Annotated in this window: 47 protein-coding genes, 1 tRNA gene and 2 pseudogenes (2 of these 50 cut by a window edge); 34 read left to right on the plus strand and 16 right to left on the minus strand. The window is 44.7% G+C overall.

Annotated features, from left to right (window positions below):
• Both L6475_RS05605 and kdsA read right to left on the minus strand, forming a co-directional pair.
• Positions 1-704, minus strand: partial view of an SIS domain-containing protein gene (locus tag L6475_RS05605; protein WP_237823407.1) — the 5' portion only. 241 nt of this gene lie to the left of the window's left edge; 704 of the gene's 945 nt are visible here — the first part of the coding sequence; its start codon is at positions 702-704; the stop codon falls past the left edge of the window.
• Positions 705-1,463 carry a 3-deoxy-8-phosphooctulonate synthase gene (kdsA, locus tag L6475_RS05610; protein ID WP_237824046.1) on the minus strand — a complete coding sequence of 253 codons (759 nt, stop codon included), beginning with the start codon at positions 1,461-1,463 and terminating at the stop codon, positions 705-707.
• 215 nt (positions 1,464-1,678) lie between these two features.
• Between kdsA and L6475_RS05615 the strand changes: the two genes are divergently transcribed.
• From L6475_RS05615 to L6475_RS05655, 9 genes are all read left to right on the plus strand, one after another.
• Positions 1,679-2,224 (plus strand): outer membrane beta-barrel protein, encoded by a 546-nt coding sequence (locus L6475_RS05615; protein ID WP_237823409.1) that lies wholly within the window; start codon positions 1,679-1,681, stop codon positions 2,222-2,224.
• A 506-nt stretch (positions 2,225-2,730) separates the two neighbouring features.
• Positions 2,731-6,153 carry an isoleucine--tRNA ligase gene (ileS, locus tag L6475_RS05620; RefSeq protein ID WP_237823411.1) on the plus strand — a complete coding sequence of 1,141 codons (3,423 nt, stop codon included), beginning with the start codon at positions 2,731-2,733 and terminating at the stop codon, positions 6,151-6,153.
• A 5-nt stretch (positions 6,154-6,158) separates the two neighbouring features.
• Positions 6,159-6,545: a TraR/DksA family transcriptional regulator gene (locus L6475_RS05625; RefSeq protein WP_237823413.1), complete on the plus strand. Its 387-nt coding sequence runs from the start codon at positions 6,159-6,161 to the stop codon at positions 6,543-6,545.
• 14 nt (positions 6,546-6,559) lie between these two features.
• Positions 6,560-7,171 (plus strand): lipoprotein signal peptidase, encoded by a 612-nt coding sequence (locus L6475_RS05630; RefSeq protein ID WP_370641662.1) that lies wholly within the window; start codon positions 6,560-6,562, stop codon positions 7,169-7,171.
• Positions 7,164-8,120 (plus strand): DUF4296 domain-containing protein, encoded by a 957-nt coding sequence (locus L6475_RS05635; protein WP_237823417.1) that lies wholly within the window; start codon positions 7,164-7,166, stop codon positions 8,118-8,120. The genes L6475_RS05630 and L6475_RS05635 overlap by 8 nt, the downstream gene beginning before the upstream one ends.
• 116 nt (positions 8,121-8,236) lie before the next feature.
• Entirely contained in the window at positions 8,237-9,550 is a 1,314-nt protein-coding gene (locus tag L6475_RS05640) for an MFS transporter (protein ID WP_237823419.1), read from the plus strand.
• 43 nt (positions 9,551-9,593) lie between these two features.
• A complete protein-coding gene (locus tag L6475_RS05645) occupies positions 9,594-10,124 on the plus strand; it encodes a UvrB/UvrC motif-containing protein (protein ID WP_237823421.1) in 531 nt (176 codons plus the stop codon).
• Positions 10,121-10,861, plus strand: a complete 741-nt coding sequence (locus tag L6475_RS05650) for a 16S rRNA (uracil(1498)-N(3))-methyltransferase (protein WP_237823423.1) — start codon at positions 10,121-10,123, stop codon at positions 10,859-10,861. Before L6475_RS05645 ends, L6475_RS05650 begins: the two co-directional genes overlap by 4 nt.
• Positions 10,862-10,876: 15 nt before the next feature.
• Entirely contained in the window at positions 10,877-11,353 is a 477-nt protein-coding gene (locus L6475_RS05655; protein ID WP_237823425.1) for a DUF3256 family protein, read from the plus strand.
• A gap of 4 nt (positions 11,354-11,357) precedes the next feature.
• On the opposite strand, the gene L6475_RS05660 is transcribed toward L6475_RS05655, so the two are convergent.
• Positions 11,358-12,395 carry a GNAT family N-acetyltransferase gene (locus L6475_RS05660; RefSeq protein WP_237823427.1) on the minus strand — a complete coding sequence of 346 codons (1,038 nt, stop codon included), beginning with the start codon at positions 12,393-12,395 and terminating at the stop codon, positions 11,358-11,360.
• Between the two features lie 124 nt (positions 12,396-12,519).
• Between L6475_RS05660 and L6475_RS05665 the strand changes: the two genes are divergently transcribed.
• From L6475_RS05665 to L6475_RS05680, 4 genes are read left to right on the plus strand one after another with little or no spacing between them, the layout of a single operon-like run.
• Positions 12,520-13,047 carry a nitroreductase family protein gene (locus tag L6475_RS05665; protein WP_237823429.1) on the plus strand — a complete coding sequence of 176 codons (528 nt, stop codon included), beginning with the start codon at positions 12,520-12,522 and terminating at the stop codon, positions 13,045-13,047.
• A complete protein-coding gene (locus L6475_RS05670; RefSeq protein WP_237823431.1) occupies positions 13,047-13,823 on the plus strand; it encodes a Rossmann-like and DUF2520 domain-containing protein in 777 nt (258 codons plus the stop codon). The genes L6475_RS05665 and L6475_RS05670 overlap by 1 nt, the downstream gene beginning before the upstream one ends.
• A gap of 13 nt (positions 13,824-13,836) precedes the next feature.
• On the plus strand, positions 13,837-14,355 hold the full coding sequence (locus L6475_RS05675) for an HAD family hydrolase (protein ID WP_237823434.1): 519 nt from the start codon (positions 13,837-13,839) through the stop codon (positions 14,353-14,355).
• Positions 14,356-14,380: 25 nt separating this feature from the next.
• On the plus strand, positions 14,381-14,962 hold the full coding sequence (locus L6475_RS05680; protein WP_237823437.1) for a Maf-like protein: 582 nt from the start codon (positions 14,381-14,383) through the stop codon (positions 14,960-14,962).
• 191 nt (positions 14,963-15,153) lie between these two features.
• Here the strand turns inward: L6475_RS05680 and L6475_RS05685 are convergent, their stop codons facing one another.
• Together L6475_RS05685 and L6475_RS05690 are read right to left on the minus strand one after the other, a co-directional pair.
• The gene (locus L6475_RS05685) at positions 15,154-15,768 is read right to left on the minus strand and encodes a trimeric intracellular cation channel family protein (protein ID WP_237823440.1); all 615 of its coding nucleotides are present in this window, start codon (positions 15,766-15,768) and stop codon (positions 15,154-15,156) included.
• Positions 15,769-15,796: 28 nt separating this feature from the next.
• Positions 15,797-17,077 (minus strand): replication-associated recombination protein A, encoded by a 1,281-nt coding sequence (locus L6475_RS05690; RefSeq protein WP_237823443.1) that lies wholly within the window; start codon positions 17,075-17,077, stop codon positions 15,797-15,799.
• A gap of 148 nt (positions 17,078-17,225) precedes the next feature.
• On the opposite strand from L6475_RS05690, the gene L6475_RS05695 reads away from it, so the two are divergent.
• Positions 17,226-18,041, plus strand: a complete 816-nt coding sequence (locus L6475_RS05695) for a hypothetical protein (RefSeq protein ID WP_237823446.1) — start codon at positions 17,226-17,228, stop codon at positions 18,039-18,041.
• Positions 18,042-18,135: 94 nt separating this feature from the next.
• Here the strand turns inward: L6475_RS05695 and rpmA are convergent, their stop codons facing one another.
• Positions 18,136-18,399 (minus strand): 50S ribosomal protein L27, encoded by a 264-nt coding sequence (gene rpmA, locus L6475_RS05700; protein ID WP_237823451.1) that lies wholly within the window; start codon positions 18,397-18,399, stop codon positions 18,136-18,138.
• A 20-nt stretch (positions 18,400-18,419) separates the two neighbouring features.
• Positions 18,420-18,737, minus strand: coding sequence for a 50S ribosomal protein L21 (gene rplU / locus L6475_RS05705; RefSeq protein WP_237823453.1), 318 nt, complete (start codon positions 18,735-18,737; stop codon positions 18,420-18,422).
• Between the two features lie 315 nt (positions 18,738-19,052).
• Between rplU and L6475_RS05710 the strand changes: the two genes are divergently transcribed.
• The 3 genes from L6475_RS05710 to L6475_RS05720 all read left to right on the plus strand — a co-directional run bounded on the left by L6475_RS05710 (position 19,053) and on the right by L6475_RS05720 (position 21,553).
• Complete coding sequence (locus tag L6475_RS05710; protein ID WP_237823456.1) at positions 19,053-19,706, plus strand: tetratricopeptide repeat protein; 654 nt, start codon at positions 19,053-19,055, stop codon at positions 19,704-19,706.
• Between the two features lie 29 nt (positions 19,707-19,735).
• Positions 19,736-21,379 carry a C69 family dipeptidase gene (locus L6475_RS05715; protein WP_237823459.1) on the plus strand — a complete coding sequence of 548 codons (1,644 nt, stop codon included), beginning with the start codon at positions 19,736-19,738 and terminating at the stop codon, positions 21,377-21,379.
• A 101-nt stretch (positions 21,380-21,480) separates the two neighbouring features.
• A tRNA-Lys gene (locus tag L6475_RS05720) sits at positions 21,481-21,553 on the plus strand.
• 344 nt (positions 21,554-21,897) lie between these two features.
• Here the strand turns inward: L6475_RS05720 and L6475_RS05725 are convergent.
• The gene (locus L6475_RS05725; protein WP_237823462.1) at positions 21,898-22,335 is read right to left on the minus strand and encodes a hypothetical protein; all 438 of its coding nucleotides are present in this window, start codon (positions 22,333-22,335) and stop codon (positions 21,898-21,900) included.
• A 324-nt stretch (positions 22,336-22,659) separates the two neighbouring features.
• Between L6475_RS05725 and L6475_RS05730 the strand changes: the two genes are divergently transcribed.
• Entirely contained in the window at positions 22,660-23,166 is a 507-nt protein-coding gene (locus L6475_RS05730) for an STM3941 family protein (protein WP_237823465.1), read from the plus strand.
• A gap of 108 nt (positions 23,167-23,274) precedes the next feature.
• On the opposite strand, the gene pgk is transcribed toward L6475_RS05730, so the two are convergent.
• The 4 genes from pgk to L6475_RS05750 form a co-directional block, all read right to left on the minus strand.
• The gene (gene pgk, locus L6475_RS05735) at positions 23,275-24,546 is read right to left on the minus strand and encodes a phosphoglycerate kinase (RefSeq protein ID WP_237823468.1); all 1,272 of its coding nucleotides are present in this window, start codon (positions 24,544-24,546) and stop codon (positions 23,275-23,277) included.
• A 69-nt stretch (positions 24,547-24,615) separates the two neighbouring features.
• Positions 24,616-27,612, minus strand: coding sequence for a PD-(D/E)XK nuclease family protein (locus tag L6475_RS05740; protein ID WP_237824048.1), 2,997 nt, complete (start codon positions 27,610-27,612; stop codon positions 24,616-24,618).
• 34 nt (positions 27,613-27,646) lie between these two features.
• Positions 27,647-30,862, minus strand: coding sequence for an exodeoxyribonuclease V subunit beta (locus L6475_RS05745; RefSeq protein ID WP_237823471.1), 3,216 nt, complete (start codon positions 30,860-30,862; stop codon positions 27,647-27,649).
• A 59-nt stretch (positions 30,863-30,921) separates the two neighbouring features.
• Positions 30,922-32,895: a DUF5686 family protein gene (locus tag L6475_RS05750; RefSeq protein WP_237823474.1), complete on the minus strand. Its 1,974-nt coding sequence runs from the start codon at positions 32,893-32,895 to the stop codon at positions 30,922-30,924.
• A gap of 179 nt (positions 32,896-33,074) precedes the next feature.
• Between L6475_RS05750 and aspS the strand changes: the two genes are divergently transcribed.
• The 3 genes from aspS to L6475_RS05765 all read left to right on the plus strand — a co-directional run bounded on the left by aspS (position 33,075) and on the right by L6475_RS05765 (position 35,677).
• On the plus strand, positions 33,075-34,835 hold the full coding sequence (gene aspS / locus L6475_RS05755) for an aspartate--tRNA ligase (protein WP_237823476.1): 1,761 nt from the start codon (positions 33,075-33,077) through the stop codon (positions 34,833-34,835).
• Positions 34,836-34,953: 118 nt separating this feature from the next.
• Positions 34,954-35,256: a winged helix-turn-helix domain-containing protein gene (locus tag L6475_RS05760; RefSeq protein WP_237823479.1), complete on the plus strand. Its 303-nt coding sequence runs from the start codon at positions 34,954-34,956 to the stop codon at positions 35,254-35,256.
• Positions 35,257-35,311: 55 nt separating this feature from the next.
• Positions 35,312-35,677 carry a hypothetical protein gene (locus tag L6475_RS05765; protein WP_237823481.1) on the plus strand — a complete coding sequence of 122 codons (366 nt, stop codon included), beginning with the start codon at positions 35,312-35,314 and terminating at the stop codon, positions 35,675-35,677.
• Between the two features lie 226 nt (positions 35,678-35,903).
• Here the strand turns inward: L6475_RS05765 and L6475_RS05770 are convergent, their stop codons facing one another.
• Positions 35,904-36,311, minus strand: coding sequence for a DUF3127 domain-containing protein (locus tag L6475_RS05770; RefSeq protein ID WP_237823483.1), 408 nt, complete (start codon positions 36,309-36,311; stop codon positions 35,904-35,906).
• A gap of 157 nt (positions 36,312-36,468) precedes the next feature.
• Here L6475_RS05770 and dnaN point away from each other — a divergent pair, with 157 nt between their 5' ends.
• The 6 genes and pseudogenes from dnaN to recN all read left to right on the plus strand — a co-directional run bounded on the left by dnaN (position 36,469) and on the right by recN (position 43,947).
• The gene (dnaN, locus tag L6475_RS05775; RefSeq protein WP_237823485.1) at positions 36,469-37,593 is read left to right on the plus strand and encodes a DNA polymerase III subunit beta; all 1,125 of its coding nucleotides are present in this window, start codon (positions 36,469-36,471) and stop codon (positions 37,591-37,593) included.
• 116 nt (positions 37,594-37,709) lie between these two features.
• Positions 37,710-38,570, plus strand: coding sequence for a 3'-5' exonuclease (locus L6475_RS05780; RefSeq protein WP_237823488.1), 861 nt, complete (start codon positions 37,710-37,712; stop codon positions 38,568-38,570).
• A gap of 17 nt (positions 38,571-38,587) precedes the next feature.
• Positions 38,588-40,138, plus strand: coding sequence for a M6 family metalloprotease domain-containing protein (locus tag L6475_RS05785; RefSeq protein WP_237823490.1), 1,551 nt, complete (start codon positions 38,588-38,590; stop codon positions 40,136-40,138).
• Between the two features lie 14 nt (positions 40,139-40,152).
• A pseudogene (gene coaBC / locus L6475_RS05790) lies at positions 40,153-41,328 on the plus strand (bifunctional phosphopantothenoylcysteine decarboxylase/phosphopantothenate--cysteine ligase CoaBC); the annotation flags it as partial.
• Positions 41,302-42,237, plus strand: coding sequence for a DUF4835 family protein (locus tag L6475_RS05795; RefSeq protein ID WP_370641678.1), 936 nt, complete (start codon positions 41,302-41,304; stop codon positions 42,235-42,237). The pseudogene coaBC and the gene L6475_RS05795, both read left to right, overlap by 27 nt.
• Positions 42,238-42,285: 48 nt before the next feature.
• Complete coding sequence (recN, locus tag L6475_RS05800; RefSeq protein ID WP_237823492.1) at positions 42,286-43,947, plus strand: DNA repair protein RecN; 1,662 nt, start codon at positions 42,286-42,288, stop codon at positions 43,945-43,947.
• Between the two features lie 73 nt (positions 43,948-44,020).
• Here recN and L6475_RS05805 read toward each other — a convergent pair.
• Positions 44,021-44,443 (minus strand): annotated as a pseudogene (locus L6475_RS05805) (MgtC/SapB family protein); the annotation flags it as partial.
• A gap of 329 nt (positions 44,444-44,772) precedes the next feature.
• Here L6475_RS05805 and L6475_RS05810 point away from each other — a divergent pair.
• The 4 genes from L6475_RS05810 to L6475_RS05825 are packed head-to-tail and all read left to right on the plus strand — an operon-like array spanning position 44,773 to position 49,866.
• Complete coding sequence (locus tag L6475_RS05810) at positions 44,773-46,272, plus strand: 2-isopropylmalate synthase (protein WP_237824052.1); 1,500 nt, start codon at positions 44,773-44,775, stop codon at positions 46,270-46,272.
• 9 nt (positions 46,273-46,281) lie between these two features.
• The gene (leuC, locus tag L6475_RS05815) at positions 46,282-47,676 is read left to right on the plus strand and encodes a 3-isopropylmalate dehydratase large subunit (protein WP_237823494.1); all 1,395 of its coding nucleotides are present in this window, start codon (positions 46,282-46,284) and stop codon (positions 47,674-47,676) included.
• A 12-nt stretch (positions 47,677-47,688) separates the two neighbouring features.
• Positions 47,689-48,276, plus strand: coding sequence for a 3-isopropylmalate dehydratase small subunit (gene leuD / locus L6475_RS05820; RefSeq protein WP_237823496.1), 588 nt, complete (start codon positions 47,689-47,691; stop codon positions 48,274-48,276).
• Positions 48,277-48,315: 39 nt separating this feature from the next.
• Positions 48,316-49,866 carry an alpha-isopropylmalate synthase regulatory domain-containing protein gene (locus tag L6475_RS05825; protein ID WP_237823498.1) on the plus strand — a complete coding sequence of 517 codons (1,551 nt, stop codon included), beginning with the start codon at positions 48,316-48,318 and terminating at the stop codon, positions 49,864-49,866.
• A gap of 94 nt (positions 49,867-49,960) precedes the next feature.
• Here the strand turns inward: L6475_RS05825 and L6475_RS05830 are convergent, their stop codons facing one another.
• A complete protein-coding gene (locus tag L6475_RS05830; RefSeq protein WP_237823500.1) occupies positions 49,961-51,463 on the minus strand; it encodes a DUF4301 family protein in 1,503 nt (500 codons plus the stop codon).
• Between the two features lie 67 nt (positions 51,464-51,530).
• The gene (gene rlmD / locus L6475_RS05835; protein ID WP_237823502.1) at positions 51,531-52,964 is read right to left on the minus strand and encodes a 23S rRNA (uracil(1939)-C(5))-methyltransferase RlmD; all 1,434 of its coding nucleotides are present in this window, start codon (positions 52,962-52,964) and stop codon (positions 51,531-51,533) included.
• A 194-nt stretch (positions 52,965-53,158) separates the two neighbouring features.
• On the opposite strand from rlmD, the gene ppdK reads away from it, so the two are divergent.
• The 3 genes from ppdK to L6475_RS05850 form a co-directional block, all read left to right on the plus strand.
• Complete coding sequence (gene ppdK, locus L6475_RS05840) at positions 53,159-55,879, plus strand: pyruvate, phosphate dikinase (RefSeq protein WP_237823504.1); 2,721 nt, start codon at positions 53,159-53,161, stop codon at positions 55,877-55,879.
• Between the two features lie 214 nt (positions 55,880-56,093).
• Entirely contained in the window at positions 56,094-57,383 is a 1,290-nt protein-coding gene (locus L6475_RS05845) for a Fic family protein (RefSeq protein WP_237823506.1), read from the plus strand.
• A 54-nt stretch (positions 57,384-57,437) separates the two neighbouring features.
• A protein-coding gene (locus L6475_RS05850) for a hypothetical protein (protein ID WP_237823507.1) crosses the window boundary here: on the plus strand, positions 57,438-57,671 show its 5' end (the start). Its footprint extends 1,254 nt past the window's final position; only the first 234 of its 1,488 coding nucleotides appear in the window; the start codon lies at positions 57,438-57,440; its stop codon lies off the right edge, out of view.

Genomic DNA, 57,671 nt, shown 5'->3' on the forward strand with positions numbered 1-57,671 from the left:
TTCTCTTCGGCAATGCCCAGTCCCAGTTTTCCCTTGCTTACATGGATGATGGCTTCGCCTAAGTGCATTTGAGGCGGCAGGATAGGCAGGTCGTCACTGCGCATCACGTCAAAGGCGGTGGTGAGCAGTCGCTTGCCTAATTCTCCACCAGGATGGAAATGGGCAAAGTCTTGCGGACGGAAATGACGAGCCTCCATCAAGGCTACTGCCAGGGCATCGCCCATAGCCAGCGTGGCTGTAGTGGAACTGGTGGGAGCCAGGTTGAGCGGACATGCTTCATGGCTCACACTGACGTTCAGGTGGCAGGTAGAATATTTTGCCAATAGCGAGGTGGGATTGCCCGTCATGCCAATAATGGGTATCTGCATGTGCAGCACCATCGGAATGAAACGCAACAGCTCGTCTGTAGCTCCAGAATTGGAGATGGCTATCACCACGTCGTCATGTGTCATCACACCAAGGTCGCCGTGATACACGTCAAGGGGATTAATGAAGAATGAAGGTGTACCTGTTGAGGCCAAAGTGGCAGCTATCTTTGCTCCGATGTGGCCGCTTTTGCCCACTCCGGTAACGATAACCTTGCCTTTACAGTTCAGCATCAGATTGACGGCCTTTTCAAACTCGTCATCCATTTTAGGTATGAGGTCAAGCAACGCCTGGGCCTCGTCTTTTATGCATTGAATGCCGTATTCTTTAGAAGTCATTTATGGTTGAATCAATTTGTTGATGAGAGGTTCTAGTTTGTCAAGTTCCAGCATGTTGGCTGCATCGCTCAAGCCGTGGTCAGGGTCGGGGTGTACTTCGAAGAAATATCCTGTGGCGCCAAAAGCCTTTGCGGCCATTGCCATCTGCGGTACAAACCGTCGGTCGCCACCAGTTTTTCCGCCTTGTGCGTCTGGACGCTGTACGCTGTGGGTACAGTCCATAATCACGGTAGGAACAATCTGCTGCATGTCGGGAATGTTTCTGAAGTCAACAACCAGGTTGCCATAACCCATCATGTTGCCGCGCTCGGTGAGCCATACCTCCTTGGCACCAGCCTCAAGAGCTTTCTCAACGGGATAGCGCATGTCTTTTCCAGAAAGAAACTGGGCTTTCTTGATGTTAACAATTTTTCCTGTGTGTGCTGCGGCAACCAGAAGATCGGTCTGGCGACAAAGGAAAGCAGGAATCTGAATCACATCAACCACTTGGCCTGCAGGTTCTGCCTGCCATGCCTCGTGAATATCGGTAAGCAAACGGAGGCCGTATTTTCCCTTTACATCGGCCAGCATCTGTAAACCCTTTTCCAGTCCGGGACCACGAAATGAATGAATACTTGTTCGGTTTGCCTTATCGAAGGAGGCTTTGAAAATTATGTCGGTACCCAAATGCTGATTGATTTCAACGAGTTTTGCTGCAACAGTATCAAGCAATTCGGCGGTCTCAATCACGCATGGGCCTGCAATGAACGTTGGATAAATCATCGTTACTATATAATAAATATGTTTTTACACATGCAAAGGTAGTCATTTTTTGCGGAAACAATCAAACATTATGCATTAATTTGCGCTAAAATTAAAAAAAAGTCAGAAAAATTTGGAAGTATCAAAAAGTTTTCGTTACCTTTGCATCGAATTAAACGAAAAGTTCCTGTAAAAGGGACTGTAAAATTAACTATTTAAAATCAAAAAAAACAATGAAAAAGATTTTGATGACAATCGCAGCTGCTTTTGCAGCAGTAAGCATGAACGCACAGATTTATGCTGGTGGTGGTATTGGATTTAAGTCAGTTTCTTACGACGGTGAGAGCAAGTCTGAATTTTCTATTGCTCCTGAAGTAGGTTATACTCTTGATGAGAATAGCGCTATCGGTATCACTCTTGGCTATACAAGCTATCAGAATGATGATAAGGCTCTTTCAGTAGCTCCTTATTATCGTTACAACTTTGCTAAGTTTGGCAATGTGAGCCTCTTCGCTGATGGAACTCTTTCTTTCCGTCAGTATACTGAAAAGGATGGAAACCGTGCTGAAAACAAAGATTTGAAGACCAATACTTTCGGTTTGGGCGTTAAGCCAGGCATTGCTGTTGCTTTGAACGATAAGCTGAGCTTTGTTACTCATTGCGGTTTTATCGGCTATACTAATGAGAAAACTGATGTTGATGGTGCTAAGGCAACAAGTACTTTTGGTCTTGATTTGAACTCTCTGAACCTCAGCTTCGGTCTCTACTACAACTTCTAAGAATTAACTTAAAAGAATATAAGTGGCCCGTTCTCTTCGATGAGAACGGGCTTTTTTGTTCTTTATATTCTTTTTATTTGCTATTTTGGAGACTGCAATAGACGTTCTATTGTGATGTAATTGAATGGTAGTTGTTTTGTAATTGAATTGCAGTTGTATTGCAATAGAATGGTGGTTGTTTTGTAATAGAAGTTCTATTGCAGTATAATGCTTATTCTGTTTCATTGAAACAGTCTTTTCGTTTCAATGAAACGCTATTCTTGTTTCAAAGGAACGCTTTTTCTGGTTCAAATTGAATAGAATTTTGCCGTCAAAAAGTCCTTTTTTAATTGTTAAAATGGTCGATTTTTGGATCTAAAAAGCCTCTTTTTTCCTCTTGTTTTTTGTCATGTTGAAACAATTTCTCGTTTTTTTTTCTTAAAAGACAACACGTCACTTGGTAATGTCGTTTTTTATGTGTATTTTTGCAGGTCAAAAAAATATAATATAAAAAAGACGACAATAAAATGGCTAAGAAATTTGCCGAACATAGCGGCTTGAACCTGACTCAGGTGAACAATGAGATTCTTGAGAAATGGACGAAGGAAGATATTTTCCATCGTTCTGTAGATGAACGTGAGGGATGCCCCCAGTTCATATTCTTCGAGGGTCCTCCCTCTGCCAACGGCCATCCTGGTATTCACCATGTATTGGGACGTGCCTTGAAGGATACCTTCAACCGCTATAAGACGATGCAGGGATTCCAAGTAAAGCGTAAGGCTGGATGGGATACTCATGGACTGCCCGTGGAACTCGGTGTAGAAAAGGAATTGGGTATCACTAAGGCTGATATCGACAATAAGGAAAGCGAGAAATATATCTCTACTGAAGAGTATAACAAGAAATGTCGTGAGAACGTGATGAAGTTTACTGCCGAATGGCGTGAACTGACTGAGCGTATGGGTTATTTCGTAGATCTGGACCATCCTTATATTACTTACGACAATAAGTATATTGAAACGCTGTGGTATCTGCTGAAGCAGTTCTACAATAAAGGCTTGCTCTATAAGGGCTATACTATTCAACCATACAGTCCTGCTGCCGGTACCGGTCTTTCCAGCCATGAGTTGAACCAGCCTGGTTGCTATCGTGATGTGAAAGATACTACCTGCACGGCTCTGTTCCGTATGAAGAATCCGAAGCCTGAGATGACAGGGTGGGGCACACCATATTTTATGGCTTGGACCACAACGCCATGGACACTGGCTGCGAATACAGCTCTTTGCGTAGGCCCGAAGATTGATTATGTGGCTCTTGAGACCTACAATCCGTATTCTGCAGAAAAGATTACGGTAGTGATGGCTGAGGCACGTGTGGCTGCCTATTTTGATACCGCTGCTGAAATTTCTGATGGCGGCGAACTGCCTGAATATAAGAAAGGTGAGAAATTCCTTCCTTATCGTGTGGTAGGCCGATATAAGGGTACTGACCTCGTGGGAATGGAGTACGAACAGTTGCTGCCTATGATTAAACCCATGGGTGACGCTTTCCGCGTAATTCCTGGCGACTATGTCACAACTGAGGATGGTGCTGGTATTGTACACATCGCTCCAAACTTTGGTGCCGATGACGCTTTCGTTGCTAAGAAGGCTGGTATCTGTCCTATTGTTCTCATTGACAAGAAGGGTGCTGAGCGTCCTGTCGTTGACCTCGAAGGTAAGTATTACCTAGTTGAGGATCTCGACAAAGAGTTTGTTGAGAAATATGTGGACGTTGAGAAATGGAACCGTTACAGCGGTCGCTATGTGAAGAATGCCTATGACGACAAGCTCACAGACAAAGATGAGACACTCGATATTTCAATCTGTATGGACCTGAAGGCCGATGGCAAGGTGTTCAAGATTGAGAAACATGTACACAATTATCCTCACTGCTGGCGTACAGACAAGCCCGTGCTCTACTATCCGCTCGATTCTTGGTTTATCAAGAGTTCAGCTTGTAAAGAGCGCATGAGCGAACTCAATAAGACTATTGGCTGGCATCCGGAAACTACAGGCTCAGGCCGTTTCGGTAACTGGCTTGATAATTTGAACGACTGGAACTTGTCGCGTTCACGCTTCTGGGGTACTCCACTGCCTATCTGGCGTAGTGAAGAGGGCGAGGAAAAATGCATCGGTTCGTTGGAAGAACTCTATAATGAGATTGAAAAGGCGGTTGCTGCCGGCGTGATGGCCAAGAACCCTCTGAAGGAAAAAGGTTTTGTTCCTGGAGATATGAGTCAGGAGAACTACAATAAGATAGATATGCACCGTCCGTATGTGGACTATATCGTTCTGGTAAGTGAGAGCGGTAAGCCCATGAAGCGTGAGTCTGATCTTATTGACGTATGGTTCGATTCTGGTTCAATGCCTTATGCTCAGATACACTATCCTTTTGAGAATAAGGAGTTGGTAGATAAGAACTTAGCGTTCCCCGCTGATTTTATTAATGAAGGCGTTGACCAGACTCGCGGATGGTTCTTTACCCTGCATGCCATCGCTACGATGATCTTCGATTCGGTAGCTTTTAAGAATGTTATCTCTACCGGTCTTGTGCTCGATGCTAAGGGCAATAAGATGTCAAAGCATGTAGGCAATGTGGTGAATCCTTTCGAAATGATCGAGAAGTTTGGTTCCGATGCTGTTCGCTTCTATATGATGACCAATTCAGAGCCTTGGGATAACCTGAAGTTTGATCCGGAAGGTGTGGCAGAGGTGAGCCGTAAATTCTTCGGAACTCTTTATAACACATATTCATTCTTCGCGCTTTATGCCAATGTTGATGGATATGATCCTTCTTTAGCTGCAGCTGAGTCGCAACAGGCACGTCCTGAGATTGACAGATGGATTCTTTCATGTCTGAATACACTCGTGAAGCGTGTTGAGGAAGAGATGAACGGCTTTGATCCTACTCGTGCGGGACGACTGATTGATGCTTTCGTGAATGACGACCTTTCTAACTGGTATGTCCGCTTGAATCGTAAACGTTTCTGGGGTAAGGATATGAGTGCGGACAAGCGTTCAGCTTACGACACACTCTACACCTGTTTGATGACGGTGGCTAAGCTCTTGGCTCCCTTCGCTCCTTTCTATGCCGACCAGCTTTATCGCGATTTGGGCGGCGAGAAACAGAGCGTTCATCTGGATCTGTTCCCCAAATGTGACGAGTCGCTCATTGATAAGGAACTGGAGGCCCGTATGGAGATGGCACAGAAGATTACTTCAATGGTACTTGCCCTTCGCCGAAAGGTGAATATCAAGGTGCGTCAGCCACTTCAGAGTATTATGGTTCCAGCCAGTGAAGAGCAGAAACGTCACATCGAAGCTGTGAAGGAACTTATAATGAATGAAGTTAACGTGAAGGAACTGAAATTCGTTGAAGGTCAGGGTGTTCTGGTTAAAAAGGTGAAGTGCAACTTTAGGACGATGGGTAAGAAGTTCGGCAAGCTGATGAAGGCTGTTGCCTCTGCTATGGATACCCTTTCTCAGGAGAAGATTGCCGAACTGGAGACCAACGGAAGTCTTGCTATTGAAGTTGAAGGACAGACTCTGACCGTTGAAGCAGTGGATGTTGACATTATCAGCGAAGATATACCCGGATGGCTGGTGGCCAATGAGGGTAACTTGACTGTAGCTCTCGAAGTGGAGTTGAACGATGAACTGCGCAACGAGGGTATGGCCCGCGAAATTATTAATCGTGTCCAGAATATCCGTAAGGAGAGCGGACTTGAAATTACTGACCGAATTAACATTAGCATTGAGCCCAATGAACAGGTGGCTAAGGCTATCAGCAGCTTTGGCGACTATGTGAAAGCACAGGTGTTGGCCGACGATATTCAAATGGTGGCCAACGACGGTCTGGAAGTTGAGTTCGATGAATTTAAATTACATATTAAAATAACTAAATCTTGAAACTTATGGCCGAGAAAACACGTTACACGGACGAGGAACTTGAAGAGTTCCGTGAAATAATTAATGAGAAGCTGGCGCTTGCCAAGCGTGATTACGACCAGATGATGCGAGTGCTCACGAACGAGGATTCAAACGATGTGGACGATACATCGCCTACCTATAAGGCTCTGGAAGAAGGAAGTACTACCCAGTCGAAGGAGGATCTCATACAGTTTGCCGCTCGTCAGCAGAAGTTCATTCAGGGACTGAAAGCTGCATTGGTGCGTATTGAAAATAAGACCTACGGTATTGATCGCATTACAGGAAAATTAATTCCTAAGGAGCGTCTGCGTGCTGTTCCACATGCAACTTTGAGCGTAGAGTCCAAGCAATTGGAGAAACAAAGAAAGTGAAGTTATCCAACATCATGACTAAAGGGAGACTGGCGGTAATCTTGGTTGCCGCCATCCTCCTTATTGACCAGGCCATCAAGATTTGGGTGAAAACTCATATGGCCTTGCACGAGAGTATTCATATCACCAACTGGTTTTATATCGCTTTCATCGAAAACAACGGTATGGCCTATGGATTCCAGTTTGGCTCAAAATTGTTGCTGTCTCTGTTCCGTATCGTGGCCATTAGTGCTCTCGGGTATTATGTCTGGCTACAAGTTCGCCGCAATGCAAGAACGGGGTATATAGTTACTCTTTCTATGATTCTGGCAGGTGCTATCGGCAATCTGATAGACTGTATGTTCTATGGACTTGTGTTTGAGGCTTCTACAGCGTACTCAGTAGCAGGATTCGTGCCTTTTGGCGATGGTTACTCTACTTTTCTGATGGGTAAGGTGGTCGATATGTTCTATTTCCCATTAATCGTTACTACTTATCCAGACTGGTTTCCTGTCTATGGAGGTGAGGAGTTCATCTTCTTCAGTCCGGTATTCAATTTTGCCGATTCTTCCATTTCGGTAGGCGTAGTAGCTCTTCTGCTATTCTTCAGAAAAGAAATAAGTGAAATTACCTTGAAACGTGAATAGACATTCTCATATTGCCACCTTGGTAGTCGTCGTAGGCTGGATGTTGTTTGGTTGTAAGCCAACAACTCCAAGTCAGTTTATTCAACCCGATGAGATTGAAGATATTCTTGTTGACTACCACATGGCTAAGGCTATGGCTCAGGTGGAAGGTAATTATGATGACTTAGACTATCGGCAGTCACTTTATTTTGAGGGCGTTCTTCAGAAACATGGGGTAACCAGGGCTGAGTTTGACTCATCCATGGTTTATTACTACACGCGTGCAGATCGTTTTGCGCCTATTTATAATAGGGTGGCTGAACGGTTGCAGGAGCAGGCTACCATCTTGGGCGATACCGAAGGCGAGATAGGACGATTCGCATCGTTGAAGGCTGATGGTGATACTGCAAATATATGGCACCAGAATTCACATATCATGATGATTCCTACACCACCTTATCATCGTGTGGATTTCTTGGTAGAGGGCGATTCTCTGTTTAAGGCCGGCGATACATTCCTTGTTCAGTTTATGGCCGACTATATGTATCAGAGCGGAACAAAAGACGGTCTTCTTTACATGGCTATCACTTATCCGGATACGGTGGTGGTGAGACAGTCACGCTTTACTTATTCCGGACTTATTCAACTGAAAATGGATAGTAAAATTGAGAAGTGTCCTAAGTCTGTTAGCGGTTTCTTCTATCTGGGAGGTAACGATGACAAATCTACAATTCTGCGACTGCTCTTTGTCAACAATATCCAGTTAATTAGATTCCACAAGAAAGATGAACCAGCAGCAATCAATCAGGAAGATAGCATCTCCGCTTCTGAAACTGCCCAACGGCCATTTACTAAAACAACAAGTAGTGGAGATCCAGGAAGGAGTGGTGATAAACTACTTCCAACTAACAAGCGAACTAGCCCGAACAGAGTGGTGGAGCGGATTGATTCAATTAAAGTACGACGTTGAAGGGTTGTTGCGCGCTTATTATGAAGGGAAGCAAATTGAATAGGAATATGAACGAAGTAGTTCTTATATGTAATTGCTCGAAAAAATAATTTGTAAAACCTAAAACCTAATAGATTATGAATTTGAAAGTACGTTTAGCTGTAATGAACTTCTTGGAGTTCGCCGTTTGGGGTGCTTATCTTACCTGTATGGGCAACTATTTGGGTGTAGCCGGTTTGGGGCCGCAGATAGCTTGGTTCTATGCTATTCAGGGTATTGTGTCCATTTTTATGCCCACCATTATGGGTATTGTGGCCGATAAGTATGTTCAGCCTCAGCGACTTTTAGGTCTTTGTCATTTAGCCGCAGGAGCCGCTATGCTGGGATGCTGGTGGATGGGAGTTCAAGCCGGTTTTGGCCAGGAGCTTGACAATAAGTCGGCTTTCATTGCAGTCTATGCTATTAGTGTGGCTTTCTTTATGCCCTCTATTGCATTGGCGAACACAGTTGCCTTTTCTACATTGAAGAAGAATGGTTTTGATACGGTTAAGGACTTTCCACCCATCCGTGTGCTGGGAACTGTAGGCTTTATTGCAACCATGTGGTTTGTGAACTGTGCGGTATGGGAAGATGGTTCATTTTCTTTCACTCTTGAAGAAAATCTGCATAAGTTTCAATATACCTATATGCAATTCTTCGTGTCTGGTTTCCTGAGTCTGGTTCTTTGCGCTTATTGTTTCACTTTGCCTGAATGCAGACTGGAATCTGAAAAGAAGTGTGTATCATTGGCTGAACAGTTAGGACTGAATGCCTTTAAACTTTTCAAGAAGAAAAAGATGGCCTTATTCTTCATCTTCTCTGCTTTGTTGGGTATGTGTCTTCAGGTGACCAATGGATATGCCGGTCCTTTTATCACCAGTTTCAAGGGAATTGCAGATGAGGCAATCGCCAATTCCTTTGCAGCTAATAATGCAACATTATTGTCATCGATATCTCAGGTGAGCGAGGCATTGTGCATCCTCATGATCCCGTTCTTCCTGAAACGTTTCGGTATTAAGATTGTTATGCTCATGTCTATGTTTGCATGGGTATTCCGTTTTGGCCTTTTCGGTATTGGCAATCCTGCTATGCCTGGCGTATTACTCTTTATCCTCTCTTGTATTGTCTATGGTGTGGCCTTTGATTTCTTCAATGTATCAGGTGGCATCTTTGTCGATCAAGAGTGCGAGTCTGATATCAAGGCCTCTGCTCAGGGATTGTTTATGATGATGACCAATGGTATTGGTGCTACTGTAGGTACTTTGACTGCTGGAGAGATTGTCAACAGTTACTGCTCTTGGCAGGATGGCTATCTGTTGGGCGACTGGCAGACCTGTTGGTTCATATTCGCAGGTTTCGCCTTGGTGGTTGGCATCAGTTTCGCTCTGGTATTCAAACCGGAAAGCAAATAGATAGGCATTGGCTAGGTAAATTTCATGCTGCAAGATAGTTGATATGAAACGTACGCTTCTTAGATTCGAGAATGTACAGCAGGTTGTTGGCGATGACGGTTTGGCTGTGATACTTCTGACAGATGAGAGTCGGCAGCGTGCTATCTCTGTGGTGTGTGATGAACCGATGACTCGTCAGCTGTTGATGAGAGTCCAGTCTCCTGAGCGGTGTAAGAATCTCTTGCCTGAAGCATTAGTCAGTTTATTGCCTTCAAGCTATGAGATGATGATTTATGGTGTTCATGACGGACAATATCAAGTGGTATTGGCTGATACCAACTTTGAGCGGAGTACTCGTTTGCGTATCAGCGATGCCGTGTTGTTGAATATTGTGGCAGGATATCCTCTTTATATTGAAGAGGAACTTATGAAACATCAGTGTATTCCTTTCAACGAAAATGCTCGAGGTGTGGCAATTCCCATCAACACGATGGATGTACATCGCTTGCATCTGGCTCTTGAGAAAGCCATCAGCGAAGAGAACTATGAGCTTGCCTCTCAACTGCGTGATGAATTGAACCGACGTAAGAAATGAAAGAAACAAGATATTTCTATGTACCCGAAGCTGCCATCCAGCAGCAGTTGCCTGAAGAAGAGGCTCAACATGCAGTACGCGTGTTGCGCATGAAAGAAGGCGATGAGATGATGTTGATGGATGGAAAGGGAGCTTTCTATCGGGCAGTAGTGACGGTTGCGGCCTCTCATCATTGCATGTATCGTATTGTGGAAACGCTTCCCCAGGAGGCTACATGGAAAGGGCATCTCCATCTGGCTATTGCGCCTACAAAACTGATGGATCGTATAGAATGGCTTGTAGAAAAAGCAACAGAAGTGGGTTTCGACGAACTGTCGTTCCTCGACTGTCAGTTTTCTGAACGCCGTGTCGTCAAGCTGTCACGAGTCGAGAAAATTGTCGTTTCAGCCGTAAAGCAAAGTCGCAAGGCATGGATGCCCGTGTTGAATGAAATGGAGCCATTTAAAAACTTCATTGCGAAGCATCCCAATGGTCATCGCTTCATAGCTCATTGTTATGATGAGGTGCAGAGGGTGAATCTTTTTGATGCATTGAGAAAGGTTTATGCTCAAAACGAAGAGTTGAATAGTGATGAAGAAATCATAGTCCTGGTGGGACCGGAAGGCGATTTCTCTATTGATGAGGTACGGATGGCTGTCAATGCAGGATTCGTATCAGTCGATTTGGGAAAAAGCCGACTGCGTACTGAAACAGCAGGACTATCTGCAGTCATGATGATGCAGTTAGCACAACAATGAAAACAATAACAGACGATGAAGAAGTTTTTAATGATATGCATGATGTCACTTTTTGGCATTCATCTTTCTGCCCAGAATAGTATTGTAGAACTGTTCAAGACTATGCCAGACTCTTTAATGCCGATGTTGACAAAGAATAATCGTTTGGATATGGTTGACTTTCTGGATGCTAAGATGAAAGCTGAAGTGTCGAATCTGCTGGATGGCGATTCGGAGATGACATATATGAGTACCGACAGTCTTTCGGTGCGTTTGAGTTCAGCCTTGCGAGTTGATCTTTTCCTTGTTGATACTGTGGAGCCTTATGACAGTTGTCAACAGGCTATTTGTATGCTTTCTACTTACAAACTGTCAACAACTAGTGAAGAAGAACAAGTTCCGGCCTATTATTCTGTTCGTTGGCAACCACTGCCTGCTCCTCGATTGGCAGTAGTAAAAGTTCCTGTTTCTACCGTATTACGTCAAGACGAAAAGGTGTTCTCAAAAGAATAAAGTTTTAATTGTCTCTAAAAATCCATGCCAGCAGTTTGTTCAGCCATCCGAAATTGAAGCGGAACCAACGGAAAGTGCTCACAGGCTTACCACCAAAACGCAAAATAAAGTCGCGATAGGGGTTCTTACTGAAAGGTAAGCCTACATCCATGAAATAGATATGCTCATACCCTCGTTCGTAGGAATCCTGGATAGCATTCCATACTGTAACGTCGGCAGGATGGAGCGGAGCAAAAGACTTACGACGGAAAGCGGCATACCACAAATAGGCCTGTTGTTGACTATAGGCTACAGCCGAACAACCAATAGCATGTCCATGATACTTCGTGAGGAATAAACGGCCTGAATTCTCCTGCTGGATACTTTTGAAGAATTCGTTGGCAGGAACATAGCGTCGGGGCTTCAGCCAGTGGTGATGGCGCAGCAATCGCATGAATGATTTGAAGTCCTCGTCATTGTTTACAACGGTAGTGGTGACTCCTTTATCGTAGGCCGACTGTATTCGCTCCTGCTGATGTTGGCTGATGCGTGTCAGAGGATTTCGCGAATGAAGGCTATTATGAATACTCATCCATTTCACAGGGAAGAAACCATTCTGACGGAATGCCTTATAGCCGAACATCTTCTGAGACAAATTGCTGACCTCTATATAAAGAACGGTTTTGCCTATGTGTTGCTTTAATTTTTCAAGCATCATAGAGAAAAGTTGCATTTGCTGTTCACTTTCCTGCTCATCTCTGATGTAGGAATGACCGCGTAAACGTGCTTCACTTCCGTTTGAACGTCGATAAGCACCTTCCCCCAAAACTCGGCAATGCATAAAAAAATAAGGTGGAAACAATGATGAACGGTAACGGACCAATCCCAGCAATTGTGCTACCACGGTGCCATCGTCTTTTTCTACGGTAACAAGATAAGGCTTGTGTCGTGGAGTATGCTTGCTGAATTCGAACATCTGACGGCTATGAAAAAAGTCTTCCGTCAGCAGCCCGTCAGGCAATGTGTCGTTGCTGCTATAGATGTGAGTGGTTAGTTCGCTCATAATGGCGCAAAAATACTAAATCTGTTTTAAAAATGAAAAAATAAAGAAATAAAAAAACAAAAAACAATAGACTTGAAGTATTTTCTTTACCTTTGCATATATAACATTATTTCAAGAAACAATCATGACAGCATTTAAAGATTTGACGCAATTACGCCGTTCGCACCGTAAGTTTACGGAAGAAGAGATAGATCCTGAAGCAGTAAAAATGATACTTCGTGCCGCCCTGATGTCACCGACCTCGAAAGGGCAGCGAGCCTGGCAGTTTATTGTTGTTGACGATAAGATGGATATCGAGAAACTGTCTGATGCCAAAGAAATGGGCGGACAGTTCCTTAAAGGAGCTCCCTTGTGTATTGCTGTGCTCGGTGATCCTCTTCAGAATGATTGTTGGGTGGAAGATGGAAGTATTGCCGCTATCTCCATGCAGTATCAGGCCGAAGAGTTGGGACTGGGTTCTTGCTGGGTTCAGATGCGAGGGCGTGGGCTGAGCGATGGAACAAGTGCTGACACTGTGATTCGCGGCATATTGGATATCCCAGAAAATTATTCTGTACTGTGTGTGCTGGCTATCGGTCATAAAGCTGACACCCGACAGCCACAGAATGAAGATAAACTGAAGTGGGAAAACGTTCATATTAATAAGTTCTGATGCGTATAGTCTTTATTGGAGCTGGACGCTTGGCAACCAATCTTGCCCCAGCATTGCATGCTTCAGGTCATCAAATTCTCCAGGTGTTTAGCCGAACTATCACTTCTGCTGAGATACTGGCAAAAAAGGTTGAGGCCGATGCTATATGTAAATTGTCGGAAGTGACCTGCGATGCTGACGTGTTCATTTTCTCTGTGACCGATACTGCTTTGCCTCAGTTGATTGCTCAGTTAGGAAAGGGAAGGAAACACTCGGTTTTTTTGCATACCGCCGGTTCTGTTCCTATGTCGGTTTTCACAGGAATCGGTTCCCACTATGGAGTTCTCTATCCAATGCAGACTTTTTCGAAAGAACGCAGTATTGATTTCTCTCATGTACCTTTTTTTATTGAAGGTAGCGATGCTCAAGCTTTATCGGTAGCTGAATCCTTGGCTTCATCAGTGTCTGATAATATCAGGCAATTATCTTCTGAAGCAAGGCGGCATCTTCATCTGGCAGCTGTCTTTGCCTGCAATTTTGCTAATCACTGCTATCAACTTTCTGCAGAAATTCTGGAGAAATATCAGTTACCCTTTGACGTAATGCTTCCTTTGATTGATGAGACTGCTGCCAAAGTGCATGAACTCATGCCTCGCGATGCGCAGACAGGCCCTGCTATCCGTTATGATGAGAATGTGATGCAAGCCCAACTACAATTACTCTCAGATATGCCTCGATTGGCCGATGTTTACAGACTGTTGAGTGACAGTATTCATCAGTCCCATATCCAACGTTAATGTTCCATAGAAAATGATTAATTACGATCTTTCAAAAATACGTGCAATCATCTTTGACGTTGATGGCGTACTTAGTGCGGAGACTATCACGCTTTCACTCGAAGGCGAACCTTTGAGAACTGTCAATATTAAGGATGGCTATGCTATTCAGCTTGCTGTGAAATTAGGACTTCATGTAGCGATTATCACGGGGGCTGCTACTGAAGCTGTTCGTTTGCGCTATGAACGCCTTGGGGTACAGGATATATACATGAAGTGTGCAGTGAAAATTAAGACTTATGAAGAGTTCTTGAATAAGTATGATTTGCACGATGATGAAGTAATGTATATGGGCGATGATATTCCCGATCTTGAAATAATGAATAGGGTGGGGTGTCCCGTTTGTCCGAAGGATGCCTGTCCGGAGGTTCAGCAGCGCAGTGTGTATGTTAGTCACCTGAAAGGTGGTTATGGTTGTGGTCGCGATGTAATTGAACAAACCCTTCGTGCCCAGGGAAAATGGGTGATGAACGCGAAGGCTTTTGGATGGTAGAAAGTGAATAGTTTATAGTTGGATCATGTTTGATAATCTGAAGAAATACCATATTATATTGGCCAGCAATTCGCCTCGTCGTCGTGAACTGTTGGGCGGATTGGGACTTGAGTTCGAAGTGAAAGTGTTGCCGAATATTCAGGAAGACTATCCTGCTGAGTTGCCTGCATCACAAATAGCTCAGTATATTGCTTCCGAAAAAGCTGATGCCTATCGGAGCATGATGAAAGACGATGATTTGCTGATAACAGCCGATACGGTGGTGATTGTCGATGATGAGGTGTTGGGAAAACCTGCTGATGCAGCTGATGCCCGTCGTATGCTTAACAAACTTAGTGGAAGAAAACATCAAGTGATAACTGGAGTATGCCTTGTTACTCTTCAGGAGCGTAGATGCTTCTCTGTTAGTACAGATGTTTCATTTAAAGCTCTTCAAGACGAAGAAATCAATTACTATATTGAACATTATCGCCCATTTGATAAAGCTGGAGCTTATGGCATTCAGGAATGGATTGGCTATGTGGGCGTTACTGGGCTTGAGGGAAGCTACTTTAATGTAATGGGTTTGCCCGTTCAGAGAATTTATTCAGAATTACAAAGATTTTAGCGATTTTTTGAATAGATTTAACATAAATTTTGTTGAAGAGTATTGAAATATTCGCACTTTTTTCGTAAATTTGCAATCGATAACTAGTAATTTTAATCTATATTTATCATTTTCCAAAGTTTTTTAATGGGAACCTGTCTGAGAAGATCGGTTCCTAGTTTTTTTTTATATGGAAGAAGTGTAGGAACTCCTTACACATCACGCAGTATGGGAAGTGAGATATGATAGCGGACTGCGAGAAAACGAATAAGGCATATAATGGCGAACGTTAAGATTGCGGAAATCTCCGCTGGCAGTTCTGTCAATATACATAGCCAATAGACAAGACCGCCTAATACACAGGCCATCGCATAGATTTCCTTATGGAAGATGACCGGTTCGTTGTTTAATAGAACATCACGGATTACTCCGCCAGCAGAACCGGTAATACATCCCATGATGATGGCCACCCAGAATGGCTGGTCGAAGGCAAGACTTTTCTGGATTCCTGCAATGGTGAAAAGGGCAAGGCCAAAGGTGTCGAAAACAAACCACGCATTTTTCAGCGGTTCCATCCATCGTCCAAAGAAGGCAACGGTGATTAAAGCCACTGCTGTACATATCATATAAATAGGTGTGGTCATCCAGAATGGTGTCGTTGACAGCATGACATCGCGTATAGTACCGCCACCTATGGCTACTGCTATGCCGCAAACGTAGCCTCCAAACCAATCAAACTGTTTGGCTGCAGCGTGGCGGATGCCTGAAATAGCGAAGGCAAATGTACCAAGCATCTCTATGACACTAATAATAATGTCCTGATTCATGGATAATTATTTTTCTGTTTCCAAATTATTATTCTTGATTGTCCTTATATCTGTCACCCCAGTAATTCACCATGCGTTGGTACAGTTTCTCCTCAGAAGGATTGTGCTGTCCAAACCAAAAACGTTGATTGATGAGGGCATCAGGAAGATATTGTTGCTGAGTGAAATGTCCAGGATAGTCGTGTGGATATTTGTATCCGTCGTGGTAGCCAAGTTCCTTCATCAGTTTGGTTGGCGCATTTCTCAAGGGGAGCGGTACAGGCTGGTTGCCAGTTTCACGAACTACGGAAAGAGCAGTATCAATACCTAAATAGGCTGAGTTGCTTTTGGGAGAAGTAGCAAGGTAAACAGCAGCTTCTGCCAGTGCAATCCGTCCTTCTGGCCATCCTATTTTCATGACGGTGTCGAAAGCGGCGTTGGCTAGTAATAAAGCGTTTGGATTGGCCAATCCTATGTCCTCAGCTGCCGAGATAACAAGTCGGCGGGCTATGAACTGAGGGTCTTCTCCTCCCTCTATCATACGAGCCATCCAGTATAGTGCAGCATCTGGGTCGCTCCCTCGAATACTTTTTATGAAAGCTGAGATGATGTCATAATGCATCTCACCATCCTTGTCATAAGCCAATGGGTTCTGCTGCAAGCGTGCTTCTACCATCTCGTCGGTAATCACAACGTCTCCGCTTTCGGCTTCTACAACTAATTCAAGAATGTTTAGTAGTTTACGTGCATCCCCACCACTATAGCGAAGAAGAGCCGAAGTCTCCTTCAGTTCAATATGACGCTGTTTCAGAATTGTGTCGGTGGTGATAGCTCTATTCAGTAATTGAAGTAAATCTTCTTTCTCCAGCGATTTCAATACATACAATTGGCAGCGGGAGAGTAGGGGGCGAATCACCTCAAATGAAGGGTTCTCAGTAGTTGCACCTATCAGTGTTACCACACCCTTCTCAACTGCGCCGAGAAGAGAGTCTTGCTGAGATTTTGAGAAGCGGTGAATCTCGTCAATGAAAAGGATAGGGGACGCTTCGTTAAAGAAACGTCCTTTTTGAGCTTTTTCTATTACATCGCGCACATCTTTTACACCACTTGTTACTGCCGAAAGAGTAAAGAAGGGGGTTTGAAGACGATTGGCGATAATCTGGGCCAGCGTAGTTTTTCCAACTCCTGGAGGACCCCAAAGAATGAATGAAGAGATACGGCCTGCATCAATCATCTTGCGAAGCACTGCACCTTCTCCAACCAAATGACGCTGGCCGATGTATTCATCGAGCGTGCGCGGACGTAATCTTTCTGCTAATGGTTGTGACATACAAAGTGCAAAGTTACTATTAACTGTGTAAAAAGCCAAATAAATAGACTATTTAACGCTTTTTTCTAAAAAAAATAGTAGCCACTGCTATTAAATGCCAACTTTTTCATTATCTTTGCATGCATAAACAAGATATTATTTATTATTTATGAGTCAAGAAGCTGATAAGAAGATAATTACATTAAAAACACTGACAAAGAGCAGTGTTTGGGATGTTCAGGAGAACGATATTTTTCGTATGCTTGACACTGCTGATAAGGATGCTGATGTGAAAGATAATCTGCGTCGTTATACTGATATTATTCGCAGTGCTTTCATGATTGAGGAAGTGCCAGACGATTCACCAATTATGAAAACTAAATATGAAAAAATGGGATATAAGGTGGCTCAACTGAAGTTAGATGACGACAAGAAAATTGTCTGGGCCATTAAAAAACGTCCTATTGTTCGTGTAACCGATCTGACTTACGAAAATATCCGTCATATTTCCGCAGCCAAACTGATAGAAGTGCTGGATCGTAATTTTGGAGGCGGTTGGGATTCACTCTCACAGAGCATAAAGGATATCATTGAGAGCGGTTTTGACATTTCTACCACTACACTTCCAAAAGATCGCCTTCATAAGAAGGGTGGAATGTACGATAAGAAGGTAGAGGATGGCTTTGAGGTGTTGGAAGTTGCTAAGGGAACCTGGGTTGAGGCAATCTTTGCCAAACTGAAGCCAGAAACAGAGAAGCCTCGTATCAAAATGTCATCATCTGTTCGTGGCCTCGAGGAAGACGAGGATGATGATACAGATGTTGAAATCGAGGACAACTACAATAAGCCTGATGAGGATGATGTGGAATTAGATGGTCCTAATGACGATGACATCACTGAGGATAATTATTCGACGATGATGGATTTGGGTTCGGAAGATCCCGATGAAGAAGCAGCTAATATGGCTGAATATGGCGATGAATAGACAGTAATCATATAAAAAGGCAGAAGCCCTGACTTTCCGTTGGAGAGTCAGGGCTTTCTGTTGTTTGTTTGGAATAAGTGTTTGTTTGTAAGTTTTAAGCTTCGGCTTCAGGAATTACTGAAACAACGCTCTTATCGTGCTTTCCTTTGTGGAAATTCACGGTGCCATCAATGAGGGCATAAAGCGTGTCGTCCTTACCAATTCCTACGCCATTGCCTGGATTGTGATGAGTACCACGCTGGCGTACGATGATGTTGCCTGCCTGTACTTTCTGTCCACCCCAGATCTTCACGCCGAGTCGCTGTGCTGCACTCTCGCGGCCGTTCTTAGAACTACCTACACCTTTTTTATGTGCCATAATGTTGTTCCTCCTACGTTTTAAGCGATTACCTGTTTAACTTCTACCTGAGTGAACTGCTCACGATGACCATTGCGCTTGCGAGAATCCTTACGACGCTTCATCTTGAAAACGATGACTTTGTCGCCCTTCACCAGCGGGTTCACTACTTCAACTACTACTTTTGCACCTTCTACGGTGGGTGCGCCAACCTTGACAGCGCCGTCGGCATCTACGAGCAGCACCTTGTCAAACTCAACAGTCTTGCCTGCCTCCACGTCTTTGATGTGGTGCACGAAGAGCTTCTTGCCCTCCTCAGCCTTGAACTGCTGACCCTGAATTTCTACAATTGCGTACATTTGTTTTTGTTTGTAAATAGGGTTTTTTCCGTAAGGCGGTGTACGTCCGTACACACTTCACCCTGCCTCCACGGACTCTTTCGGGCTGCAAAGGTACTTATTTTTCTGCATAGTAATGATTATTTTATCTTTTTGAGTCTAAAAGTTTAACTTTATTTAATATACTAATATCGATTTTATCTGGCAATAAGACTTTAAAAAATCGTAATTAGCGTTATTGTCTGTCTATAGGAAGTATTGGTTTCATCTGAAATATGTACTTTTGCATAAATATTAAATATGGTGTATATGAATACTCGCAGCATATTACTTTTGATGATAACCCTTTTTTTAGGGCTAGGAGTCACTACTGCCCAAACACCTCAGCAATGGCGCGATTCTCTATCCGTTCTCAACGGAATGATTCGTCTATCGCCTCGATCCACGGATTTGCGGTTGAAGAAGGCTGCTGTAAATATTGAACTTAATCAATGGGAATATGCTGTTGAAGAGTATGGGCGTGTGTTGGAATTAGATGCCAAGAATTTGGCTGCCTTGTATTTTCGTGCCTATGCAAACGTCCATCTGCGTCGTTATGACATGGCAAAATACGATTATGAAACCTTCCTTTCTTTACAGCCTAAGCATTTCGAGGCCCAGTTGGGATTGGCTATGGTCAAAAGAAATATGGGCAGGAAGACGGATGCACTTGACGAGATGAACCGCTTGGTTCAGTTGTTTCCCGATTCTGTCTATGCCTACGTGGCTCGTGCTGGTTTTGAAGCTGAACTTCAGCAGTATGAGGTGGCCTTGTTCGATTGGGATGAAGCAATTTTCCGTAAGCCTTTAAATGCGGATTTCGTAGCTTCAAAAGTGCAGTTGCTTCTTCAGTTGAAGCGTTATGATGAGGCTTGGCAAGAACTGGAAAAGGCGATAAAACGTGGCATTCCCCGTGTTGCACTGAAGGAGTGGATAGACCAGTGTAAGTAAAATTTAGTACAAAACAATACAAACTTAAAATGAAACGACAATTATTATTATTGACATTCACTGCAATGGCTGTAGGGGCCATGGCATGTACCAATTTCATTGTTGGTAAAAAAGCATCTAAGGATGGCTCCGTAATCTGTACCTATAATGCCGACGACTATGGGATGTTCATCGGTTTAGCCCATTATCCGGCAGCCAAGCACCAGCCGGGCGAGATGCGTCAGGTCATCAACTGGGATACCCATGCCTATGGAGGTGAGATTGCCGAAGCCTCAGAAACCTTCAATGTGATAGGTAATATGAACGAATATCAAGTGACCATTGGCGAGACTACCTTTGGTGGACGTGAAGAGATGGTTGATACTACAGGCATTATCGATTATGGTTCGCTCATCTATATTGCCTTGCAGCGTTCAAAGACTGCTCGTGAAGCGATTAAGGTAATGACCACCCTCGTTGAGCAATATGGGTACAATTCCGAAGGTGAGACTTTTACCATCTGTGATCCCAACGAAGCATGGATTATGGAGATGATGGGATGTGCCAGTGACCGTAAGCTGTCCAAGGAGCGTACCGTTTGGGTGGCCCTCCGTATTCCTGATGATGTGATTTGTGCCCATGCCAATCAAAGTCGCATCACCCACTTCAATATGAAGGATAAATCTGGCAACGTCCTTTACTCAAAGAATGTGGTTAAATATGCCCGCAAGATGGGATGGTTCTCAGGCAAGGACGAAGACTTTTCTTTCCGTGATGTATATGCTTTTCCCGATTTTGGCGGTCGTCGTATGTGTGATGCCCGTGTGTGGAGCTTCTTTAATCGTTTTGCAGAGGGTATGGATCGTTATGTAGCCTGGGCCGAGGGTATTCAGAAGGATGCCGAGTCGATGCCCCTATGGGTGAAACCCGTCCGTCAGTTAGGACTTGACGACATTGAGGCAGCCATGCGTGATCATTATGAGAACACCCCTTTCGCCCTTGATGGCGATCAGGGAGGTGGCATCTGGGAAATGCCTTACCGTCCTACACCTTTATATTATAATGTGGATGGAAAGAAATATTTCAACGAGCGCCCCATCTCTACCCAGCAAACAGGTTTCAGTTATGTTGCTCAGATGCGTTCATGGTTGCCTCGAGAAGTGGGGGGCGTACTATGGTTTGGAAATGACGATGGAAACATGGTGCCCTATACTCCTGTGTACTGCTGCGCAACTCAGGCTCCACGTCCTTACAACACTCCAGGCGTCGATGCCCTGAATTTCTCTACCGAGAATGCCTATTGGGTGCAGAACTGGGTGGCCAATATGGTATATCCTCGCTATTCGCTGTTGTTTCCCACTCTTGAGCAGAAACGTGACTCTCTTGACCGTTCTTATTTCCTCCTTCAGAAAGAGATAGAGGATAAGGCTCTGACGCTTCAGCGTGACGAACGTGTGAAATTCCTCACTGATTACTCGGCTCAGAAGGCTAATGAAATGCTGGCTGAGTGGAATCTCTTGGCTGTGAAATTGATTGTTAAGTACAACGACATGATTATCAAGCCAGAACAGAATGGTGTGTTCACTCGTACCCCTGAAGGACTTGGCTCACGTGTTACTCGTCCTGGCTATCCTTCAGGCTTTGCTCGTCGTCTTGTTCAGCAGACAGGTAAGAAGTTTGAGGCTCCTGAATAGGTTTTATGTGGGTGTGAAGAATATTTTTTTGTAAAAAGTAGGCATAATTTTTGGTAGAATAAAAAATAATGCCTACCTTTGCACCCGCAAAACCAAGGGATGCACCCGTAGCTCAGTTGGTAGAGCACCTGACTCTTAATCAGGGTGTCCAGGGTTCGAACCCCTGCGGGTGTACAATAATTAGAATCGACGAACTTGAAAGGTTCGTCGATTTTGTGTTAAATAGCGGTTATGATACTGCTAACTAACTAATTCTTCGATAGTTCTGTCACGTTAGAAACAATGTTGAACCACGCAGCCTGGCTGGGTATTAATAGAGCTATCAGGAATTACAAGTAACTAACTAATGATGGTTGTTCTACCAAATGTTCTACCGCCTATCATAAATGTTCTACCAAACACTGAGATTGTGTACTTAGAAATGGGTTTTCTACTGAAAACACCTTTTCTACTTTCCTCTTACTCCTATTTACATATAATGCCCTAGGCAACTGCTCGACAGGTGATGTAAGGTGGAGTTATTCTTCGTTGTCCTTGATTTTTCCTTTTATCCATAGTTTCCAGTACTTCATGCCTCCTGTTGACCACAGAGCGAGGAATATGAGTACGGGCTGGAAAAACAGTCTGATGAAACGGGCCTGATCGGTATCGAGTCCGAAAGCATCGATGTGGTTCACGTATTGATTGATGTTGCCTGGGAAGATGAGTACGTAGAAGAGAGCAAGCAGTGCACCTACAATTGCTTTCTTTTTCCAAAGGAACAGCATACCAAGTCCGAGTGCTATTTCTACTACGCCTGATGCCAGCACCACAAAGTCGGTAAATTCGGGAGTGAACTGCATCCAAACAGGAACTTGTGCTACAAACTCTTGACGTGCTATTGTTAAATGACTGAAACCAGCATAGGTCATAAATATGCCTAAAAGAAGGCGAAAGAATAATTTTACGTATTTCATAACTTAAATTTATATTTTGTTGGTGCAAAGATAGTTATATTATCTTACATCGCAAGCGATTCAATATTTATTTTAAGAATGATTAACCATGTGTCGCAAGCGATATACTGATAAGTTTCATAATTGTTTAAGTCGTTACTTTTTCCTATCAGTTCTTCATGCCAATAAATGTCTGAATGGCCAAATCGTCATTTACATGTCACATTATACTAAACAATTCTAAAAGTGGGTACAAGGGTATCGAGAATTATTCTATTATTAGTATCTTTGCATTTAATACAAAGAACAATTGTATACCGTTGAACCATTAAAATAAATAGTGTTATGGAAGAAATCAGAGTCTATCATTCCCCTTGGCGCATACTGCTAATGGCTTTGGGATGTTTTGTTTTTATTGCTCTTAGCATCTTTATGCTCAATAATCCTAAGAGCGTTTTTTCGGTGATTGTGGCATGGATTGGCATCGCATTCTTTGGTTTAGCTAGCCTTTCTATTCTTTACTCATTGTTTATGGAAAGACTGATGAACAAGCCATTTCTGACGATTACTGACACCAGCATCATCAGTCAAGGAATAAAACAGACCATCATCAACTTTGCCGATGTAAAGTCGTTTCAAGTTGTAAAGATGGGAGACCAGAAGTTTATCGCCATACACTATAAGACCGATGTTGAGCAGCAAAAGATGAACGAGGCCAGTAGTATTGGCCGTATCATACGTTTCCTGAACCGCCGACTGGTGAATGCACAGGAAAACATCTCTACCACAGGTACAAGCATAAAGGCCGAAGAGTTATGCGACCTGCTGAATGAAAGGCTGAAACGAAAATAAGAAAAAGTGCGAACCAAATCAATGGATCGCACTTTTTTGTTTATATATAGGAGTGGATAACTCAGATACTGTATATAGTAATGAAATTACTCGCTCCTTAAAGCTATTTTATTCGCCCTTGATAGCTGCTACGCCAGGGAGAACCTTACCCTCGATGGCCTCAAGCAGAGCACCACCACCAGTAGAGATGTAAGATACCTGGTCGGCCAGACCGAACTTGTTGACACAAGCTACAGAGTCGCCACCACCAATCAGAGAGAAGGCACCGTTCTTGGTAGCCTCAGCGATAGCGTCGCCGATGGCACGTGAACCAGCGGTGAAGGCGTCGCACTCGAATACACCGGCAGGACCGTTCCACAGGATCGTCTTGGCACCCTTGATAGCCTCGGCAAATGCCTTCTGGCTCTCAGGACCAGCGTCAACACCCTCGAAACCTGCAGGAACCTTGTTAGCAGGGCAGGTGATGATTTCAGCACCAGCCTTTACTGTCATAGTACCAAAGTCGAGACCGTTGGTAGCGGTGCAGTCAGAACCCAGAACCAGTTCTACGCCATTCTTCTTGGCCAGCTCCTCCACACCCAGAGCTACATCCAGCTTGTCGAGCTCTACGATAGAGTCGCCAATCTCGCCGTTGTGAGCCTTTGCGAAAGTGTAGGTCATACCACCGCAGAGGATGAGCTTATCAACCTTACCAAGCAGGTTCTCGATGATACCAATCTTAGAAGATACCTTAGAACCACCCATGATGGCAACGAAAGGACGCTTGATGTTAGACAGTACGGCGTCAACAGCCTGTACCTCCTTCTCCATCAGCAGACCCAGCATCTTGTTGTCAGCGTCGAAGTAGTCGGCGATAACAGCGGTAGAAGCGTGCTTGCGGTGAGCGGTGCCGAAGGCATCCATCACGTAGCAGTCAGCATAAGAAGCCAGAGTCTTGGCAAACTCCTTCTGGCTGGCCTTCATGGCCTTCTTAGCCTCGTCGTACTCAGGAGTACCCTTCTCTACACCTACGGGCTTACCCTCTTCCTCAGGATAGAAGCGCAGGTTCTCCAGCAGTAGAGCTTCACCCATCTTCAGAGCCTTGGCAGCGTCGGCAGCCTTAGCGCAGTCGGGAGCGAAAGCAACGGGAACACCCAGAGCCTTCTCTACAGCCTCGCGGATCTGACCCAGAGACTTCTTCATATCTACCTTACCTTTGGGCTTACCCATGTGGCTCATGATAATGGTAGCACCGCCGTCGGCCAGAATCTTCTTCAGGGTAGGCAGGGCACCGCGGATACGGGTGTCGTCTGTAATCTTACCATTCTCATCGAGGGGTACGTTAAAGTCTACACGTACGATTGCCTTCTTACCGGCAAAATTGAATTCGTTGATAGTCATAATTTTATAATAATTAAAAGAAATTAAGAATAATCTTCAATGAATCGCACGCAAAGGTACGAAATAATATCAGGAAACTGCAATCGAAGTTTCATTATTTATACTTTTTTTGCGGTTACTGTTGCATATTTGAAAGTAAGGACATCTGGTACATTGCTGTCGGTCGGCAGTAGGTGTAAATGGTATGTCGGGATTGAACATCTGGTCTATGGTGTCACTGAGTAGTCGGGAAAACTCTTCACGCGTATTCTCAACATCGTCTATGCGTTCCCGTCCAAAGCGGAGAATCGGGTCGTAGTTGTCCTTTCCGGCATGTTGGATAAAGAGCAAAGCTGGGCTCACAGGTAGATTGCCGGCATTGAATTGGCTGGAGGTGCGCACTATGATGCTGTATATAAAAGTCTGCAGATAGTAATCGCTGTGTTTGACCAGTTCCTGTGCATCAAAGATGGCCTGAACGTTGGCCAGTGACTTGTCATTTTTTGATCCGCCCGTCTTGTAATCCACCACTCGGATGCGTTCTTCTTTCAGACCTGTAATAGGATTGATTTCAGTAATGCGGTCCAGACGGTCTATTCGTCCACCGATGGTCGTAGTAATGTGAGGGGTCTCAATGGTTGTCTTAGTGAGACATTCCAGGCCTATAATTGTGAAAGGAGTTAGTCGGCTGTCTATCTGCAACAGTTGTCGCAGGTAGTGGATAATGACCTGACGGTTGATAAGTTGCAGACCGTTGAGGTGGTTGCTGAGGTTGTGGATATTTGCATTGCCGAATAATTCTTTTTGTAAAGCTCTGTCAACGGCCATTTCAATTTCCACCCCCGATTTCAGTAGTTGTTCGATGTCGTGCTTTACAATCTGTCTGCTCTTCTGGGTCAGCTGCTCGTAGATGGTTTGGGAAGCCTCGTGGAAGATGTTGCCGAAGATTCGGTTGTCGATAGTATCATCTTCATTGTCAATGTTTTGGCGCAGGCCGCATACGTAGTTGTAGAAGAACTGTAACTGGCAGCGCATATAACTGTTAATAGCCGTTGGCGTGAGTAGTGGCGTGTTAACATCGGGGTTCTGGGTGGGATCAAAGCGCTTCATGAGTCGTTGCATGATAACAGACGATTTCTCTATGGCCTGTGGATTGACCGGCACGTTGTTTTGCCCGGCCTGCAGCGTGTTGAACGAGAACCTATGTGGACTCTCAACCATCAACTGAAGCATGAAGCGCGACATTTCACAGGTGCGTCCATCAGTGGTAGCATTATTGTAGAGAATGGTTACATCCTTGGCTCTTTGCAACAACCGGTGGAAGTAGTAAGAATAGATAGAAACCTTGTGGTCTATGGTGGTCAGCCCGTAGGCTTTACGAATGCTATAGGGAATGAACGAAGTGTCGTTAACACCCTTTGGCATGTTGCCCTCGTTGCACGATAGAATCAGCACATGGTCGAAGTCAAGATTGCGCGTTTCCAATACACCCATCACCTGCAACCCTTCGGCTGGTTCACCGTGGAATGGCACACTAGTCGATGATACTAGCTGACTAATGAGTCGCTGGAGGGTCACAATATCAACTTTTAGGTCACCGCATGCCACAAGGGCTTTCAGTCGGTTCAAAAGTGTGTACATGCGGAAAAGAGATTCTTGTGCCAGCGGATCGGCCAGTGGGGCGCTTTTCAACTCGACATTGCGTGCTACTAATTGCATTATCTGGCAGAGCCATGTGAGCAATTGTTTGTGGTCGTCATAGTGGGTAAAAATAAGTTGCGTGCCTTCATCTTGATGCAGGTCGGTAGAAGTGGGATAGTACAGATGCTGATTGCGAAGTGTATTTTTTAGTTGGGCAAACTGCTCAGTGATGAATTTGGCGTAGGGATGGTTCAGTACGGCCAGTACCTGAGTTAATCGAAAAGTCTGCCGTTGATGAGAATAGCCAGTGGTCTGTAAGGTCAGTAGGAGTGTGACCAATGAGGCCGCAGGTGATTGTATGAGAGGAAATCCCGTGGTGATGTTCACTTGTTCAACCTCGTTGGGCAGACAATGAATGACCGTTTGCAGCAGTGACTCATTGCAAAGTACGATTGCTGTTCGTCTGCCTGCATCTATACGCTCGAAGCGAGTATGGTCTGAATCATTCTCAGAATGTTGCTCTTTCAGCCATGTAGCGATGAAACGGGCTTGCGAATTTTCGGTTGAAGCCGATATATATCGTATGTTGCGCGGGGTAGAGAAATTGTTGTAGATGTCGGTCTTCGTATTGTCGAATGCATTGGGGAAGTGAGCAAGATACTGAGCGATGTAATGACCGGCCTCATTGTCCTGCATTCGGTTTTTCCTCTTGGGCATATAGTAATGGTCGAAATCCCAATAGAAGGTGGCCATGCCTCGTTGTTGCAGTATACTGAAAATGCGTTGCTCCACCTCCTGCAGCATGTTGAAGCCTACAAGCACATAGTGCTCGTATTCGAAAGGAAGGTCTTTTTGTTCAGCCACTTCACGATACAGAGCGCCCTCGTAGGCTAGTTGCTGCTGGGCCAATAGACTGTTGAAGGCATGATAGATATCGCCCATGCGCGACCATAGTCTGAGGAAACGCTGTTTGAGTTCAGTGTTATGGGTGTCAGAGAAATTGCTGAAGAATTTCTGGAGAATCTGTCGCTGCTCGTCAGTGAGATAAGATACATCATCCAGTTCGTGAATATTGCGAAGGTTGGCAAACACCTTGTCGGCATCGGCCATGTGCTTGTCTACATCGTCAAAGTCGGACAATAACAATTGTCCCCAACCGTAGAAATGGTCGAGCGTTTCGTCGAGTCCAGTCTGTTCAGTGAAACAACGGTGCAGGTCGCACACCAGTTTGATGGGGTCGGCAACCTGTCGGATACTGTGTCGGCGAAACAGTTCGCTGATGGTGATATAGGCTGGGCTCCAAATAGGGTGCTTACTGAGGTGAGCCAGCTCGTCACTTAGGAACAGGGCTGCACGCTTGTTGGGGAATACCACAGCCACATGGGATAGATTCTCGCCAAATCGGCTGATGAGGTCTTGGGCAACGTATTGTAAGAATGATTTCATTCGGATGTCGTGATGATAAATGAGGGTGGTGGGATTATACTTCTTCAATATGGTTAGAATAGACATACCACAGGTAGCCATGAATATTATCATAGCCCATTGAGGCAAGAAGGTCCATGTATTCCTGTACTTGTTGGTGATACTCTTGGCGTGGGCGTCCGAACTTAAAATCAACAACAATCATCTCATGACCATCGGTCATAACACGGTCGGGACGGCGCTCGAAGGTTTTACCGGTATGAGGATCAGTAGCCAGGATGGTGCATTCGTTGAAGAGCTTCCATTTGGCATCATACCATTGTGCCACCTGTGGGTGTGAGATACGCTTGCGGATGAGGTCTTCGATGCGTTCGCGCGTGAGATGGCTGTCGTAAAGAATACCGTCAAGCTCCATGCGTCGCAGGGCATTGTCTATATCGGCCGTAGTGCGAATGGTTGAGAATACTTCATGGAGGATGCTTCCCATCTGAATGTAGTTGGCCTGCTGTTGGACCTCGTCGTCATCGTCGGGAAGTGCAAACTTCCTACTATCGTTGCTCTGCTTGAACTCCACTTTCTGGGCAAATGCCTCGATGTTGGCGACGATGGGGGCGCTTTGGCGGAGAAAGACGTTAGGATGGGGCGTATCTTCCACCTTTTTTGTTGAGGCGTGAACAGCCGGGAGACTCTGTGAGTCAGCTCCCTTGCTGTATATTTGATTGGTATCGGAAAGGTTTCCATATTCGAAGATAATGGGCTGTCCCTCATCTTCCACGCTTTCGAGACAAGACTCTGCCAGCTGATTAGTAAGCAAGGGCAAGGTTGCTTCTATGATTGAGGCTGAGTAGTTTTGTCCACTGTTACGCTTACCAATAACAGAAAGAACTCTCGATGCACGGGTAAAAGCTACATAGAGTAGGTTCATGTTATCAACCATCACCTGCTGATGCTCTTCATTATACTCAGCTTCATAGATCGTATTCTCCATGCCACTCTTGCTGTAGTCTATGGGTACTATGGGCAGTTCGTTGAATGGTTCTTTCTTGGGATGGAACCAGAGTACATCGTTCTGTTCCATTTTCCAGTCGCAGAAAGGAATGAACACATAGGGAAACTCTAGGCCTTTTGACTTATGGATACTGATGATGCGGATACCATTTACTTCAGGGCTCTGAATGGTTTTTGAACAGAAATACTCATCCCATCTTTTCAGGAAACTCTTTAGGTCGGTGGTCTGCTCGTTGACAAAAGTAGTCACATAGTCGTAGAAGGCACACAGATAGGCGCTCTGCCCCTCATACTGCTGCAGGTCGAAGATAGAGAAAATACGCTCGGTGAGTTCGTAAAGAGGCAGTTGCCTGAGCTCATCGCGCTGACTGACAAACTGTGTGGGTAATTGGCTGTCGAGATCTTCGAGATAGGGATGCAGATGAGAATAGGTTGAAGCCAGGAAAGCCTTGGCTATATGATCGTTTTCATCGGTCAGATAGCGGATGGCTTGAACAATGGTCTGCACCGCTGGTGAGGCATCAAGCCGGAAAGCCTCGTCGCTGACGATAGGCACTTGAGGCATGTGCTCCATGAAATAGTTGGCTATTTCGGGAATGAATCTATTGGTGCGCACCAGAATAGCAATGTCGGAAGTAGGAATATTGGCATTTATCAGTTCAGCTATCTGGTTCATCAGTGTGCTGAGTACCTGTTCCTGATAGTCATCAGCCGGTTTCAACTCAATCCGGATATACCCCTCGTCTCCTTTGTTCTCAGGTACATCCTGTTTTACATCGCTATAAGCGGCGAGCTGCATTATCTGTGAAGCCTGGGTAAAGAAAGCATTATTGAAATTAATCACCCTACGGCAGGAACGGTAGTTGGTGGCTAGGGTGCGCACGTTCAATTGATTGCTGGCATCGGGAAACTCCTGAAGAATATTGTTCAGCAAGCGCCAATCGCCGTTGCGCCAGCGATAGATACTCTGCTTAACATCGCCCACAATCAGATTCTCAGAGGCTTCGTGACTCATGGTCTCTTGTAGCAATACCTTGAAGTTTTGCCACTGAACGGTCGAGGTGTCCTGGAACTCATCTATCATGATATGTTCCAACTGTGTTCCTATCTTTTCGAAAATGAAAGGTGAGTCGCTGCCATCAATAAGGTCATGCAGCAGTTTCTGCGTGTCGCTCAGCAGGAATCTATTGGCCCCTTTGTTCAGTTCGCGAACCTTACTCTCAATACTCTCCAGCAAGCGTAACTGACTGAGATGCCGGAGAGTGAGGGTGGCCGACTGGTAGAGTGACCACTGGCGTGGCTGTTCCTGGATGACTTCCTTGAGCAGGGCGTTCAGTGAACCATGAGCTAAGGCAACAATCTCATCACGGCGGGGATGTGTCTTCTTGCACCAGCCTTCAGGATTGTCCTCGCAATTCCTGACACGAGTGTTGATAATCTCTGATTTGAAATCATCACCACGCTGAAGTTTTACAAACACAGATGCCACACCTGATGAACCATAGGTGAAATCGCCCACTTCCAGTCCGTTTTCCTTCAGTATCTTAAAGAATCGTTCGCCAAGGCTTTGCATTCGTTTCTTGGCATTTTGGCGCATCTGCTCGAGTGTGCTCACATAGTTTTCAAAGAAGCCTGGCTGACTCATTCGTGCGTATAATGCCTGACTCTCTTTCTTATAGGAATCTTTGAAAATGGTAATGCCAAAATCCTTCAGTTTGTTGATGATGTTCCAGGAGCGGTCCTCACTGATGGTGTTCTTGATATAGTCGAGAATCCATTGCAGCATGAGATCTTGGGCCGATAGGTTCTCAATCAGTTCGTCAACGGCTTGTGCCTCGACCTGTTTGTCATCCAGTTCGATGGTGATGTTGGCCGTGAGTTCCAGTTCGCGTGCCAGATTGCGAAGTACACTTTGGAAAAACGAGTCGATGGTCTCTATTCGGAAATAACTGTAGTTGTGGAGTAGATTGGTCAAGGCAATACCAGCCTGATGGGATACAAACTCAGGACTTGCATCCAAATCGCGGCATACAGCATCTATATATCCTTTGGAATCGGGCAACTGGCGCCAGATGCCATACAACTGACTAAGTATGCGCATCTTCATTTCTTCGGTGGCCTTGTTGGTGAACGTCACAGCCAGAATCTGCTTGTAGACCTGCGGATTCTTTACCACAAGTTTGATATACTCAGTGGCAAGTGTGAATGTCTTACCACTACCAGCGCTCGCTCTATATATAATAAGAGGTGTATTTTGAGTCATGAGAATTAATATATTCTATTTCTTGTAAATTGTCCAAAGAAAAAAAACTCTGTCCCCGATTACCAGCGACGGAACAATTCAATGGTGAACTTAGCACCAAACTGCTGGAACGAAAAGTCGAGGAAACTTCCAAAGAGACCTATTGAACAAAGATGTGTACTAAAGCCATAGCCAAATTCCCAATAGGGGCGACTGTGCTCGATGAGTAGCCCGTTCAGGTAGAACCGCTCGCGTTCAACATAATGCCCCAAATAGGGTATGAACGAGGTGAGCAAGAGGGGCGTATCATAACTGATGTTATTATTCAGATAATAGGATGATGTGTTGTACAGACGAGAGTCGAGTAACTGAAAACTACCCGACCAGTTGTCGTCCCATCCTCCTTCCAAGTAGTTCTCGGTGAAGTTTGCATAATCCATAAAATAACTTTGATTCTTGTCGGTGTACATACCACCTCCAACACGAATACTTATGGCTTGAGTGCTGGGCAGTCGGAAAATACGGGAAGCACTGGCCTCCCAGCGGCCATATCTCAGGTGGCAGTCGCCCAAACTGACACCACGCTCGTAGTTGATGCTGAACACTGTGCGGCCCGTCCAAGGCTGAAGGAACAGGGTGATGCTCGGTGCAAAAGAGTTGTAAACCGTTGGACGACTGAATTTCTCCATATACTCGGGATGGATAGCCGTTCGACGGTGATAGACAAGTCCTTCCTCCAGGCGTAGCCAAGAACTCAGTTGGTTACTATTAGTCAGTTTAAGACGGTTGTCATCGAAGGTGGTGAGGTCGAACTCTTCAAGTTCGGGCAAATTACCTTTCTCGTCTTTTAATTCTTCCAGTACCGATGAGTTGGCAATGCGGTTGCCGTTGTTCCAAACCAGTTCCAGAAAGTCTTCTTTCTTCTTGTTATAGTTATAGCGGAAAGGAAGTTGGTAGAAAAACTGCTTGATTTTGAAGTTATAACCCAATGTAGGTGCGAAGGAAAGATTACTGTTGCCGCCTAGATTGTATAGAGTGGCAAGGTTCATCTTATATGAAACACCCCTGCTGTGGCTATAGTTCAGATACTGAGGCTGAAGAATAGGTGAGAGGTTGAACGAGAAGTTCTTTTCTTCACCATGATGACTTCTTACAAGATAGCTGCCTACATCCCATCCGATTTCCTTCAAGGTGGTCAGTGAGATCGTTTTTGTTGTCGTGTCTCTCTCAATGGTCTCGTGAGATTGCTTTTCCTTGACATCGTACTGCTCAATGACCGAACGCTCAGCCTTGCTAAGCTGAAGCGGCCGGATTTTATCTATTTTCTGACGGTCGGTTGTATCTGTCTTGGACAGAGAGGACAGGTGAGGCAGATTATAGACGGAGACAAACGAAGATTGTATGCGATTGCCCAACCAATTGAAATCAATATTGGTTTTGCAATTCAAAGGTAGAGGCGTTTTGTCTTTCCGCTTTTCAGTGCCTTGGTTGATAGTTGAGTGGAATCGTATCAGGTCATATTCACCTTTGATGTCAACATCAAGCACACGACCGGAAGATAACAGCACAACGGCCTGCCCCGTAACAAGTTGTGTGTTGTTGCCCAAACGTGGACTGAATTCTACGATGGCCTGACGCACTCCCGAATGCTTTACACGATAGCGATAGAACACCCTGTTGTCAGGATGAAAAGGCGAGAGAATATGGTCGCCATAAAGGGTGGTGGAGTAAAGTTGGGGAATAGTGAATTCATTGAGAATGCTGAAAGGCTTGCGGTCGCGGGGAACCGTAGTGAAAAACAAACGCTGTTTGAGTTTTACATTGTCAAGATCTGTAAACTTTACCTCGTTGAACTGCTCGCTGACATATTGTCTTTCGCCACGGGCAAAGGGATACATGTCAGGGATGAGCCACATGAGTAAGTTGCGTCGCTGTGTGTCGAAAAAGTACTTCGTGTAACAATTGGTAGTGAAAGAGTCGAGCTTGTTCTTGTATTCATGCTGGTAGGCAAACATACGGTTAAGAACCAGCGAGTCGGCCTCTCTAGCATTCATGTTGAGCCCAAATGTCAACAAGATGATACCTACAATTATGCGCGCGTATTTCACAGGCCCAAAATTACAAATTATTATTGAATTATAAAGTGGTTTTTGAAATAAATTTTCCAAGTTTGGCCGTTGTTTCGAATATTATGAGTAATTTTGCAGCTAAATTTGATAAAACATAAATAAAAATGTATAGAACCAAAACTTGTGGCGAGCTTCGTCTCGCTGATGCCGGTCAGCAAGTGACATTGGCCGGATGGGTGCAGCGCACCCGCAAAATGGGAGGCATGACTTTTGTCGATCTTCGCGATCGCTATGGCATTACCCAGTTGGTGTTCATTGAAGACAGCGATGCAGAGCTGTGTGAGCGCGCCAATAAACTGGGCCGCGAGTTCTGTATCCAAGTAGTGGGTACCGTGAGCGAGCGTGAATCCAAGAATGCCAAAATGCCTACGGGCGATATTGAGATTCTGGTGAGCGAACTGAATGTGCTCAGTGAGAGTCTGACCCCTCCTTTCACGATTGAAGATAATACCGATGGCGGTGATGATATTCGAATGAAGTATCGCTATCTGGATTTGCGTCGTGCCGCAGTTCGTAAGAATTTGGAACTGCGCCATAAGATGACTATCCTGATTCGTAACTTCCTCGATGCCCAGAACTTTATTGAGGTTGAAACACCTATTCTTATTGGCTCTACCCCAGAGGGAGCTCGCGATTTCGTGGTTCCCAGTCGTATGAATCCAGGACAGTTCTATGCTCTTCCTCAGAGTCCGCAAACACTGAAGCAGCTGTTGATGGTGAGCGGTTTCGACCGTTACTTTCAGATAGCCAAGTGCTTCCGTGATGAGGACCTGCGTGCAGACCGTCAGCCTGAGTTTACTCAGATTGACTGTGAGATGTCGTTTGTAGAACAAGAAGATGTGCTTCAGATTTTTGAGGATCTGGCTCGTCATCTTTTTAAAGAGATTCGTGGCGTGGAACTTCCTGCCTTGCAACGTATGACCTGGCACGAGGCTATGCGTCGTTTCGGTAGCGATAAACCAGACCTCCGCTTTGGAATGGAATTTGTTGAACTGATGGATATACTGAAAGGTACTGGTACCTTCCCCGTGTTCAATGAAGCCAACTATATCGGCGCTATCTGTGTGCCAGGTGCTGCCGACTATACCCGAAAGCAGCTCGATCAGCTGACAGACTTTGTGAAGCGTCCTCAGGTCGGAGCAAAGGGACTGGTTTATGTGAAGTTTAACTCTGACGGTACTGTGAAGTCGAGCATTGATAAGTTCTATGAACCTGAAGTATGGCAGAAGGTGAAAGAGGCAATGGGTGCTAAAGATGGCGATCTGGTGCTGATGCTCAGTGGCGACAATGCCAATAAAACTCGTGTGCAGTTGTGCACACTGCGTCTGGAAATGGGCGACCGTTTGGGCTTGCGCGATAAAGACAAGTTCGTTTGTCTTTGGATTGTTGACTTCCCCTTGTTCGAGTGGAGCGATGAGGAACAGCGCCTGATGGCTACACACCATCCTTTCACAATGCCTAATCCCGACGATATCCCCTTGCTTGATACGGATCCGGCGAAGGTTCGTGCCGTGGCTTATGACTTTGTGTGCAACGGCGTTGAGGTAGGCGGCGGTTCACTTCGTATTCACGATGGCAAACTTCAGGAGAAGATGTTCCAGATTCTTGGATTCACCCCAGAGCGTGCCATGGCTCAGTTCGGCTTCCTGATCAATGCTTTCAAGTATGGAGCTCCCCCTCACGCTGGTCTCGCTTTCGGTTTGGATCGCTTCGTAAGTCTTATGGCAGGATTGGACAGCATTCGTGACTGTATTGCATTCCCGAAGAATAATTCAGGCCGTGATGTGATGCTTGACGCTCCTGGTGAACTGGATCCCAAACAGTTGGAGGAATTACAGTTAAAGATTGATATTCGTCAAGAATAAAGTTAATTCTAATAAATATTTCCTGTGGTAGAAGTAGTTGACTGTGAAAAAGTCGTAATTTTGTGACCGAAAATAATAACTCACACTAAATAGTGTAATTAATTATCTTTACTAAATTATGGCAGAAAAGAAAGCTACGACAAAGAAGGCTGCTACTGAAACAAAGGCAACTGCAGCCAAGAAATCAACCACCACAAAGAAAGTTGCTGCTAAGAACGTTCTTTATGTGAACGCTGAGACTATCGGTTTCAAGGCAGGAGATGTTTATCAGGCACTGGCAGCTGCTGAAAAGGCTCTCACAGTAGATGAGATTGCTAAGGTAGCAAAAATTACTAAGGAAGAAACGTTGCTCGGTTTGGGCTGGCTCTTCAAAGAGGGTAAGCTTTTGAGCACTGAGGACAATAAGATTGTTCTGGCTTAATCGAGAAGGCATAAGTATAAAAAAGGTCGGTAATCAACACTTACCGACCTTTTTTATGATTAGGAGCATAATGACTTACGACCAACAGATATTGAAAATTCTCTCAGAAGTTGACGAGCGGGGCATCAGTGTCTCGGCGCTGACTAAGCATGTGTATAATCAGAACTGTACGTTTTTCTTTACTCCCGATTTGCAGGAACTGAAACAATATGTACAGCAATATCTGTTGAAAAATTCAAAATCACCACAGTCGCTTATTGAAAGTACTGGACGTCGTGGCTATTATCGGTTGAACACGCAAAACTCGGCAGATGCCCGTCAACTGATGTTGAATTTTCAACAGGAAAGGGAAGATGAAAATGAGGTGAGTGATACCTCTCAACAGGACTTTTCACTCAGTCTTTTCGAAGAAAATTATTAATTACCATATACAATCAATTTGATTCCCCAAGCAATCTACCCGAAAGCCACTAGCAATCTGCCCAAAAGGTACTAGCAATCTACCCGAAAGCCACGGCAAATCTACTTGATAGCTGCCAGCGGTTTATCTGATTATGTAATTGCTTACGAAATTCTGAGTCTTTGGAAAAAATATGGAGAAGAATCGAATAGATTCTTCTCCTTGTTCTTTCTTAGCGTTATTGCTATTAGAATGGCAGATCGTCTGCACTTCCTTCACCAGCAGGCTCCTGAGTGGGAGGGAAAGGTGCATTGGCTCCAGCTGCAGGTGCTGCATTCTGCTGAGGAGCAAATGGAGCAGCAGCGGGAATGCTCTGAGCAGCCTGACCACGGAGAATGTTGTAGGCGCGAACATCGTTGAACCAACGGCCGTTATACTCGCGAGCGTCAATATCAAACTGAACGGTAATTTCTTCGTTGAGCTGAATGTTGAACTGCTTGATACGGTCTTCGCCAAAGATATTGAAAACCATCTTACGAGGATACTGACCAGGTACTTCGATAACGTATTCCTGTGTCATCCATGAGTTGCCTGTACGGGCAGACACACCGCCTCTTGCCTCCAGAATGGCAATAACTTTTCCTGTTAATTCCATGAGTTGTTTGATTGCTATTGTTTGTATTTTTTCAAAATCGCTTGCGAAATTACTAAAATAGTTTGAAAAGAGAAAAAAAAATTCGGATAATTTTGTTATTCACACATTAATTTCGTATTTTTGTACTCCGAATTGAAAACATAAAACCATTTATAATATGAGATTTTCCGTTTCTAGCGCAACACTCAGCAATCGTCTGGTTGCTTTGTCAAGGGTGATTAATAGCAAGAATTCATTGCCTATTTTAGGAGACTTCTTGTTTGAGATTGTTAATGGTCGTCTGAATCTGACGGCATCGGATAGCGAGGTGATGATGAAGACATCGCTGGAATTGATCGAGACCGATGGTGATGGCCGTTTCTGTGTTGGCAATCACGACCTGCTGGAAGCTGTGAAAGGCATTTCTGAACAACCTATTACATTTGATGTGAACCAGGGTGAGAACATTGCTCGTATCACCTATCAGAATGGTATGTTCTCTTTGCCTGTTGAAAATGCAGACGAATTTCCTCAGCCACAGACAGTGGGCGAGGGTGCAAATACCATTACAATCAGCAACCAGTTGCTCGGTGAGAATATCAACCGCTCTATCTTTGCTACGGCTCAAGATGAGCTGCGTCCTGTGATGAACGGTATCTATTTCGATCTTACCCCCGATTATCTGGCTGTAGTGGCCAGTGATGGTCATAAGCTGGTACGCAACAAGGTACTCAGTGTGAAGAGTGATGTGCCTGCAGCATTCATCTTGCCTAAGAAACCAGCCTCGCTGTTGAAAAATGTATTGGGTAAGAATGGTGGCGATGTGGTGATTCGTTTTGATGAGCGCAATGCGGAGGTGAACTATGAGGACGGACAGATTATCTGCCGACTTATTGAGGGGCGTTATCCTAACTACAACTCTGTGATTCCCCAAAGCAACCCCAATCAGCTTACTGTTGATCGTGTAGCTCTGCTCTCTGCTCTCCGTCGTGTGCAGCCCTTCTCCAACGATTCTAGCAATCTTATCCGCTTCCATGTGGAAAACGGTGTACTGCAATTGGATGCTGAGGACTATGATTTCTCAAAGACTGCTACCGAGCGTATGACCTGTGATTACAACGGTATTCCCATGAGCATCGGTTTCAAAGGATCGTCATTTATCGAGATTCTGAGCAACTTTGATTGCGAACAGGTTATCATCCAATTGGCAGATCCCAGTCGCGCAGGACTCGTTATACCGGCAGAACAGCCTGAAGGACAGGATGTACTCATGCTGATGATGCCCATGTTGCTGAATGATTAAGAAAAAAGTCTGATAATTGAAAATTGAAGATTGGTGGTAGTTATGCCTCGACAAATTTCGGGACGCCTGCCTTCAATCTTCAATTTTTTCATTTACTTTACATAATAAAAAAAGAAATGAAGCTTAATTTGACTAAACCACTGGTTATCTTTGATTTAGAGACTACCGGACTAGATATTGTAAAAGACCGCGTTATTCAACTTTCATATATAAAGGTGTTTCCTAATGGCGAGGAGGAACGCGGCAATTATATCATTAATCCTGAACAGCCAATCTTGCCTGTCATTACTCAACTGACCGGAATTTCTGACGATGATGTGAAGGACCAACCTACTTTCAAGCAGTTAGCCAAGACACTGAGTGATAAGTTTACAGGATGCGACTTTGCCGGATTTAACTCTAATCATTTCGATATACCTATGTTGGCTGAGGAGTTCCTGCGAGCAGGCATCGACTTCGACTTTGCCAAATGTCGTATGATAGATGCTCAGACCATCTTCCACAAAATGGAGCGCCGTAACCTGGCTGCCGCTTATAAGTTTTATTGCGGAAGGAAAATGGAGGAGGACTTCGAAGCCCATCGTGCCGATCAGGATACAGAAGCTACCTATCGCGTGCTAATGGGAGAGTTAGACCGCTATGCTCCAGGAGTTAATGAGGATCCGGAAAAAGTACTGACCAATGATATGGACGTTCTGAATGAGTTTTCAAAGACGAATAAGAACGTGGACTTTGCTGGTCGTATCGTCTGGGGCGAGGCAAAAGATGCCAAAGGAAATACTATCTTTGATGAAGGGGGGAATCCTGTAATGACGGAGTACTTTAATTTCGGTAAGCATAAAGGAAAAACTGTTGCCGATGTACTACGTCTCGATCAAGGTTATTACGCATGGATCCTCGGGGGTGACTTTACCTATAACACTAAGCAGGTGCTCACCCGTATTCGTTTGCGTGAGGCTCAGAAAACAAAAATGTAGTATTTTATACAAAAAAGATGATTGGACGCTGGATTCTTACTTTTTGCATGGGATTGTCGCTGTTTACGGCTATGGCCGACGATAGCGAAGACCTTAAGACTGTTGGTGGCAATATGCTTCAGACTCGCAACTGTAGAATGGGAAAAGTATCGTTGTCAACGATTACAAGGCGTTTTCAGTCGTCAAATTTCTTGAATCGCTCACAGTCTGCCGAAGTCACGTCGCCTTATCAAGGCAAGCGCCGTCAGCTGGTAGTTCTGGCACAGTTTGCCGATGTGGAATTTCAAGATACCGAACCATATTCTGTTTGGAACCGAATCTTCAATGAAGAAAATTTCAACGAGGGTAGTTATAAAGGTTCGGTGCATGATTATTTCTATGATCAGAGCTATGGTCGGTTTGACGTTTCGTTTGACTTGTTCTACGTAGAATTACCTTCTAGTGTCGTAAAATATGCCAGTAGTTCTATTGATGACGAGAACTCGCAGTTTCTGGTCTATGATATCGTTGAAAGCTTAAAGCAAAAAGATATAGATTGGGGTGCATATGACTGGGATAGTGACGGTTATGTAGATCAATTACTGATTGTTTTTGCCGGTCTAGGTATGAATGATGGCGGTGGATCAAAATCTATTTGGCCTCACCAGTGGTGGCTCAGTTTTCACATAGACCCTAATACACAGCAGCCCTGCAATCCTTGTGTTGTAACAGATAAACAAGGTCAATCTTTTCTGATTGATTGCTACTGTGCCGTTCAGGAACGAGGTAGAACAGCGTCTCCGTTTGGTACAATTTGTCATGAATATAGTCATTGTTTTGGATTTCCTGACTTTTATTATGGAGGCAATAGTTATGTAGGAAGTTGGGATGTCATGGACATTGGTAACTATAATGGTGGCGGTTATCGTCCCTGTGGATATTCGGCTCAAGAACGAATGTATATGGGCTGGCTTTCACCTACTGAACTCTATGTACCAACCTTCATTTCAGGTATGTCCTCGCTGAGTGACCAACCGGAAGCCTATCTGGTACGTAACGATGGCTGTAGCAGTGAGTATTATGTTATAGAAAATCGTCAGCAGGTAGGGTGGGATGAAAACTTGCCCGGTAGTGGACTTTTAGTTTTTCATATCAATTTCGATCTCGATGAGTGGAACGGTATCAAAGAAGGTCCCAATCATCCAAAGATTAATATTGGCGGTGGTGTAGTGTTGGAGGCTCAGAAGCATTACTATATTATTCCTGCCAATGATGATACATCAACAATGTCAAGTGTGCTCTGCAATTGGGCTTATCCCTATGGCGATAATTGCAAGCTTACTAATACATCTTTCCCCCCTTCCATCTTGTTTAATACAAATAAGGATGGTTCGCTGCTGATGAATAAACCGATTACTGAAATGAAAGAAACAAATGGGTTAGGTTCATTCTCGTTTATGAATGGCACATCGAAAATGAGTCATTCAACGATGTTGACTACAGAACCGGCAGTTCTCTATGAGCTTGGAGACTTGAAGATTGTTCGTTGTCAGGACGGGAAGGTGAAGAAAATAATGACTAAGAGATAAAGATATAAAAAAACATGCTGAAAGGAAAAAAGATAGTTCTTGGTATTACAGGGTCTATAGCAGCCTATAAGGCTTGTTATATCATCCGTGGATTGGTGAAGGCTGGAGCTGAAGTGCAAGTGGTAATAACACCTTCAGGAAAGGAGTTTATTACGCCTATCACATTATCGGCACTAACACAAAAGCCCGTCATCAGCGAGTTCTTCTCACAGCGTGACGGTACATGGAATAGTCATGTGTCGTTAGGACTATGGGCTGATGCCATGCTGATAGCTCCATGTACAGCCTCGACGATGGGGAAAATGGCTAATGGCGTGGCCGATAATATGCTGATTACTACCTATCTCTCAATGAAGGCACCGGTGTTCATAGCTCCTGCTATGGACTTGGATATGTATGCCCATCCTTCTACTCAACAGAATATGGACCGTCTTAGTTCCTTTGGAAATCATATCATTGAGCCTCAAAGCGGTTTCCTGGCCAGTGGATTGGAAGGCAAAGGCCGTATGGAAGAACCAGAAAAGATTGTAGATTATCTTGATGATTTCTTTGAAGAGAAAGACCTTGTAGGTAAGCACGTGATGATTACTGCCGGTCCTACCTACGAGAAGATTGACCCCGTTCGCTTCATTGGTAACTATTCAAGCGGGAAAATGGGCTTCTCACTGGCTGAGGAATGTGCTCGTCGCGGAGCTGAGGTGACACTCGTTGCCGGTCCGGTAGCATTGAAGACTCATCATCAGAATATTCATCGCATAGATGTGGAAAGTTGTTTGCAAATGCGTGACGCTGCCGTTCAAAGCTTTCCTAAGGCCGATGCTGCTATTCTTTGTGCTGCAGTGGCCGATTTCCGTCCTGCTGAGGTGGCTGAAGAAAAAATAAAAAGGGTGGGTGAGAATCTTGATATCTCTTTGTTACCCAATCCAGATATTGCTGCTGAACTGGGACGGATGAAAAAAAATGACCAGGTGCTCGTGGGCTTCGCCCTTGAAACAAATGATGAACAGCAGAATGCAGAAAAAAAACTGGAGAAGAAGAATCTGGACTTTATAGTGTTGAACTCCCTTCGCAATAAGGGTACTTGTTTTCAAAGTGACGAGAACCAGATATCCATCATCTCTAAAGAGGGAAAGACTGATTTTGAGAAGAAAAAGAAAACACAGGTGGCTCGAGACATTATCAATGAGTTGAAGAAACGCCTCGTTGTTCTCATTGCAATACTCGGATTTGCAGGCTTTTCCAATCTGCATGCGCAGGAGTTGTTGGCAAAGGTGAATGTTAATTCACAACAGATACAAGGAACAGACAAGTCAGTGTTCGAGAATCTTCAGCAGACCTTGGAGCAGTTTATTAATGACCGCCAGTGGACCGATCTGCAGTTTCAGCAGAATGAGCGTATATCATGTACCTTCAATATTACTGTGACTAAGTATGATCAGAGCGCAAACCGCTTTTCGTGTACGGCTTTGATACAGGCTAATCGTCCTGTTTATAACTCAGCATATACCACTACGCTCTATAATAACCGAGACAAGAACTTTGACTTTGATTTTGCTCAGTTTGACCAATTGAACTACAACGAAGAGTATCTCGATAACCAGTTGGTTGCATTGGTGGCTTATTACGCATACCTGATAATCGGCCTTGACCTTGATAGCTTTGCTCCTATGGGGGGGACGGATATCCTGCAACGCTGCATGAATCTGGTGAACAATGCACAGAGTCTGGAGTTTACCGGATGGAAGTCGTTCGAAGACTCGCGCAATCGCTTTGCTATTATCAATGATTATCTGGATGAGGCCATGAAACCTTTCCGTCAGTTACAGTATGACTACTATCGTACGGGACTTGACGAGATGGCTCAGAATGTGGAACGCGGACGGACGAATGTGACGACAGCTCTTGAAAATGGCTTGAAAAAAGCCCATGAGAACAAACCGCTGAGTTTGTTACCTCAGATCTGGACTGACTACAAGAAAGATGAACTGGCCAATATATATAAAGGAAAAGGAACGCAGAAAGAGAAAGAATCTGTCTATGATATTCTCTTCGGACTGAATGCTTCTCAGAGCACAACCTGGAACAAGATTAAACAGTAAACTTTGTTCTCAGTCAATATTGTTTAAAAACAGAACTGATAATAAAACATGCTGAAACATCTCTTTATAAAAAACTATACACTGATTGATGAACTTGATATTGAGTTTCGTGAAGGTTTTTCGGTGATTACTGGCGAAACGGGTGCAGGTAAAAGTATTATTTTGGGGGCTATCGGACTCCTTTTGGGGCAACGTGCTGAATCGAAGACTATTAAGCAGGGTGCGGAAAAATGTATCGTTGAAGCCCATTTTGACTTGTCACGATATGATTTAGCAGTTTTCTTTGAACAGAACGACATTGAGTTTGATGCTACTGATACAATCGTACGTCGTGAACTGACAGTAGCAGGCAAGAGCCGCGCTTTTATTAATGATACTCCTGTATCTCTCGTACAGATGAAGGAACTGGGCGAACAGCTTATCGATGTCCATTCACAACATCAGAATTTGTTGCTTGGTAAGCATGATTTCCAGCTTCAAGTAGTTGATATCATTGCCAATGATGAAAAGGAATTGTCGGCATATCAGCAGTCATTTCAAGCGTTTCGTGCCACTGAACAACAGTTAAAGGCCCTACAGGAAGAAATTGAACAGGGACAGAAGGAGGCGGATTTTCTTCAATTCCAATATGATGAACTCTCGTCTGCCCATCTCGTTGCCGACGAACAGGAGGAATTGGAAGCAAAGAGTGATACGATGACCCATGCGGAAGATATCAAACAAGCACTTTACGAGACCGATTCAGCCTTGTCGAATGATGATACAGGAGTGATTCAGGCTTTGCGTCGTTCGGCATCTTCGCTCAATAGCATCAAGAACGTGCTGGCTCCTGTGGCAGAATTGGCTGAGCGTGTGGAGAGTACTTATGTCGAACTGAAGGATGTGGCTGCTGAAGTAAGTGACTTGCTGGAGAATATCGATTTCGATCCTTCTGAGCTTGATGCCGTTAATCTGAGACTCGATAAAATCTATGAACTGCAGAAGAAGTATCATGTAGAGAGTGTTGTTGAACTTCTGACAATTCAGGACAATTTGCAGCAACGGTTGTCAAACATTGAGAATAGTGATGAGGCTGTGGCGGAACTGCAACAGAAACAGAATGTTTTGAAAGAAGAGTGTGCAAAGAAAGCAGATGCTCTGACTTTGAAGAGAGAAAAGGCTGCACGTGAGATAGAAAAGCAGATGTGTAAGCGTCTGGTTCCATTGGGAATGCCAAATGTGCGATTCCAAATAAGTGTTGAACGTGATGAGCTTTCCCGAAACGGACAGGATAAGGTGTCGTTCTTGTTTAGTGCCAATACCTCAACCGCACTTCAGTCGGTGGCACTGGTGGCCTCCGGTGGCGAGATAGCCCGTGTAATGCTATCGCTAAAGGCAATGGTCAGTGGTGCCGTAAAACTACCTACAATTATCTTTGATGAGATAGATACTGGTGTAAGTGGAAAGATTGCCGAGCAGATGGCACGTATCATGTACGAGATGGGAATGCAGAATCGTCAGGTGATCAGTATCACCCACCTGCCTCAAATCGCTGCTTTAGGTACTACGCACTATAAGGTGTATAAGGAAGAGACACCGCAAGGAACTACCAGTCATATGCAAATGCTTGACGAGAGCCAACGAGTTAGCGAACTGGCACAGATGCTGAGCGGCTCGAACATTACAGAGGCTGCTATGGAAAATGCACGGCAGCTGCTCGGTCAAAGGTAGAATAGAAGTGGGTGAACGGCTATTCCTGGTTCTGAGCCTCTGGCTCGTCTTCCTTATGAAGATTCTTGAAAACGTGATGGTGAAGGAAGTTCATAGCCTCCAAGCAAACCAAGACCATGAGTGTGGCTGAAGCAGCAAGCGTGTACATGCCAACACTGGCAGTCATACCGATGGCTGCGGTTACCCATAATCCTGCGGCAGTGGTGAGACCCTTTACCACGTTTTTCTGAAAAATAATTGTACCAGCACCGATGAAGCCAATTCCACTTACCACTTGAGCTGCCATTCGGGCCGGGTCACGCTGAATAATAACACCGGGCTGACCCGTAAAATTGTCAAAACCATGCATAGACAGTACCATAAAAAGGGCACTGCCCAAAGCTACAAGAAAGTGTGTACGGAATCCTGCTTCTTTCGAGCGATATTCTCGTTCAAAACCAATAGCACCGCCTAACATGGCTGCAATGAAGATACTTAAGATATATTCTCCTGTCATGAACTATAGTGTTAATAATCCTACTGTTGGGATTGGTAGATTGATATTGGATGGTTTGTCATTGCAAAGATACATCTTTTTTCTAAAAGAATAGGATATTTGTCAAAAAGAAGAGAGTCTTTAATAAAAAGAATATAGTACATAGTCCATTCTATAAAGAAACATAATTGAATTGATTTATATCAATGTAAAGCTTGAAATATTGAAATACTTACAGATTGTAACAGAATTAGTTAATTTTGTTTTAACTTTGCACTAAAATATATTATTTAGTTTAAATCTTTAAGGTAAAAAGGTTTTATAAATCATGTTATAAAAGATAATTGATGATGAACGACAGACTTTATATTTTCGACACTACACTGCGCGATGGCGAGCAGGTGCCGGGTTGTCAGTTGAATACCGTTGAGAAGATTCAAGTGGCAAAGACACTTGAGCAATTGGGGGTAGATGTTATTGAGGCAGGATTCCCCGTTTCGTCACCGGGCGATTTCAATAGTGTGATAGAGATATCTAAAGCAGTGACATGGCCCACCATTTGTGCGCTGACACGTGCCGTGGAACATGATATTGACGTGGCCGCACAAGCTCTTCAGTATGCTAAGCATAAGCGTATTCACACGGGAATTGGTACCAGTGACGAGCATATACAATACAAATTCAACTCCACACGAGAAGAAATAATTGAGCGTGCTGTTCGTGCTGTGAAGTATGCTAAGAAGTACGTAGAGGATGTAGAGTTCTATGCTGAAGATGCCGGACGTACCGATAATGAATATTTGGCGCGTGTTGTTGAGGCCGTCATCAAGGCCGGCGCCACAGTGGTAAACATTCCTGATACAACGGGTTATTGCCTGCCAGATGAGTATGGAGCAAAGATTAAGTATCTCATGGAACATGTTGAAGGGGTGGACAAGGCAATCATTTCTACTCACTGTCACAACGATTTGGGGATGGCGACAGCCAATACTCTGCAAGGTGTGCTCAACGGCGCTCGTCAGGTAGAGGTTACGATTAATGGTATTGGCGAACGTGCGGGTAACACTTCGTTGGAAGAGATTGCTATGATACTTAAGTGCCATAAGGGCATCAACATTGATACCAATATCAATACCCAAAAAATATATCCAATCAGTCGTATGGTAAGTAGTCTGATGAATATGCCTGTTCAGCCCAATAAGGCTATTGTTGGGCGTAATGCCTTTGCTCACAGTAGTGGTATTCATCAAGACGGCGTATTGAAAAATGTACATACCTACGAGATTATAGATCCAAAAGATGTGGGTATTGATGATAATTCAATTGTGCTGACAGCTCGTTCAGGTCGTGCGGCGTTGAAGTATCGCCTGCATGTGAACGGTGTGGAATTGTCGGAAGAAAAACTTGACAAGGTATATGAGCAGTTTCTGATATTGGCCGATCAGAAAAAAGAAGTGAACGATGGAGATGTACTGATGCTGGCTGGAGCCGATACAGCTTCAAATCAGGCAGTGAAACTCGACTTCCTGCAGGTTACTACAGGTAAGGGCGTGAAGAGTGTCGCTTCTATAGGTCTTGATATCAGTGGTCAGAAATTTGAAGCTGCCTCTTCAGGTAATGGTCCTGTAGATGCTGCTATCAAGGCGCTGAAGAAGATTATCCTGAAGACAATGACACTGAAAGAGTTTACTATACAGGCTATTTCAAAAGGCTCTGACGATGTGGGTAAGGTGCACATGCAAGTGGAGTATGATGGACAGATGTATTATGGCTTTGGTGCAAATACCGACATTGTGACGGCTTCTGTGGAGGCTTATATTGACTGTATCAATAAGTTTAAAAAAGAATAAACAACGGATATGAATACACTCTTTGATAAAATATGGGATAAGCATGTCGTGCAGACTGTTGCCGACGGGCCCACTCAGTTATATATTGACCGTCTTTATTGTCATGAGGTCACATCGCCTCAGGCTTTCGATGGCATGCGTAAACGTGGATTGAAGTGCTTCAGGCCTGACCGTATCTATTGTATGCCCGACCATAATACACCAACGCACGACCAGGATAAACCTATTGAGGATCCTGTTTCAAGAAAGCAGGTGGAAACCTTAGAGCGTAATGCGCGTGAGTTCGGACTTACCCATTACGGAATGATGTCGAAAGACAACGGTATCATTCATGTTGTAGGGCCTGAAAAAGGATTGTCTCTGCCTGGTATGACCATTGTATGCGGTGATTCTCATACATCTACTCATGGCGCAGTAGGAGCTGTTGCTTTCGGTATCGGCACCAGTGAGGTTGAAATGGTGATGGCTTCTCAGTGTATTCTTCAGCAAAAACCGAAGTCTATGCGCATTACCATCAATGGTAGATTGGCTAAGGGCGTTACACCCAAAGATGTGGCTCTCTACCTGATGGCTCAGCTTACTACAAGTGGCGCTACCGGCTATTTTGTTGAATACAGTGGCGATGTGGTTCGTGATATGTCGATGGAAGGCCGCCTCACATTATGCAATCTCTCCATTGAAATGGGAGCTCGTGGAGGTTTCATCGCTCCTGATGAGACTACGTTCGCCTACTTAAAAGGACGCGAGTTCTCACCTAAAGGCGAGGCTTGGGATGAGGCTGTGAAATATTGGAAGACACTTCGTTCTGATGATGATGCGGTGTTTGATAAAGAGCTGGTATTCAATGCGAAAGATATTGAACCAAGAATCACTTATGGAACCAATCCTGGTATGGGAATCGGTATCACAGAAAGTGTACCATCACTTGAGTCTGTTGACCAATCAGGTAGGGCAAGTTTCTTGAAATCGCTCGACTACATGGGCTTTATCCCTGGTGAGCAATTGCAGGGCAAGAAGATTGATTATGTTTTTCTCGGAGCTTGTACCAATGGTCGCATTGAAGACTTCCGTGCATTTGCCTCGATTGTAAAAGGTAGGAAAAAGGCTGATAGCGTGGTGGCATGGCTGGTTCCAGGTTCATGGGCAGTGGATAGCCAGATTCGGGAAGAAGGGCTTGACCGTGTTCTTGCTGAAGCTGGATTCGAAATCCGTCAGCCAGGATGCTCTGCCTGTCTGGCTATGAACGATGATAAAGTGCCAGCGGGAAAATATGCTGTATCAACAAGTAATCGTAATTTTGAGGGACGCCAAGGGCCGGGAGCCCGCACCTTGCTGTGCTCTCCATTGGTGGCAGCTGCAGCAGCAGTAACTGGCGTTATCACAGATCCAAGAGAATTAATGTAATAGGCATATAGTATGAAACAAAAATTCGATATCATTACCAGTTCGTGTGTTCCTCTTCCATTGGAGAATGTCGATACTGACCAGATAATTCCAGCACGTTTTCTGAAGGCTACCGATAAAGAAGGCTTTGGCGACAATCTGTTTCGTGACTGGAGGTATGACAAGGATGGGCAGCCTGTAAAAGATTTTGTGTTGAACGACCCTACGTATAGTGGGTGTATTCTTGTGGCCGGAAAGAATTTTGGTAGTGGCTCTTCGCGTGAGCATGCTGCTTGGGCTATTGCTGGTTACGGCTTTCGGGTGGTCATCAGTTCTTTTTTTGCCGATATTCATAAGCAGAACGAACTGAATAACTTTGTACTACCAGTTGTGGTCTCTGAGTCTTTCTTACAAGAATTGTTTGATTCAATTGCTCAGAATCCTAAAGCACAGGTTGAGGTTGATTTGCCGCGGCAAATGGTTACTAATAAGGCTACTGGACGTAAAGAGTATTTCGATATCAACGGCTATAAGAAGCATTGCTTGGTGAATGGTCTTGACGACATAGATTTTCTGGTGGATAGTCGCACAAAAATTGAGGAGTGGGAGAGAAATCTGTAATGTTTGGAAATTTTGCAACAAAAACAAAAGAGCAGACTAATGATGAAGACCAGGCATGAACAAGAATCTCGCTATATTGAGATTATGGACTCAACCTTGAGGGATGGCGAACAGACCAGTGGCGTTTCTTTCCTTCCTCATGAGAAACTGATGATTGCCCGTATGTTGCTTCGCGATCTGAATGTTGATCGTATTGAAGTGGCTTCGGCGCGTGTCAGTGAGGGCGAGAAGGAGGCAGTGAAGATGGTTTGTCGTTATGCCCGCCAGATAGATGCGTTGGAGAGGGTAGAGGTTCTAGGCTTTGTTGATGGGAATCAATCTGTGGATTGGATCTTTGAGGCGGGTGCAAGGACGATGAATCTGCTGGCAAAAGGCTCGTTGAAGCACTGTCGGGAGCAACTTGGAAAAACGCCAGAGGAGCATTTCGAAGACATCCGTCACGTTGTTGCCTATGCCCATAAAAAAGGAGTAAAAGTGAATATCTATCTTGAAGACTGGTCTGGCGGTATGAAAGAATCGCCTTCTTATGTCTATCAAATGATGGATACGCTAATCGATTTGCCCATTCAGCGTTTTATGCTCCCAGATACATTGGGAATTATGAATCCTCTTCAAGTGGTTGAATATTTCCGTAAGATGCATAAACGTTACCCTGATGTTCATTTTGATTTTCATGCCCATAATGATTATGACTTGGCTGTTTCGAATACGTTGGCTGCTGTTTTAAGTGGTGCTCGTGGCGTTCATGTAACGGTTAATGGTTTAGGTGAACGTTGTGGTAATGCACCATTGTCAAGCGTTCAGGTGATTTTGAAGGATCAATTCAATGCCCGCACTAGTATCGTAGAGGATAAGTTGAACGATATTAGCCGTCTGGTAGAAAGTTATAGTGGCATTGCCATTGCTCCCAATCAGCCTATCATTGGTGATAACGTGTTTACTCAGGTAGCTGGTGTACATGCTGATGGCGACAACAAAGGCGGATTGTATCATAATGCCTTGGTACCTGAACGCTTTGGACGTAAGCGTGAATATGCTATGGGTAAGACAAGTGGTCGTGCTAATATAGCCCGTAACCTAAAAGAACTTGGACTCGAACTTACTGCAGAACAGACTCAACGTGTCACGAAGCGTATTACCGAACTGGGAGATCGCAAAGAAGTTGTGACGCAAGAAGACCTCCCATTTATAGTTAGCGACGTTCTGAAACATGATGTTTCAGACGATAAAGTTAAACTTGTAAGTTACCAAGTTTCATTGGCTTACGGTTTAAAACCTCTAGCAAATGTAAAAGTAGAAATAGGAGGCTATCAGTATGAGTCTAACTCTTCGGGAGATGGTCAGTACGATGCTTTCGTGAAGGCAATGAGGAAGATTTATAAAGAGTACTTAGATCGTACATTCCCTTTGCTTGAGAACTACGCTGTAACTATTCCGCCTGGTGGACGAACGGATGCCTTGGTGCAGACAGTGATTACTTGGAGGCGTGATGATGGAAGCCTGATACGTACTCGCGGTTTGGATGCCGACCAGACCGAAGCTGCTATAAAGGCCACCATCAAGATGCTGAACATCATAGAAAAAGAGTAATCCTCATTTCAGGATTACTCTTTTTGGGTGCGGTTAATAGATGATTAAAAAAGTAATAGCGAGACTCTATTGGAGAAGTCTCGCTATAATTTTATTACTGATGCTGTTCGCGGAGCAGATCGTTTACGGTCTTTACAGGGTTGAATGTGCCAAGGGGTACTTCTACGAAGATGGTGGACCAATCGCTCATGGCTCCGTTCCAAAGACCAGGCAACTCCAGTGCTTTCAGTTCTTTGCCACTCTTTGATTTGCTTGAAATAAAACCTGTGGTCTTGTCAACAAAATCGGGCAGCTGGAAAGGCTGTCCTTTGTAGTCGCGTACAGCACAAACCAAATCAACGGGGTTGAAATGAGTACCTTGGGTGAACATCTTCATATATTCCTCGTTGGTGGTATCGATTTGTGAGCTTTCGAGAATCTGCAGGCTGACAGTGCCGTCCTGATTGTAGGTGAGGAAAGGACCGCCACCAGGTTCGCCAACGTTCTTTACCACACCACAGACACGCATCGGACGGTTCAGTTTGCGGCGCAAGTAGTCGGCATCCTCTTCCTGTCCTTTTGGATCTATGCACAAGCAATTCTTTACAAAAGCGGCTATTTCTTTCTGTTCTTCTTCGCTGGCACCTTTGTCCAGTAAATGCAGGTATTCGAATGCCTGCTTCTGCAGTGTGACAAGCAGACCGGCAATCACCTGCTTCCACTCTGTGGTCTCAGGCTTCAATCGGTCGGGCACCACATTGTCAATATTCTTGATAAAGATGACGTCTGCCTCGATTTCATTCAGGTTCTCAATGAGCGCACCGTGACCACCAGGACGGAACAGCAATGAACCGTCAGCCTCGCGGAAAGGCGTGTTGTCGGGATTGGCAGCAACAGTATCGGTAGAAGGCTTCTGCTCAGAGAATGAGATATCGTATTTTACACCGAATGCTTTAGCAAAACCGTCAGCCTTCTGTGCAACTTTTTGTTTGAAGTAGTCGAGATGCTCGTGCGAAACGGTGAAGTGAATATGAGCTTCGCCATTTGTGGCAGCATAGAGGGCGCCTTCAACAAGATGTTCCTCCATTGGTGTACGTGCACCTTCGGCATATTTATGGAAGAGAAGCATACCCTTTGGCAGTTGACCATAGTTCAGACCTTCTTTTTTAAGCATGTTGGCAGCAACAGCCTTGTATTGTCCGTTCGCTAAAAGATCCTTTATATTCTTACCTTCGTTCTTGAGGCAAACTTCGTTGAGTGCTTCATAGAAAGCGAATTTCTCTATCTCACTGAAGAATTTCTTTTCGAAATCGGTAGTGGGCTCGTCATAATCGGCATCAACAAAGGCAAACATATTCTTGAACATGCGGCTGGCAGCACCCGAGGCAGGTACAAATTTAACCACACGACGGCCTTCACCTTTCAAGTATTCCTGCCAGGCTGAAACATATTGCTTACGCTCTTCATCGGTTGGGGCTACGATGCCACGACCTACAGCTGCAGCGCCTTCAAGACGAAGAAAAGGAAAACCGGTTTTGAATTGATTGAGCTGGTTGTTGATTTGCTCTTCGCTAATGCCGCGTTGAGAAATCTGTTTTAAGTCTTGTTCTGAAAGCATAATTATGCGTTTATTTTTATTTGTAATTTAAGTTGTTGATACAATTTCTGTTTTTCAGCCTTCATGCTCAACGTTTCTCCAAAAGTACCACATTTTCTACGTGGGGAGTGTGGGGGAACATATCAACGGGCTGTACAGCTACGACGCGATACTGTTCGTCAAGGTCGTGTAAATCACGTGCCTGAGTGGCCGGGTTGCAACTTACATATACGATGCGTTGAGGAGCTGCTCTGAGAATCGTCTTCACTACGTCAGGATGCATTCCTGCTCGGGGAGGATCAGTAATGATAACATCAGGACGTCCGTGTTGAGCTATGAACTCATCGTTTAAGATATCCTTCATGTCTCCGGCGTAGAAAAGGGTGTTCTCGATGCCGTTTATCTGTGAATTGATTTTGGCGTCTTCGATGGCCTCTGGCACATACTCAATACCTATCACCTGCTTGGCTTTCTTTGCTACGAAGTTTGCAATGGTACCGGTTCCTGTGTAAAGGTCATAAACCATCTCGTTGCCGGTTAATCTGGCAAACTCGCGAGCTACGCTATACAGATGATAAGCCTGTTCTGTATTTGTCTGGTAGAACGACTTTGGACCAACCTTAAACTTCAAATCTTCCATGAGTTCGAAGATATGATCTGTACCTTTGAACACAAGAATTTCCTGATCGCCAATGGTGTCGTTGCACTTCTGGTTGTCCAAGTAGAGTAGGGAGGTAATCTGTGGGAATGTGTTGGCTACATGTTGAAGCAGGTCGAGTGCCTCTTTCTCGCCACCCGTCTCATCGTAGTGGAACTGAATAATCACCATCAATTCGCCGCTGGCGCTATTGCGGATAATGATATCACGAAGTAGCCCCACCTGCGCACGTAGATCGAAGAATGAAATATTATGCTCTATGGCGTAGTCGCGGATATCGTTACGAATCTGATTGTGAAGATCGTCCATCAACCAGCATTTTTCAATAGGAAGTATCTTGTCGAAGGCTCCCGTGATATGGAAGCCGATAGCGGGCACGTCTTTCAAACTCTGACTCTCGTCCTTAGGAAGTGCAGTGATTTCTTCTTTTGTCAGATAACGCTTGTTAGCACATCCGAAATCCAGTTTGTTACGATATTCCTGTGTTTTTACAGAACCGAGAATCGGATGAAATTCGGGCAACTCAATTTTTCCAATGCGGTGTAACTGGTCGTAAACCTGCTGTTGCTTGAATTTGAGTTGCTCGCTATATGGCAAGTTTTGCCATTTACAGCCTCCGCATACTCCAAAGTGCTTGCAGAAAGGAGTTTCGCGTACCTTACTATATTCTATAAAGCGTACAACTTCGCCCTCAGCAAAACTGTGCTTCTTGCGTCGAATCTGAATGTCGCATACATCACCAGGAACACAGAATGGTACAAATACCACAAGGTCGTTCCAATGGAACAAACACTTGCCTTCAGCTGCTATAGTCTCAATGGTGACACCTTCTAAAAGAGGTAATGGTTTCTTGTTTCTTGCCATTTAATAAGCGTTTTGTGTGCAAAATTACATAAATAATCTATTTTGCAAGCTAATAGTGCGGTTAAAAAAGTAAAATTGCAATATTCACATTACATTTTTCTATATTTTCTTTGGTGATATGCGGAAAAGGTATTAACTTTGCGGAACTAAGAATAAAATTTATCGTTAATCGTAAATAAAAAACCTAAAGATTTATGAGTCAAAAGAGAGTTTACCTCTTCGGCAATGGTAAAGCCGAGGGTAATGCAAAAATGCGTGAGGAACTCGGCGGAAAAGGCGCTAACCTAGCTGAGATGAACCACATTGGTGTTCCTGTTCCTCCAGGTTTTACAATCACAACAGACTGCTGCAATGAGTACTACAAAGTAGGTCAAGAAAAAATCGTAGAGTTACTGAACAATGATGTAATGGCAGCCGTTAAGCATATTGAAAGCTTGATGAACTGCAAGTTTGGTGATGCTAAGAACCCCTTGTTGGTTTCTGTTCGTTCAGGTGCCCGCGCTTCAATGCCAGGTATGATGGATACTATCCTGAACCTGGGTCTGAACGATGAAGTGGCTGAGGGTATGGCAGCTAAGACTAACAATCCCCACTTCGTTTACGACTCTTACCGTCGTTTCGTACAGATGTACGGTGACGTTGTGTTGGAGATGAAACCCGTAAACAAGACCGATATCGATCCCTTCGAAGAAATTATTGAAAAGGTTAAGGCTGAGCGTGGCGTTAAACTGGATAAGGACTTGAGCGTTGATGAACTGAAGAAGCTGGTTAAGCTGTTCAAGGCTGCCATCAAGGAGCGCACTGGTAAAGACTTCCCCAACGATCCTATAGAGCAGTTGTGGGGCGCTATCTGCGCTGTGTTCCGTTCTTGGATGAACGAGCGCGCTATTCTCTATCGTAAGATGGAAGGAATTCCCGACGAGTGGGGTACAGCTGTATCAGTAATGGCTATGGTATTCGGTAATATGGGTGATACCTCTGCTACTGGTGTATGCTTCAGCCGTGACGCTGCTAACGGTGAGAACCTGTTCAACGGTGAGTATCTGGTGAACGCTCAGGGTGAGGACGTGGTAGCTGGTATCCGCACACCACAGCAGATTACTAAGATTGGTTCTCAGCGTTGGGCTGAGCGTGCTGGCATTTCTGAGGCTGAGCGCGTAGCTAAGTATCCTTCTATGGAGGAGGCTATGCCTGAAATCTATGCTGAACTGAATAGCATCCAGGACAAGCTGGAACACCACTATCATGATATGCAGGATATGGAGTTCACCGTACAGGAGGGCAAACTGTGGTTCCTCCAGACACGTAACGGTAAGCGCACAGGTGCTGCTATGGTGAAGATTGCTATCGACCTGCTCCACGAGGGTATGATTGATGAGAAGACTGCCATCATGCGCTGCGAGCCTCAGAAGCTTGACGAGTTGTTGCACCCCGTATTCGATAAGAAGGCTTTGGCTGCTGCTAAGGTGATTGCTCAGGGCTTGCCTGCTTCTCCAGGTGCTGCTTGTGGTCAGATCGTATTCCACGCTGACGATGCTGAGGCTTGGCACAATGATGGTCACAAAGTTGTGCTCGTTCGTATTGAGACTTCTCCTGAGGACTTGGCTGGTATGGCATCTGCCGAGGGTATCCTGACTGCACGTGGTGGTATGACCTCTCACGCTGCAGTTGTGGCTCGTGGTATGGGTAAGTGCTGCGTTTCTGGCGTAGGTTCTTTGAATGTAAGCTATAAAGACAAGACTGTTGAGATTGACGGCGTTGTATATAAAGAAGGTGACTACATCTCTCTGAATGGTACCACAGGTCAGGTTTATGCTGGCGAGGTGCCCACAAAGGCTGCTGAGCTCTCTGGCGATTTCAAGGAGTTGATGGACCTCTGCGACAAGTACACCAAGCTGCAGGTTCGCACCAATGCTGATACACCTCGTGACGCTCAGCTCGCTCGTGAGTTTGGTGCTAAGGGTATCGGTTTGACTCGTACCGAGCACATGTTCTTCGAGGATAAGAAGATTATCGCTATGCGTGAGATGATTCTTGCCGATAGCGTTGCCGGACGTGAGAAGGCTTTGGCTAAGTTGCTGCCATATCAGAAGGCTGACTTCAAGGGCATCCTCGAGGCTATGGATGGTCTGCCCGTAAACATTCGCTTGCTCGATCCTCCCTTGCACGAGTTCGTTCCCCACGATTTGGCTGGTCAGGAGACCATGGCTAAGGAGATGGGTGTCAGCGTAGAGGATATCAAGCGTCGTGTTGATTCTCTGGCTGAGAACAACCCCATGCTGGGTCATCGTGGTTGCCGTCTGGGTATCACCTTCCCTGAGATTACCGCTATGCAGACTAAGGCTATCCTGGGTGCTGCCTGTGAGCTGAAGAAGGAGGGCAAGAATCCTATGCCAGAGATTATGGTTCCTCTGATTGGTACACTTTATGAGCTGAAGCAGCAGAAGGAAGTTATCCAGGCCGCTGCTAAGGAAGTATTTGCCGCTGAAGGTATCGAGGTTGAGTTTGAGATTGGTACAATGATTGAGATTCCTCGTGCCGCTCTGACTGCCGACCGTATTGCTACCGAGGCTCAGTACTTCTCATTCGGTACTAACGACCTGACTCAGATGACCTTCGGTTATAGTCGTGACGATATCGCTTCGTTCTTGCCTGTCTATCTGGAGAAGAAGATTCTGAAGGTTGACCCGTTCCAGGTGCTCGACCAGAAGGGTGTAGGCAAGCTCATCAAGTATGCCGTGAAGAGTGGTCGCGAGGTACGTCCCGACCTCCGCTGCGGTATCTGTGGTGAGCATGGTGGTGAGCCCAGCTCAGTGAAGTTCTGCGCTAAGATTGGCATGAACTACGCATCTTGCTCTCCATTCCGCGTGCCCATCGCCCGCCTCGCCGCCGCGCAGGCTGCCGTGGAAGAGTAATTTTCACTCATACAATAATGAGAGTGACCTGTCCGTTTGGGCAGGTCATTTTTTATGCTCTTATGAGCCTCATTTGACGATTATTAGCTAAAAGTGTCGCAAAATATGCGGTAATTTGCAGATTTGTTTGGCTATTCGACATTAATTCAGTATCTTTGTCGCAGAATTTGCGACGTTATTCGCAGTGTTATGTCGCACAAAGTTCAAAAGCGTTATGTATATACACGAAAGAGAAAATTGGACGGACTTCCGTTGGGACACGTCCCAAGTGTCACTCCTTCAGGAGATAGTATTCCGTAAGCAGGGCTTGCTTTATGGCAGGTTGAGTTCACTGGGATTTGACAGCAAACTCCGTGCGATGGCAGAAAACCTGACCTATGACGTGGTGTATTCTTCGGAGATTGAAGGTATACGTCTGAACGTGGACCAGGTTCGTTCTTCCATTGCCCGGAAACTTGGGATTGAGAACGTGAAATACACGGCGCCATCGCATTACGTCGATTCTGTTGTTGGCGTAATGCTTGAAGCGGTACAACACTATGACATGACTCTCAGCAAAGAGAAACTGTGTGCGTGGCAAGCTGCATTTTTTCCTTCAGGCTATAGTGAAGGTAGCCAGATAGAAATAGGTCAGTACCGCACAAACGAGGAGCATATTGTTAGCGGAATGTTTGGGCGCGAGAAAATCCACTATATTGCTCCTTCTCCAGACCGTGTTGAAGAGGAGATGGTAAAGTTCCTTACATGGTTTGATGGTGAGGAGCCGGTGAATAGTGTCATCCGATCTGCCATTGCCCATTTCTGGTTTGTGAGCATTCATCCCTTCGAGGATGGCAATGGCCGGTTGGCCCGCATCCTTTCCGACATGCTGCTGGCTCGTGGAGAAAAGAGTGAATTCCGTTTCTATAATGTCTCTTCACAGATTAACAAGGACAAGAATCACTACTATGATATTCTGGAGCGGATGCAGCATGGCGATGGTGATATAACGGAGTGGTTGGTATGGTACATGCAGAAATTGGTTGATGCACTTGACGAGGCAGACACCATCGTCACCACCATCTTGAACAAGAGCTTCTTCTGGCAGAAGGCATCGGCAGTACCAATGACCGAACGTCAGACCCAGATGCTCAATCTCTTTCTTGACGGCTATGAGGCAAAGATAACGTCAAAGACATGGGCAACATTGGCAAAGTGCTCGAAGGACACGGCAATACGCGACATACAGGATCTTGTTGACAAGAACATCCTGATAGAGGACATTCCAGGAGCCAAGCGCCCCAGTTACTCCATTGTTTATGATGCAGAGGACCTGACACAATTCTTCACTGAGGTAAACATTACTGAGGAGAATGGCATTCAATATCTCAAAGCAATGTTCAAAGGAAAGAAACCAATTTGCGAAAGAGTTCTGAAACTTGATGCTGACAGATACCAGAAAGGTGATTTACCATTGTCCAATTTGCTCAGTAAATACTGTTCGTATATCGTTGCGGGCAATTGAGAATAAAAAAAACAGATATATCGAATTTAGAGACTAATTATTGTCAAACACGATATGACAAATACATCATTACAAATAGGAGATGTGTATGCTCTCCAAGAAAAAGAGATAGGGAAGTGGTTTGCATTTCAGATTGTGCAAATAGGTGAGGAGAATGCAGTTTATATTGACTTAGATTATTGGAGTGAGATGATTCCTGAGGAAAATGATCTCAATAAGATGTCTTATCTTCGGTTGAATCACCATTTGTGGAATAACGAAACCAAACAATGCTGGGCACCCATCAAG

The organism is Prevotella sp. E9-3, from assembly GCF_022024015.1.
Classification (GTDB): domain Bacteria; phylum Bacteroidota; class Bacteroidia; order Bacteroidales; family Bacteroidaceae; genus Prevotella.

What these genes read in the sequence shown, in the direction of transcription:
- L6475_RS05745 (WP_237823471.1), bottom strand. Translation starts at nt 30,862, where the DNA reads ATGACTCAAAATACACCTCTTATTATATATAGAGCGAGCGCTGGTAGT.
- L6475_RS05715 (WP_237823459.1), top strand. Translation starts at nt 19,736, where the DNA reads ATGAAACGACAATTATTATTATTGACATTCACTGCAATGGCTGTAGGG.
- recN (WP_237823492.1), top strand. Translation starts at nt 42,286, where the DNA reads ATGCTGAAACATCTCTTTATAAAAAACTATACACTGATTGATGAACTT.
- L6475_RS05655 (WP_237823425.1), top strand. Translation starts at nt 10,877, where the DNA reads ATGAAGAAGTTTTTAATGATATGCATGATGTCACTTTTTGGCATTCAT.
- L6475_RS05750 (WP_237823474.1), bottom strand. Translation starts at nt 32,895, where the DNA reads ATGAATGCTAGAGAGGCCGACTCGCTGGTTCTTAACCGTATGTTTGCC.
- L6475_RS05630 (WP_370641662.1), top strand. Translation starts at nt 6,560, where the DNA reads ATGACTAAAGGGAGACTGGCGGTAATCTTGGTTGCCGCCATCCTCCTT.
- L6475_RS05710 (WP_237823456.1), top strand. Translation starts at nt 19,053, where the DNA reads ATGATAACCCTTTTTTTAGGGCTAGGAGTCACTACTGCCCAAACACCT.
- L6475_RS05725 (WP_237823462.1), bottom strand. Translation starts at nt 22,335, where the DNA reads ATGAAATACGTAAAATTATTCTTTCGCCTTCTTTTAGGCATATTTATG.
- leuC (WP_237823494.1), top strand. Translation starts at nt 46,282, where the DNA reads ATGAATACACTCTTTGATAAAATATGGGATAAGCATGTCGTGCAGACT.
- L6475_RS05845 (WP_237823506.1), top strand. Translation starts at nt 56,094, where the DNA reads ATGTATATACACGAAAGAGAAAATTGGACGGACTTCCGTTGGGACACG.
- ppdK (WP_237823504.1), top strand. Translation starts at nt 53,159, where the DNA reads ATGAGTCAAAAGAGAGTTTACCTCTTCGGCAATGGTAAAGCCGAGGGT.
- L6475_RS05680 (WP_237823437.1), top strand. Translation starts at nt 14,381, where the DNA reads ATGTTTGATAATCTGAAGAAATACCATATTATATTGGCCAGCAATTCG.
- pgk (WP_237823468.1), bottom strand. Translation starts at nt 24,546, where the DNA reads ATGACTATCAACGAATTCAATTTTGCCGGTAAGAAGGCAATCGTACGT.
- L6475_RS05660 (WP_237823427.1), bottom strand. Translation starts at nt 12,395, where the DNA reads ATGAGCGAACTAACCACTCACATCTATAGCAGCAACGACACATTGCCT.
- L6475_RS05645 (WP_237823421.1), top strand. Translation starts at nt 9,594, where the DNA reads ATGAAACGTACGCTTCTTAGATTCGAGAATGTACAGCAGGTTGTTGGC.
- L6475_RS05675 (WP_237823434.1), top strand. Translation starts at nt 13,837, where the DNA reads ATGATTAATTACGATCTTTCAAAAATACGTGCAATCATCTTTGACGTT.
- L6475_RS05770 (WP_237823483.1), bottom strand. Translation starts at nt 36,311, where the DNA reads ATGGAATTAACAGGAAAAGTTATTGCCATTCTGGAGGCAAGAGGCGGT.
- dnaN (WP_237823485.1), top strand. Translation starts at nt 36,469, where the DNA reads ATGAGATTTTCCGTTTCTAGCGCAACACTCAGCAATCGTCTGGTTGCT.
- L6475_RS05785 (WP_237823490.1), top strand. Translation starts at nt 38,588, where the DNA reads ATGATTGGACGCTGGATTCTTACTTTTTGCATGGGATTGTCGCTGTTT.
- L6475_RS05685 (WP_237823440.1), bottom strand. Translation starts at nt 15,768, where the DNA reads ATGAATCAGGACATTATTATTAGTGTCATAGAGATGCTTGGTACATTT.
- L6475_RS05615 (WP_237823409.1), top strand. Translation starts at nt 1,679, where the DNA reads ATGAAAAAGATTTTGATGACAATCGCAGCTGCTTTTGCAGCAGTAAGC.
- ileS (WP_237823411.1), top strand. Translation starts at nt 2,731, where the DNA reads ATGGCTAAGAAATTTGCCGAACATAGCGGCTTGAACCTGACTCAGGTG.
- L6475_RS05730 (WP_237823465.1), top strand. Translation starts at nt 22,660, where the DNA reads ATGGAAGAAATCAGAGTCTATCATTCCCCTTGGCGCATACTGCTAATG.
- L6475_RS05740 (WP_237824048.1), bottom strand. Translation starts at nt 27,612, where the DNA reads ATGAAATCATTCTTACAATACGTTGCCCAAGACCTCATCAGCCGATTT.
- L6475_RS05760 (WP_237823479.1), top strand. Translation starts at nt 34,954, where the DNA reads ATGGCAGAAAAGAAAGCTACGACAAAGAAGGCTGCTACTGAAACAAAG.
- L6475_RS05830 (WP_237823500.1), bottom strand. Translation starts at nt 51,463, where the DNA reads ATGCTTTCAGAACAAGACTTAAAACAGATTTCTCAACGCGGCATTAGC.
- rpmA (WP_237823451.1), bottom strand. Translation starts at nt 18,399, where the DNA reads ATGGCACATAAAAAAGGTGTAGGTAGTTCTAAGAACGGCCGCGAGAGT.
- rplU (WP_237823453.1), bottom strand. Translation starts at nt 18,737, where the DNA reads ATGTACGCAATTGTAGAAATTCAGGGTCAGCAGTTCAAGGCTGAGGAG.
- leuD (WP_237823496.1), top strand. Translation starts at nt 47,689, where the DNA reads ATGAAACAAAAATTCGATATCATTACCAGTTCGTGTGTTCCTCTTCCA.
- L6475_RS05780 (WP_237823488.1), top strand. Translation starts at nt 37,710, where the DNA reads ATGAAGCTTAATTTGACTAAACCACTGGTTATCTTTGATTTAGAGACT.
- L6475_RS05665 (WP_237823429.1), top strand. Translation starts at nt 12,520, where the DNA reads ATGACAGCATTTAAAGATTTGACGCAATTACGCCGTTCGCACCGTAAG.
- L6475_RS05810 (WP_237824052.1), top strand. Translation starts at nt 44,773, where the DNA reads ATGAACGACAGACTTTATATTTTCGACACTACACTGCGCGATGGCGAG.
- L6475_RS05690 (WP_237823443.1), bottom strand. Translation starts at nt 17,077, where the DNA reads ATGTCACAACCATTAGCAGAAAGATTACGTCCGCGCACGCTCGATGAA.
- L6475_RS05625 (WP_237823413.1), top strand. Translation starts at nt 6,159, where the DNA reads ATGGCCGAGAAAACACGTTACACGGACGAGGAACTTGAAGAGTTCCGT.
- L6475_RS05765 (WP_237823481.1), top strand. Translation starts at nt 35,312, where the DNA reads ATGATTAGGAGCATAATGACTTACGACCAACAGATATTGAAAATTCTC.
- aspS (WP_237823476.1), top strand. Translation starts at nt 33,075, where the DNA reads ATGTATAGAACCAAAACTTGTGGCGAGCTTCGTCTCGCTGATGCCGGT.
- L6475_RS05640 (WP_237823419.1), top strand. Translation starts at nt 8,237, where the DNA reads ATGAATTTGAAAGTACGTTTAGCTGTAATGAACTTCTTGGAGTTCGCC.
- L6475_RS05670 (WP_237823431.1), top strand. Translation starts at nt 13,047, where the DNA reads ATGCGTATAGTCTTTATTGGAGCTGGACGCTTGGCAACCAATCTTGCC.
- L6475_RS05650 (WP_237823423.1), top strand. Translation starts at nt 10,121, where the DNA reads ATGAAAGAAACAAGATATTTCTATGTACCCGAAGCTGCCATCCAGCAG.
- L6475_RS05695 (WP_237823446.1), top strand. Translation starts at nt 17,226, where the DNA reads ATGAGTCAAGAAGCTGATAAGAAGATAATTACATTAAAAACACTGACA.
- rlmD (WP_237823502.1), bottom strand. Translation starts at nt 52,964, where the DNA reads ATGGCAAGAAACAAGAAACCATTACCTCTTTTAGAAGGTGTCACCATT.
- L6475_RS05825 (WP_237823498.1), top strand. Translation starts at nt 48,316, where the DNA reads ATGATGAAGACCAGGCATGAACAAGAATCTCGCTATATTGAGATTATG.